We start from the raw sequence: 40,936 nt of genomic DNA, 5'->3' as shown, positions 1-40,936 counted from the left end.
CAACCCGCCCGCCCCCTTCGGGGAACAGCGACACGAAGTGCGCGAAGCCTGGGGGAGAGCCCGTACTTTCCCTGTAAGCATTTGTCCGTACCGTCGCGGTCAGCCGACGGTCAGCCGTTGGCGACGACCCTCGTCCCTTCGAAAACAGAGGGTCGAGACAATGAAAATCAAGAGACAGGCGGACTTCTTCTCAGGAGTCATGTTCGCCGCCGTCGGTGGCGCGTTCGCCATCGGCGCCACCACCTACACCATCGGCGACGGCGCCCGCATGGGGCCGGGGTACTTCCCGCTGATGCTGGGCATCCTGCTGGCGCTGCTGGGCGCGCTGATCATGTTCCAGGCCATGGTGGTCGAGAGCGCCGACGGCGACAAGATCGGCAAATGGGCCTGGAAGCCGCTGGCCTTCGTGCTCGGCGCCAACCTGGCCTTCGGCGTGCTGCTGGGCGGCCTGCCCAGCGTCGGGCTGCCGGCGATGGGCATGATCATCGCGATCTACGCGCTCACGATCATCTCGAGCATGGCGGGCGAGCACTTCAAGCTGCGCGACGTGCTGGTGCTGGCAACCATCCTGGCAGCCGGCAGCTATGTGGCCTTCATCTGGGCGCTCAAGCTGCAGATCCAGGTCTGGCCCACGTTCATTTCGGGTTGAGGAGCACACCGCCATGGAACTGTTCCACAACCTGGCGACCGGCTTCGGCGTCGCCTTCACCTTCACCAACCTGCTGTACTGCCTGGTCGGCTGCATCCTGGGCACGCTGATCGGCGTGCTGCCGGGCATCGGCCCGGTCGCGACGATCGCGATGCTGCTGCCCGCCACCTACGCGCTGCCGCCCGTGTCGGCGCTGATCATGCTGGCCGGCATCTACTACGGCGCCCAGTACGGCGGCTCGACCACGGCCATCCTGGTGAACCTGCCCGGGGAGTCGTCCTCGGTGGTCACCTGCATCGACGGCTACCAGATGGCAAGGCAGGGCCGCGCAGGCCCTGCGCTCGCTGCCGCGGGCCTGGGCTCGTTCTTCGCGGGCTGCGTCGGCACGCTGATCCTGGCGGCCTTCGCGCCCCCGCTGACCGAGCTCGCCTTCAAGTTCGGCCCGGCCGAGTACTTCTCGCTGATGGTGCTGGGCCTGATCGGCGCGGTGGTGCTGGCCTCGGGCTCGCTGCTCAAGGCGGTGGCGATGATCGTGCTGGGCCTGCTGCTGGGCATCGTGGGCACCGACGTGAACTCGGGCGTCGCGCGCTTCAGCTTCGACATTCCCGAGCTCACCGACGGCATCGGCTTCGTGGTGATCGCCATGGGCGTGTTCGGCTACGGCGAAATCATCGGCAACCTCTCGCAGCCCGATGACGAGCGCGAGGTGTTCACGCACAAGGTCAAGGGCCTGTGGCCCACCAAGGACGACTTCAAGCGCATGACGCCCGCGGTACTGCGTGGCACCGCGCTCGGCTCCGCGCTGGGCATCCTGCCGGGCGGCGGCGCGCTGCTGGCGGCCTTCGCGGCCTATGCGCTGGAGAAGAAGATCAAGATGCGCCCGGGCGAAGTGCCCTTCGGCAAGGGCAACATCCGCGGCGTGGCCTCCCCCGAGTCGGCCAACAACGCCGGTGCGCAGACCTCCTTCATTCCGCTCTTGACGCTGGGCATCCCGCCCAACGCCGTGATGGCGCTGATGGTGGGTGCGATGACGATCCACAACATCCAGCCCGGCCCGCAGGTGATGACCAGCAACCCCGAGCTCTTCTGGGGCCTGATCGCCTCGATGTGGATCGGCAACGCGATGCTGATCATCCTGAACCTGCCGCTGATCGGCATGTGGATCAAGCTGCTGACGGTGCCTTACAAGTTCCTGTTCCCTGCCATCGTGCTGTTCTGCGCGATCGGCGTGTACTCGACCAACAACAACACCTTCGACGTGTGGATGGTGGCGATCTTCGGCTTCATCGGCTACCTGTTCCTGAAGCTGCGCACCGAGCCGGCCCCGCTGCTGCTGGGCTTCATCCTCGGGCCGATGATGGAAGAGAACCTGCGGCGCGCGCTGCTGCTGTCGCGCGGTGCGTGGAGCGTGTTCGTCACGCGGCCGCTGTCGGCGGGGCTGCTGATCGCTGCAGCCTTGCTGCTGGCCATCGTGCTGTTGCCCGCGATCAAGGCGAAGCGCGAAGAAGCCTTCGTTGAGGATTGAGCTGGAGGCTCCTTCCAGGAACACCGCGGAACCGGCTTTGCCGGGCCGCTGGTGTTGCCCCCGGTAGGGGGTTGGCGAAGCGACACGAAGTGCGCGAAGACTGGGGGCGAGCCTGTTGCTCCAGGGGCTTTTTTATTTCAGGAACGCGTCGTAAGCGGTTTTCAGGATCAGCGCACTCACCACCACGATGAACACGATCCGCACGAAGCCCGCCCCGTGCTTCAGCGCCACGCGCGTGCCGACCAGGCTGCCGGCCACGTTGGCCACCGCCATCACCAGCCCGTAGTGCCACCAGACGTGGCCCTTGGCGGCCAGCAGGATCAGTGCGGCGGCGTTGGTCAGCGTGTTGATGACCTTGGCCGAGGCCGAGGCATTGAGGAAGTCGTAGCCCATCCAGCGCACGAACAAAAACACCAGGAAGCTGCCCGTGCCCGGACCGAAGAAGCCGTCGTAGAAACCGATGGTCAGGCCGATGGTGCTGGCCGCCAGCGTCTCGGCGCGGCCGCTGAAGCGCGGCGCGTGCAGCCGGCCCATGTCCTTGCGCGCCAGCGTGTAGATCAGCACGCCCAGCAGGATGACCGGCAGCGCCCGGCGCAGGAAGTCGCCCGGGAAGACCGTGACGGTCCAGGCGCCGAGCATCGAGCCGCCGAAGCCCAGCAGCGCGGCCGGCCACATCGCGCCCCAGCGCATCTGCACCCGCTGGCTGAACTGGGCCGCCGAGGCCGCCGTGCCCCAGATGGACGCGCTCTTGTTGGTGCCCAGCAGCGTGGCGGGCGGCGCGCCCGGAAACACCGCAAAGAGGGCCGGCACCAGGATCAACCCGCCGCCGCCCACGATCGCATCGATAAAACCCGCGAGCAGTGAGGCGCCCGTGACCACCAGCATTTCCATGCGGGCGATTGTCTCACCGGAATCGCTATCGAAACGATAGCTGTGGTGGCCGGTACCGGCTGGCCAGGAGGCTTGTTTGGCTTGGAGGAAAGGGCCTGCATCCGCGCGGCGAACGGGCAAAAAAAAGCGCCGACCAGCGGCGCTTTTCAAATATCAGACAGGCATCTCGTACGGAGCCTTTGAAGAATGTTCTTGTTGATCGATCGGAAGCTTGTCTCCTCGGACCCTCGGCAGTACGAGCAGGGCCCGTCGCGAGTGCGCAGATTGTGCAAGCGCGCACCCGCCCGGTGCATTAGGAATTACCCGCTTCGTGTTACTTCGACCCTCCGGTTGGGAAACCAAAGTGTTTCAGTCAGTTAACAAGATGGCATGACTCGTGCACACAGGCCTCTTGTCCACCACTCCAAGAAGAAACGGTCATGGCCCTGCTGGCACCCCAAGCCTCCCTGAACGCGGCCGACACCGCCTGGATGATGACCTCGACCGCGCTGGTGCTGCTGATGACGCTGCCCGGCATCGCACTCTTCTACGCCGGCATGGTCCGGCGCAAGAACGTGCTGGCGACCATGGCCGGGGTGGTGGCGATCGCCGCCGTGGTCTCGCTGACCTGGTTCGCGCTCGGCTACTCGCTGGCTTTCACGCCCGGCTGGCCCTGGCTGGGCAAGCTCTCGCGCATCGGTTTTTCGGGCTTCGAGTACCTGAAGGAGGCCGGCCAGGTGGCCGTGAGCCACGTGGCGCCGAACGTGCCGGAATCGGTCTACGCGATGTTCCAGCTGAGCTTCGCGATCATCACCACCGCGCTGGTGCTCGGCGCCTTTGTCGAGCGCATGCGCTTCTCGGCGCTGCTGTGGTTCGCGCTGCTGTGGAGCGTGCTCGTGTACGCGCCGGTCGCGCACTGGGTGTGGGAGCCGGGCGGCTGGCTCGCGCAGATGGGCGCGCTCGACTTCGCGGGCGGCTCGGTGGTGCACGTCAACGCGGGCATCGCGGGGCTGGTGTGCGCCTATGCGCTCGGGCCGCGCCGGGGCTACGGGCGCGAGGCCTTCGAGCCCTACAGCCTGGCGCTCACCATGACGGGCGCGGGCCTGCTGTGGGTGGGCTGGTTCGGCTTCAATGCCGGCTCGGCGGTGGCGGCCGACGGGCGCGCCGGCCTGGCCATGCTGGTCACGCACATCGCGGCGGCGGCTGGCGCCATGAGCTGGATGATCGGCGAATGGATCGTGCGCCGCAGCCCCTCGCTCTTGGGCCTGTGCTCCGGCCTCGTGGCCGGGCTGGTGGCGATCACGCCGGCGGCCGGCTTCGTCACGCCGCTGTCGGCGCTGGCCATCGGCGCCATCGCCGGGCTGGCCTGCTACTGGGGCGCCACGGGCCTGAAGCACCTGCTCGGTGCGGACGACTCGCTCGACGTGTTCGGCGTGCACGGCATCGGCGGCATCGTGGGCGCGCTGCTCACGGGCGTGTTCGCCGACCCGCGCATCTCGGGCGCGGCGGGCAATGTGCTGACGCAGGCGATCGCGGTCGCCAGCGTGGCGATCTACAGCGCGGCCGGCACGGCCATCGTGCTGTTCCTGGTGCATGTGCTGGTCGGATTGCGCGTCGACCCCGAGAGTGAACTGGTGGGCCTCGATCTTGCTCAGCATCGTGAACACCTGGGAGCCTGACCACCCGAGGGAGACGCCATGCCATCCATGTCCGAAAGCGAACGCATCGCGCTTGCAGCACGCCTTCACGTGGCACTGCGGCGAAAGCACGGGCGCGTGACCGACACCGAATGGATGGCCACCAACGCCGAGTACGCCGCCGAGATCGTGCGCATGACGCGCCAGCACGCCGCCGAGACGAAAGACGACGAACTCGACCAGCTCGCCACGCGGCTCGAGCAGGCCATGGAACCGCTGGCCCGCGCCGCGCGCCTGGCGGCGCGCCAGCCCGACGGCCTGCCGCCCACGCCGCCGCCGCGCTATGTCGGCGGGCTGCGCTGACGATGCCTCAGTTCGCGGCCAGCGCCGCCTTGCGGATCGACGCCAGCGTGCTCGCGGGCGTGATCGCCTCCGGGTCGAGCAGGCAATGCAGGATGGCCGGCTTGCCACTGGCGCGTGCACGCGCGAGTGCGGGGCCGAATTCTTCCGTCGTGGTCACGCGTTCGCCGTGGCCGCCGAACACCTCGGCGTAGCCGCGGAAGTCGGGGTTCTTCAGCTGCGTGGCGCTGATGCGGCCGGGGTAGTGCTTTTCCTGGTGCATGCGGATCGTGCCGTACATGCCGTTGTCCAGCAGCACCACGAGGATCGGCAGACCGTATTGCACGGCAGTGGCGAACTCCTGGCCGTGCATCATGAAATCGCCGTCGCCCGCGAACACGACCACCTCGCGCTCGGGCCACAGGCGCTTGGCGCCGACGCCGGCCGGCAGGCCGTAACCCATCGAACCGCTGGTCGGCGCGAGCTGGCTCGCGAACGCGCGGAACGGCCAGAAGCGATGCACCCAGGTCGCGAAGTTGCCCGCGCCGTTGCAGAAGATGGTGTCGGCCGGCAGCACCTCGCGCAGGTGCTGCATGACCTCGCCCATCTGCAGCGGGCCGGGGATGCGGACCGCGGCCGGATCGCTCCAGCGCAGGAAGTCTTCGCGCGCCGTCTTCGTCTCGGCCTGCCAAACAGGAGGTGATGCGGGACGCAACGTGGACACCGCTTCGGCGAACGCCTGCGGGGTGGCGTGGATGCCTTGCGTCGGGCGATAGAGCTTGCCGAGCTCGTCGGCATCGGCGTGCACATGCACCAGCGCCTGCTTCGGCTGCGGGATCGCGAACAGCTCATAGCCTTGCGACGGCACTTCCGACAGACGCCCACCGACCAGCAGCACCAAGTCCGCATTGCGGATGCGCTCCAGCATGCGCGGGTTCGCGCCGAGCCCCAGATCGCCCGCATAGCTGGGGTGCTCGGCGGACATCAGCATCTGACGGCGGAACGAGCAGTACACGGGCAGCGCATGCGCCTCGGCGAACTGCGCGAACTGCTGCGTCGCGGCTTCGGACCAGCGGCTGCCGCCCAGGATGACGACCGGCCGCTGCGCCTGCGACAGGCGCTGCTGCAGCTCGGCGATCTGCGCCGTGCCCGGATGGGTTTCGGTGACGGCATACGGCAGCGCATCGGCCACCACGGCGGCTTCGGTCAGCATGTCTTCGGGCAGCGCGATCACCACCGGGCCGGGTCGGCCCGAGGTCGCGACGTGGAAGGCGCGCGACACCAGCTCGGGCACGCGCGCCGGATCGTCGATCTGCACGACCCACTTGGCCATGGTGCCGAAGACCGCGCTGTAGTCCAGCTCCTGGAAGGCTTCGCGGCCCATCGCATCGCGCGCGACCTGCCCGACGAACAGCAGGAGCGGCGTCGAGTCCTGGTGCGCGATGTGCACGCCCGCCGCCGCGTTGGTGGCGCCGGGGCCGCGCGTGACGAAGCAGATGCCGGGCTGGCCCGTGAGCTTGCCCTGCGCCTCGGCCATCATCGTCGCGCCGCCTTCCTGCCGGCACACCGTCACGTCGATCGATGCGTCGTGCAGCGCGTCGAGCACGGCCAGGAAGCTTTCGCCGGGCACGCAGAAGAGTTGCTTGACGCCGTGGGTGATGAGCTGGTCGACCAGGATCTGGCCGCCGGTGCGGGAGGAAGTCATGAGGGTTCCAGTGGGATGAAGATGTTCAGGAAAGCGCGGCGCAGGCGGCGGCGATGCGCGCGCACGCCTCTTCGAGCTGCGCCATCGACGTCGCATACGAGATGCGGAAATACGGTGCGAGCCCGAACACGCTGCCCGGCACCACCGCCACCTCGAAGTCCTGCAGCAGGTAGCGGCAGAAGTCGCTGTCGGTCTGCAGCAGCGCGCCGCTGCGGGTGCGCTTGCCGAGCACGCCGGCGCAGCTTGCGAAGGTATAGAAGGCGCCTTCGGGCACGCGGCAGTGCAGGCCCGGCGTGCGGTTGAGCGCGGCCACGACGACATCGCGGCGCTGTTGAAAGGATGCGCAGCGCTCGGCCACGATGCCTTGCGGCCCGGTGAGCGCCTCGATCGCCGCGGCCTGGCTCACCGACGAGGGGCACGAGGTCGACTGGCTTTGCACCACGGCCATCGCCGCGATCAGCGGGCGTGGGCCCGCGCCGTAGCCGACGCGCCAGCCGGTCATCGCATAGGCCTTCGACACACCGTTCACCGTCAACGTGCGTTCGCGCAGCCGCGGCTCCACGGCCACCGGCGTTGCGAACGCGAGGCCGTCGTAGAGGATGTGTTCGTAGATGTCGTCCGCCAGCACCCAGACATGAGGGTGATCGAGCAGCACGTCGGTGATCGGTTTCAGCTGCGCCGCGCTGTAGGCCGCGCCGCTCGGGTTCGACGGCGAGTTGAGAAACAGCCAGCGCGTGCGCGGCGTGATGGCCGCTTGCAGCTGCGCCGCGGTCAGCCGAAAGCCGTTCTCCTCGCCGCATGCCACCGACACCGGCACGCCGCCACAGATCTGCACGATGTCGGCGTACGAGGTCCAGTACGGCGCAGGCAGGATCACTTCGTCGCCCGGGTTCAGGCTCGCCATCAGCGCGTTGAAGATCACCTGCTTGGCACCCGCGCTCACGCTGATCTCGTCGAGCGCGAAGTCCAGCGCGTTGTCGCGCTTGAACTTCAGCTGCACCGCCGCCTTCATCGCGGGGCTGCCGTCGAGCACCGTGTAGCGCGTGTCGCCGCGCGCAATGGCCTGCGAGGCCGCATGCCGGATGTTCTCGGGCGTGTCGAAGTCGGGCTCGCCCGCGCCCAGCACGATCACCGGGCGGCCGGCGCGCTTGAGCGCCTGCGCATGGTCGGTGATGCGCAGGATCTCCGAGACCTGGATGGCGCGCACGCGTTGCGCCGGCGAGAACACGGCGGCGTCTGTCACTTCGCGTAGGCCTCCAGCGGCTTGTCGTTGGGTTCGAGCACGAGCTGCTTGAGCGCGGGGCTCATCGGCAGGTTGAGGCTGGTGTTCTTCGGCGGGATCGCGGCCACGAACCACTTGGTGTAGATCTTCTCGAGCTCGCCGCTCTTCATGAGCTTGCGCAGCGAATCGTCCACCGCGGCCTTGAAGGCCGGGTCGTCCTTGCGGAACAGCAGCGCGATCGGTTCGGAGCCCAGCGCCTCGCCGGTGATGCGGTAGGCCGTGGGGTTCTTCGAGTTCGCGATGATGCCGGCGAGCAGGTTGTCGTCGAGCACGAAGGCATCGGCGCGGCCCGACTCCATGAGCAGGAAGCTCTCCAGGTGGTCCTTGCCGAGCATGGTGTTGTACGAGACGTTCTGCGCGCGCTCCCGCTTGCGCAGCAGCTGCACGGCGGTGGTGCCGGTCGAGGCCGACACGTTGCGCCCCGCGAGCTGGTCGAGCGTGGTGATGCCCGAGTCGACCTTGGTCGCCATGCGCACTTCGCTCACGTACGTGGTGAGCGCGAAGGCCACCTGCTGCTGGCGCGCGGTGTTGTTGGTGGTGGGGCCGCAGCCGATGTCCAGCGTGCCGTTCTGCACCAGCGGGATGGTGTTCTGCGCGGTCACGGCCATGTACTCGAGCTTGGCGTTGGGCGTGATGTCCTTCAGCACGCGCTCGCAGAGCTCGACGTGGTAGCCCACGTACTTCTCGCCCGCGCCCAGCATGTAGGCCATGGGCGGCGAGGCTTCGCGCACGCCGAGCACGACCTTGCCGCTCGCCTTGATCTTGTCGAGCGTGCCGCCCGTGGGCGCCTGCTGCGCGGTGGCGGTGGTGCCGAAGGCGAGCGCAAGCAGCGCGGCGGTGGCGAGGGTCTTCAGTTGCATCTTCATCTTTGCTGTCTCCTGGTAGTTCTAGGGGGATATGCGCGACCGCTGCCCTGCCGCTGCAGCGAAGTGCTGCGCGGCGAGAACAACAGGCCGGGGTGGGTCAGTCGCCGATGTCGAAGGTCACGCCTTGAGCCAAGGGCAATGCCGTCGAGTAGTTGACGGTGTTGGTCGCGCGGCGCATGTAGGCCTTCCAGCTGTCCGAGCCCGCTTCGCGCCCGCCGCCGGTTTCCTTCTCGCCACCGAAGGCGCCGCCGATCTCGGCGCCGCTCGGGCCGATGTTGACGTTGGCGATGCCGCAGTCGGAGCCGGCGCTGGACATGAAGCGCTCGGCCTCGCGCACATTGAGCGTGAAGATCGACGACGACAGGCCCGCGCCCACTGCGTTGTGCCATTCGATGGCTTCGTCGAGCGAGCTGTAGCGCACCACGTAGAGGATGGGCGCGAAGGTCTCGCGCAGCACCGGGCCGGCGTGCGACTTCAGCTCGACCAGCGCGGGGCGCACATAGAACGCGTCCTGCGTGCCGATGCCCTCGACGCGCTGGCCGCCGTGCACCGTGGCGCCGGTCTCGCGGCTTTCGTTCAGGGCCTTCTGCATGCCGTCGAAGGCCGCGCGGTCGATCAGCGGACCGACCAGCGTGCCGGCCTCGCGCGGGTCACCCACCTGCACGTTGCCATAGACCTTCACGAGCTTGGGCACCAGCTGGTCGTACACGCTCTCGTGCACGAACAGGCGCCGCAGCGTGGTGCAGCGCTGGCCGGCCGTGCCCATGGCCGCGAAGGCGATGCCGCGCAGCGTGAGGTCCAGGTCGGCCGAGGGCGTGACGATGGCGGCGTTGTTGCCGCCCAGTTCGAGGATGGCGCGGGCGAAGCGCGCCGCGAGCTTGGGCCCGACCTGCCGGCCCATCGCCGTGGAGCCGGTGGCCGAGAGGATCGGCACGCGGGGGTCGTCGACCAGCACCTCGCCGATGTCGCGCGGGCCCAGCAGCAGGCCGAGCAGGCCTTCGGGCGCGTCGCCGAAACGTTCGATGGCGCGCTGCGCGATGGCGTGCACGGCCAGCGCGGTGAGCGGTGTTTTTTCCGATGGCTTCCACACCACCGGATCGCCGCACACGAGCGCGAGCGCCGCATTCCACGACCACACGGCCACCGGAAAGTTGAAGGCCGAGATCACGCCGCACACGCCCAGCGGGTGCCAGGTTTCCATCATCCGGTGCTCGGCGCGCTCGGTGGCCAGCGTGAGGCCGTAGAGCTGGCGCGAGAGGCCGACGGCGAAGTCGCAGATGTCGATCATTTCCTGCACCTCGCCCGCGCCTTCCGACGGGATCTTGCCGGCCTCCAGCGTGACGAGGCGGCCCAGGTCGCGCTTGGCGGCGCGCAGCTCTTCGCCCAGCAGGCGCACCAGCTCGCCGCGACGCGGCGCCGGCACCAGGCGCCAGGCCTTGAAGGCCTCGTGGGCGCGGCCGATGGCGCCGGTGGCTTCCACGGCCGTGGTCTGCGGCACCTGCGCGATCACCTCGCCGCTGACCGGCGAGCGCACCGTGAGGTCGCCGCGGGTGTGGGCGGTGCGGGGCACGCCCAGGCGATGCAGCAGTTGCTCGACCTCGGCGGGAAGGGACACGGGGGTCTGGGCTTCTGGCATGGACGCTCCAGGGAGAAGGAAGGGCAGAAGAAGAAATGCGACAGCAGGAACGGGCCAATATGTGCGAAACCCGCGCCCTTGCCTAGCGAAAAATTGGAAGGACTTGGTGCGTTTTGCGAATGAACTCCATGGCGACACCTTCGCTCAACGCACGACAAACGCCTGCCCGCACAATGCGCGCGTGCCCCGAAAACCGCCCGATCCCTCGCCGCCCCCACCCTATTGGCTCTACCTGCTGGAATGCGAAGGCGGCGTGTACTACGCGGGCATCGCGCTCGACGTGGAGCAGCGCTTCTTCCAGCATGTCTTCGGGCTGGGCGCCAAGTTCACGCGCGCGCGTCCGCCGCAGCGCGTGCTGGCGGCACGCCAGTATCCCGACAAGGGCGCCGCGTTGCGGGCGGAGATCGCGCTCAAGGCGCTGCCTCGCGCACGCAAGCTGGCGTTCTTCGACAGTTAGCCACCCGCCGCAGGCGACCTGCGCAGCATCACCGGCAGGCACAGCAGATAGAGCACGGCGCCGGCCAGCCCTGCGCCGTGGGCTGGAGGAGCAGGCGGCACCGCCCGATGCGATGTTCGAGGTCGGCGTGGACCTCATGCTCGAAGGCGCGAAGGCGCGCCTGGAAGCTGACACCCAGCGCGGCGCCAAGCCGCGCCGCTGAACCGCCTCAGCGGTTGCGGTTGTCTTCGAGGATCCAGCCCGCCGCCTTCTCCGCCATCATCAGCGTCGGGCTGTTGGTGTTGCCGCTGGTGATGGTGGGCATCGCGCCCGCATCGACCACGCGCAGGCCGCGCACGCCGCGCACGCGCAGGCGCGCATCGAGCACCGCCATCGGGTCGCCGTCGGCGCCCATCTTGGTGGTGCCGACCGGATGGAAGATGGTGGTGGCGATGTCGCCGGCCAACCGCGCGAGGTCTTCGTCGGTCTGGTACTGCACGCCGGGCTTCCACTCCTGCGGCTTGTACTTCGCGAGCGCGGGCTGCTGCGCGATGCGGCGCGTCACGCGCAGCGAATCGGCCGCGACCTTGCGGTCTTCCTCGGTGCTCAGGTAGTTGGGGGCGATGGCGGGCGCATCTTCGAAACGCGCGCTCTTGATGCGCACCGAGCCCCGGCTCGTCGGGTTCAGGTTGCACACGCTCGCGGTGAAGGCCGGAAAGCTGTGCAGCGGCTCGCCGAAGGCGTCGAGCGACAGCGGCTGCACGTGGTACTGGATGTTGGGCCACGCGCGGTCGGGCGAGCTGCGCGTGAAGGCGCCGAGCTGCGACGGCGCCATGCTCATCGGGCCACTGCGTTTCAGCAGATATTCGAGGCCGATCTTCGCCTTGCCGACCAGCGACGAGGCCAGCACGTTGAGCGTGGGCGCGCCCTCGATCTTGTAGACCGCGCGGATCTGCAGGTGGTCCTGCAGGTTGGCGCCGACGCCGGGCGCGTCCAGCGCCACCTCGATGCCGTGCTGGCGCAGCAGCTCGGCCGGACCGACGCCCGACAGCTGCAGGATCTGCGGTGAGCCGATGGCGCCCGCGCTGAGGATCACTTCGCACTCGGCGTGCGCGGTGGTCATCTCGGTGCCGTCCCACACCTGCGCCCCGGTGCAGCGCTTCGTGCCGTCGGGCAGCGTCTCGAACAGCAGGCGCGACACCTGCGCGCCGGTCCACAGCTCGAAGTTGGGGCGGCCGTAGCAGGTGGGCCGCAGGAAGGCCTTGGCGGTGTTCCAGCGCCAGCCGTTCTTCTGGTTGACCTGGAAGTAGCCCACGCCTTCGTTGCTGCCGCGGTTGAAGTCGGCCGTGTGCGGCACGCCGGCCTGCACGGCCGCGTCGGCAAAGGCATCGAGGATGTCCCAGCGCAGCCGCTGCTTCTCGACACGCCATTCGCCGCCCGCGCCGTGCATCTCGTCGGCGCCGAGGTAGAAGTCTTCGTGCTTGCGAAAGGCCGGCAGCACGTTCTCCCAGCGCCAGCCTTCGTCGCCCGTGAGCTCAGCCCAGTGCTCGTAGTCGCGCGACTGGCCGCGCATGTAGATCATGCCGTTGATGCTGGAGCAGCCGCCCAGCGTCTTGCCGCGCGGATAGCGCAGCGTGCGGCCGTTCAGGCCCGCGTCGGGCTCGGTGTTGTAGAGCCAGTCGGTGCGCGGGTTGCCGATGCAGTACAGGTAGCCCACCGGAATGTGAATCCAGTGGTAGTCGTCCTTGCGGCCGGCCTCGATGAGCAGCACGCGCTTGGTCTTGTCGGCGCTCAGGCGGTTGGCGATGAGCGAGCCGGCGGTGCCGGCGCCGATGATGATGTAGTCGAAGGTGGTGTCGCTCATGGCGGCTGGCTTTTTGTCTCTCGTTGTTCTTCGGATGCGAAGCGCCGCGCGTGCGGCGCCCCCTTTTACCTTTACTTCGCCGTCGGCATCACGAACTCTGCGCCCTTGCCGATGCTCTCCGGCCAGCGCTGCATGATCGACTTCTGCTTCGTATAGAAGCGCACGCCCTCTTCGCCATACGCGTGCATGTCGCCGAACAGGCTCTTCTTCCAGCCGCCGAAGCCGTGCCAGGCCATCGGCACCGGGATCGGCACGTTGATGCCGACCATGCCGACCTGGATGCGGCGGCCGAACTCGCGGGCCACGTTGCCGTCGCGCGTGAAGCAGCTCACGCCGTTGCCGAACTCGTGCGCGTTGATGAGGTCGACGGCTTCCTTGAAGGTCGCGACGCGCAGGCAGCCCAGCACGGGGCCGAAGATCTCTTCCTTGTAGATGCGCATCTCGGGCGTGACGTGGTCGAACAGCGTGCCGCCCATCCAGAAGCCGTCGCCGCAGCCTTCGCCCGCCTTGTTGCCGTCGAAGCTGCGGCCGTCGACCAGCAGCTTCGCGCCTTCCTTCTCGCCCTGCGCGATGTAGCCGGTGATGCGCTCGTGCGCGGCGCGCGTGACGATCGGGCCCATCTCGGCCGCGAGGTTCTCGCCATCGAGCACCTTCAGCGTCTTCGTGCGCTCGATGAGCTTGGGCAGCAGCCGGTCGGCCACGTCGCCCACCAGCACCGCGACGCTGATCGCCATGCAGCGCTCGCCGGCCGAGCCGTAGCCGGCGCCGATGAGGGCGTCCACGGCCTGGTCGATGTCGGCGTCGGGCATGACGACCATGTGGTTCTTCGCGCCGCCCAGCGCCTGCACGCGCTTGCCGTGGCGTGCGCCGGTTTCGTAGATGTAGTTGGCGATGGGCGTCGAGCCCACGAAGCTCACGGCCTTGACGTCGGGGTGCTCCAGCAGCGCGTCGACCGCGGCCTTGTCGCCCTGCACCACGTTGAACACGCCGTCGGGCAGGCCGGCCTTCTTGAGCAGCTCGGCCATCAGCAGCGACGGGCTCGGGTCGGTCGGGCTGGGCTTGAGCACGAAGGTGTTGCCCGCGGCGATGGCCACCGGGAACATCCACATCGGCACCATCACCGGGAAGTTGAAGGGCGTGATGCCCGCGACCACGCCCAGCGGCTGGCGCAGCGTCCAGTTGTCGATGCCAGTGCTCACCTGGTCGGTGAAGTCGCCCTTGAGCAGCTGCGGAATGCCGCAGGCGAACTCGACGATGTCGATGCCGCGGCTCACCTCGCCCTGCGCGTCGGTGAAGACCTTGCCGTGCTCGGCGGTGATGAGGTGGGCGAGTTCGTCCTTGTGCTGGTTGAGCAGCTCGAGGAACTTGAACATCACGCGCGCCCGGCGGATCGGCGGCGTGTCGGCCCAGGCCGGGAACGCGGCCTGGGCGGCGGCCACGGCGGCGGCCACCTGCGCGGCATCGGCCAGGCCGACCTTGCCGGTGACGGCGCCGGTGGCGGGGTTGGTCACGTCCTGCGTGCGGCCGGAGGTGTTGGCGGCGGGGGCGCCGGCGATGTGGTGGTCGATATTTCGGGTGCTGATGGACATGTGCGGGTCTCCTGAAGGCAATTTGGCCCAATCCACGAAGAGAAAGCCAATGAATTCGCGTCGATGGCGCTATAAATCAGTCTTATATGACTACGTCATCGATGGACCTCCAGATTCTGCGCGCCTTCATCCTGGCGGGGCGCGAGGGCAACGTCTCGCGCGCCGCCGAGAAGCTGCACCTGACGCAGCCTGCGGTGAGCCTGCAGCTCAAGCGTTTCGCGGAAGAAACCGGGCTGGTGCTGTTCACCCGCACGCCGCACGGGCTGGCGCTCACGGCCGACGGCGCGGCCATGCTGCCGCAGGCCGAGCGCGTGCTGGCGGCCGTGGGCGACCTGCAGCAGGCCGCGCGCAACCTGCAGGTCACGGTGCGCGGGGCGCTGCGCATCGGCACCATCCTCGACCCCGAGTTCACGCGGCTGGGCGTGTTCCTGCGCGAGCTGGTCGAGGCCGCGCCGCAGATCGAGACCGAGCTGCGCCACGGCATGAGCGGCAGCGTGCTGGCGCAGGTGCTGCGCGGCGAGCTCGACGTGGGCTTTCACCTCGACCCCGGCAATCCGGACGACACACCCGACGCCGCCGCCCCGGCGCCGCTGGCGGTGCGCACGCTCACTCGCTTCAGCTACCGCGTGGTCGCGCCGGCCGGCTGGGGCCCGCAGGTGCTGGGGCGCGACTGGAAGGCGCTGGCCGCCCTGCCCTGGCTGGCCACGCCGCCCGAGTCGGCGCACCACCGTTTGCTGGAACGCGTGTTCGGCCCGCTCGGCCTGGCGCCCCGGCGCGTGGCGCTGGTCGACCAGGAGGCCTCGATGCTCGACCTGCTGAAGTCGGGCGTGGGCCTGAGCCTGGTGCGCGACTCGATCGCCATCCGCGAAAGCCAGGCCCACGGCCTCGTGCTGGCCGACCGCGTGCGGCTGGATTGCGCGCTGCGTTTCGTCTCGCTGGCCGCGCGGCGCGACGAGCCCGTGATCGCCAGCGCCTGGGATGCGCTGGCGCGGGCCTGGAGCTGAAGATTGGCTGAAAAAAACGGCGTCTGGCCCTACGCAAACGAAGGGCCAGACGCACACAAGCCCCGGATGCACGCGGTTACGATGCGCGCTCTCGCTTGGACCTTTGTTTACGTTTTGTCCCGCACCTTTGCCCATGTCGCCCACCCCGTCGCCCGCTGACGCCCCCGCCACCGACGACGCCTTCGCGCCGCCGCGCGCGCAGACGCAGGACGTGGACGGCCGCACCTGGGCCGTGGCCAGCGGTTGCTGGACCACGCTGGCGATGTCGACGCGCCCGGCCTGGGAGGCGTTGGCCAAGGACCTCGCGGCGCTGCCGCCCGCGGACGACCGGGCCTGGGACCTGCGCCCCATCGGCCAGCTCGACCACATCGGCGCCCAGCTGCTGTGGGAACACTGGCGCCAGGCCTGGCCGGCCACGATCGAGCTGTCGCCGCAGCACCAGGCGGTGCTCGACCAGGTGGCGAAGTTCACGGTGGCCACGCCCGACGAGCCGCCCAAGTCGCTGAGCGACCGGCTGCACGCACTGGCCCACCACGGCCCGCGCGCGATGGTCGTGCTGCGCGACTTCGTGGGCCTCATCGGCCAGCTCGCGCTCGACCTGTGCACGCTGGCGCGCGCGCCGCACCGCGCGCCGTGGCGCGACTTCTCGGGCCACCTCTATCAGTTCGGCGCCACGGCGCTGCACATCACGGCGCTGGTCGGCCTCTTGATCGGCGTGGTGCTGGCCTACCTGATCTCGCAGCAGCTGCGCAACTACGGCGCCGAGGCCTTCGTGGTGAACATCCTCGGGCTGTCGCTGATCCGCGAGCTCGGGCCGGTGCTGGCCGCCGTGCTGATCGCGGGCCGCTCGGGCTCGGCGATCACGGCGCAGATCGGCGTGATGCGCGTCACCGAGGAGCTCGACGCGATGCGCGTGATGGGCATCCCGCACGGCTTCCGTCTCGTGATGCCGCGCGTGCTGGCGCTGGCCATCGCGATGCCGCTGATCAGCCTGTGGACCTCGATGGCGGCGCTGGCCGGCGGCATGCTCGCGGCCGATGCGGCGCTGGGCATCTCGCCGTCGTATTTCCTGTCGGCCTTGCCGCGCGCGGTGCCCATCTCCAACCTCTGGCTGGCCCTGGCCAAGTCGGCGGTGTTCGGCGTGCTGATCGCGCTGATCGGCTGCTACTTCGGCATGAAGGTCAAACCCAACACCGAGAGCCTGGGGCGCGGCACCACGTCGTCGGTCGTGACCTCGATCACCGCCGTGATCCTGGTCGACGCGCTCTTCGCAGTGCTCTTCAAGGGCATAGGATTCCGCGGATGAACGCCGCCGTGACGTCCCCCTCGAGCACCGTGGTCGACATCCGCAAGCTCTGGACCGTGTTCAAGAGCCCCGATGGCGAACAGGTGGTGCACCGCGACCTCGACCTGCACCTCGACCGCGGCGAGGTGCTGTCGCTGGTCGGCGGCTCGGGCACCGGCAAGACGGTGCTGCTGCGGCAGATTCTCGGGCTGCAGAAGCCCACGAAGGGCGCGGTCGAGGTGCTGGGCCGGGCGCCGGGCGAACTCAGCGCGGCCGGCGCGGCCAACGTGGGCATGCTGTTCCAGCACGGTGCGCTGTTCTCGGCCTTCAGCGTGCTGGAGAACATCGCCTTTCCGCTGCGCGAACTCAAGCTGCTGCCCGACGAGCTGATCCGCAACGCCGCGCTCGTGAAGCTGCAGATGGTGGGGCTGGAGCCGCAGCATGCGAACAAGAGCCCGTCGGACCTGTCGGGCGGCATGATCAAGCGCGTGGCGCTGGCGCGCGCGCTCATCATGGACCCGCCGCTGCTGCTGCTGGACGAGCCCACCGCCGGCCTCGACCCCGAGGCCTCCGACAGTTTCTGCGACCTGCTGCGCGGCCTGCACCGCGAGCTGGGCCTGACGGTCGTGATGGTCACGCACGACCTGGACACCCTGTTCGACCTGAGCACCCGCATCGCGGTGCTGGCCGACCAGAAGGTGATCGTGAGCGGCACGGCGCGCGAAGTCATCGCCTACCCGCATCCCTTCATCCACGAATACTTTCTCGGCGGGCGCGGCCAGCGCGCCCTGGAGGCGCTGCACGACAAGCCCGCCGCCGGCAAACAACCATCCGCGCCGCGGCCCGAGGCCGCGCGCGCTGACGAAAGGTAGGTCCCCTCATGGAAAACAAGGCCCATGCCCTCGCCGCCGGCGCCTTCGTGCTCGGCCTGATCGCCGCGCTCGTCGCGCTGGTGGTCTGGTTCACGCGCGACAACACCGTGCGCAACGTTTACGAACTCTCCACCCGCGACGCCGTGAGCGGCCTGCAGCCGCAGGCCCAGGTGCGCTACCGCGGCATCTCGGTCGGCAAGGTGACCTCGATCGACTTCGACCCCAAAACCAAGGGCAACGTGCGCGTGCGCATCACGGTCGACGAGCGCGTGCCGCTCACCACCTCCAGCTTTGCCACGCTGAGCTACCAGGGCGTGACCGGCCTGGCCTTCATCGCGCTGGACGATGAGGGCGAATCGACCGTCGCGCTCAAGCCCGACAACAACAACCCGCCGCGCATTCCGCTCAAGCCCTCGATGCTCGCGAAGCTGCAGGACCGCGGCGAGGAAATCATCGACCAGGTGGAAGAAGTGACCAAGCGCGCCAACGCGTTGCTGGCCGACGCCAACCAGAAGCGCGTGGCCGACGCGCTGGAGAACATCGCGGCCGCCTCGGCCAGCGCCAACACGCTGCTCAAGCAGCTCGACAACACCGTCAAGACCGGCCTGAACCCGACGCTGGCCGCCATGCCCGAAACGCTGTCGACGGTGAAGAAGGCGGCCGGCGACGTCTCGCGCGTGGCCAACAACTTCAACTCCACCGTGGGCCGGCTCAACGCACCCGACGGTCCGGTCGAGCGCCTGAGCGAGGGCACCAAGGCGCTGGCGCAGGCGGTCGACTCGTTCAACGCCGCCACCCTGCCGCGCGTGAACCGCGTGGCCGACGACACCGCCCACGCGGTGCGCCGCCTGGGCCGCGCGGCCGACAGCATCAACGACAACCCGCAATCGCTGCTGTTCGGCAATGGCGGCGCCGCCGCGGGCCCGGGCGAGCCCGGCTTCGTTGCACCCGCCGCACGCCACTGACCGGGAGCAGACCAACCATGCGCATGAAGAACACCCTCCTCGCCCTCGCCAGCCTCGGCTGCGTGCTGCTGGTCGCCGGCTGCGGCATGCTGCCCGACAAGCCGGCGCGCGCCACGCTGTACGACTTCGGGCCCGGCCTTTCGGCCACGGCACCTGCCACCGCTGCCGCGCCGGCCACCGCGCTGCCGGCGCTGTCCCTCGCGGAGTTCGACAGCAACACGCGCCTGGACGGCACGCAGATCCTGTACCGCCTAGGCTATGCCGACGCCAACGAACTGCGCCCCTACGGCCAGTCGCGCTGGAGCCTGCCGCCCGCGCAACTGCTGCGCCAGCGGCTGCGCGACACGCTGGCCGAGCGCCGCACCGTGCTCGGCCCCGAAGAAAGCGCGACGCTCGCGCGCACCGAGGGCATCGTGCCCGACACGCTGCGCATCTCGCTCGACGAGTTCAGCCACTACTTCGACGCACCCGCCAGCAGCACGGGCCTGGTGCGCCTGCGCGCCACGCTGGTCCGCACCGCCACCGGCGGCGACCGCGTGATGGGCCAGCGGACCTTCACCGTGCGCCGCCCCGCCGCCAGCGCCGACGCGCCCGGCGGCGTGAAGGCGCTCATCGCGGCGAGCGACGCGGCCATGGCCGAGGTCGTGCAGTGGGTCGACCAGTTGCAGCAGCAGGAGCCGCCGCAGCCGCGTGTGGCGGCGCCACGGCGCTGAACGGCTTTTCATTCCAACCAACCCTGAGGAGACCCGTCCCATGAACGCAACGCGCATCGTCGGCATCCTGCTGGTCGTGGCCGGCATCGCCGGGCTCGGCCTGGGCGGCTTCAGCTTCACCAAGGAAACCCACCAGGCCAAGCTGGGCCCGCTGGAGTTCTCGGTGAAGGAAAAACAGACCGTCAACATCCCGGCCTGGGCCGGCGTGGCAGCGATCGTGGTGGGCGGCGCGCTGGTGCTGCTGGGTGGCAAGAAGGGCTGAGCGCCCGCCAATCACTGCCATGGCCGACGCCTTCGTGCCGCTGGAAGGCGGCTGCACCTGCCGGCAGGTGCGCTACCGCCTGAACGCCCCGCCGCTGTTCGTGCACTGCTGCCACTGCCGCTGGTGCCAGCGCGAGACGGGCTCGTCCTTCGCGCTCAACGCGCTCATCGAACCGGAACACGTGCAGGTGCTGCAGGGCGCGGTCGATCTGGTGCTCACGCCCTCGGCCAGCGGACGCGGCCAGAAATACGCGCGCTGCCCGGCCTGCCACGTCGCGCTGTGGAGCCACTACGCAGGCGCCGGCGACGCCGTGAGCTTCATCCGCGTGGGCACGCTCGACACGCCCGACCGGTTGCCGCCGGACCTGCACATCTTCACGATGTCCAAGCAGCCGTGGGTGGTGCTGCCGGCCGGCGCGCCGGCAGTGCACGAGTACTACGACCACAAGGACTACTGGCCCGCCGAGAGCCTCGCGCGCTGGCGCGTGCTGCGCGAGAAGATGCGGGCCGGCTAGCGCTTCAGTCGCCGGCCATGCCGGCAACCAACTTCGGCAGCAGGTCTTCCGACGCCCCCCGCAACACCACCGCTGCCGCATCGTCCAGGTGCGGCAGCGGCTCGATGTTCAGCGTGACCAGCCGCGCACCCCGCGCCATCGCCAGCTTGGGCAGCTCGGCCGCCGGGTAGACGATGGTGGTGCTGCCGACCACCAGGAACAGGTCGGACTCCTGCGCGGCCACCTGCGCGTCGAGCAGCACGCCGGCGTTCAGCATCTCGCCGAACATGACCACGTCGGGCCGCGCGTGCGAGCCGCAGCGCAGGCAGCGGTGGAACGGCCACGGGCCGCTGCGGTTGCCGCAGTGATCGCAGCGCCAGCGGCGCAGCGATCCGTGCAGCTCCAGCACGTCCTGGCCGCCGGCCTTGCCGAGCAGGCCATCGACGTTCTGCGTGATGAGCCGGGTCGCGGGGCGCAGCCGCTGCAGCTGCGCGAGCGCGAGGTGGCCGGGGTTGGGCGACGCGGTCTCGATCTGCGACAGGCGCTGGGCCCAGAACTTCGTGAAGCCGCCCGGGTCGCGCGCGAGGTCGTCGGCATGCGAGAACTTGAGCGCGTTCTGGCTCATCCAGAGACCGTCGGCGTCGCGGTAGGTCGGGATGCCCGAGGCCTTGGACAGCCCCGCGCCCGAGAAGACCACGATGCGGCGCGCACCGCGCAGCAGCGCCACGGTGCGGTCGATGCGCAGCGCGAGGTCGTCGGAGGAAGAAGAGAAAGAAGACAAGGCGGAAGAAAACAGGGTCATCGATCGGAAACGGAGGGAACCACGGCGCCGACCCCGCCCTGGTTTTTGCTCGCGCCCAGGCGCTGCGACACCGTGCCCGCGCAGGCCTTGAGCGCGCGCGCGATCTCGCCGTCCCAGGCGGTGTGGAAGATGCCGGCCGGGCCGATGGCAGTCACGGCCAGCACGATGGCGCCGGTGTGGTCGAACACGGGCGCGGCCATGGCGCTCACGCCCTCGATCACCTCGCCGTCGGAGCGGCTGATGCCGTGGTCGCGCACTTCCTGGCACTGGCGCTCGAAGTCGCTCCACGAGGGCAGCGGCTGCACCGGCGGCATGCCGGCCGGCGGCGCGGGCTCGGCGGCGCCCTTGCGCTGCTTCTGGCGCTGGCGCTCGTCCTCGAGCTGCGCGCGCACCACCGCCGGGTCGAGGTAGGCGGCAAAGACGCGGCCCGAGGCCGTGTTGGTGAGCGAGAACACCGTGCCGTGGCGCATGTTCACGTGCACCGGCGAGGGCGACTCGGCCGTGCGCACGATGGTCGCGCCGCGCGCGCCCCACACGGCCAGCGCCACGGTGTGGCCGATCTGCTGCGCGAGCTGGCCGATCAGCGGCGTGGCGATGTGCACCGGGTCGGCCTGCTGCAGGCTGATCAGCCCCAGTTGCAAGGCCAGCGGGCCGAGCAGATAGTGGCCGCTGGCGCGGTCCTGCTCGATGAGGCCCAGCCGGCCGAAGCTCACCATGTACGGGTGGGCCTTGGCGGCCGTCATGTCCGCTTCGCGGGCAAGGTCTTTGAGCGCCATCGGGCGGCCGTGGTGCACCAGCGCGCGCAGCAGCTGCCCGCCGACTTCGATGCTCTGGATGCCGCGCTGGGCGCGGTCGGTGTCAGTCGCTGCCATGGCCGCCTTGCCGTCTGGTTGTTCGTTCATGAAGAAGGCATTAGACATGAACTGATCTCGGGCTTACACTCCGCGCATTCGTTATCTGCAAACTCGTTCGCCTTAAACGAATCAGGCGAATCCCAAAACCACCCCACCGGAGACACACGATGAGCCAAGCCAAGAAATTCGCCAGCCAGGCCGACCTGGAAGAAAAGAAGATCACCTTCAGCCAGATCTCGGAGCACGCCTGGGCCTACACGGCCGAGGGCGACCCCAACACCGGCATCATCATCGGCGACGACTGCGTGCTGGTGGCCGACACCCAGGCCACGCCCGCCATGGCCGCCGACGTGGTGCGCCGCATCCGCGAAGTGACCGACAAGCCCATCAAGTACGTGGTGCTCACCCATTACCACGCGGTGCGCGTGCTGGGCGCGGCGGGCTACGGCGCCGAACACATCCTGGCCAGCCAGGACACGCGCGACCTGATCGTGGAGCGCGGCGAGGAAGACAAGGCCAGCGAAATCGGCCGCTTCCCACGCCTGTTCCAGAACGTCGAGACGGTGCCCCCGGGCCTGACCTGGCCCACCATGACCTTCACCGGCAAGATGACGCTGTGGCTGGGCAAGCTCGAAGTGCAGCTGCTGCAGCTGGGCCGCGGCCACACCAAGGGCGACACGGTCGTCTGGCTGCCGCAGGAGCGCGCGCTGCTGTCGGGCGACCTGGTCGAGTTCGGCGCCACGCCGTACGCCGGCGACGCCTACTTCCAGGACTGGCCGCAGACGCTGGACAACATCGCCGCCCTGAAGCCCCTGGCCCTGGTGCCGGGCCGCGGCGCCGCGCTGACCACGCCCGAAGCCGTGGCCGAGGGCCTGAACGGCACGCGGGCCTTCATCTCCGACGTGTACGCCAGCGTGCAGGAAGGCGTGAAGGCCGGCCGCGACCTGAACGCGGTCTACAAGGAAACCTACGCGAAGCTGCAGCCCAAGTACCAGCAGTGGGTGATCTTCGACCACTGCATGCCCTTCGACGTGAGCCGCGCCTACGACGAGGCCTCGGGCCACGCCGACCCGCGCGTGTGGACGGCCCAGCGCGACATCGACATGTGGAAGGCCCTGGAAGGCTGATCGCGCCGCGACCTTCCCCCGCGCGGGGAAGGCGACGGAAACGACAAGGACACGGAGACATCACGTGATCGACTATCAAAGCCTGCGCTTCGACTACACCCGCCACGCCGACCAGGACGCCGCCGCGCCCGCCCGCCACCCCGTGGTGGTCGTGGGCGCCGGCCCGGTGGGCCTCACGCTCGCCATCGACCTCGCCCTGCGGCAGGTGCCCGTGGTGCTGCTCGACAACGACAACAGCCTGTCCAGCGGATCGCGCGCGATCTGCTTCGCCAAGCGCACGCTCGAGGTGTTCGACCGCCTCGGCTGCGGCGACCGCATGGTGGACAAGGGCGTGTCGTGGAACGTCGGCAAGGTGTTCTTCCATGACGAGCAGGTCTACCGCTTCGACCTGCTGCCCGAGCCCGGCCACGAGCGCCCGGCCTTCATCAACCTGCAGCAGTACTACGTCGAGGGCTACCTCGTCGAGCGCGCCGCGGCCTTGCCGCTGATCGACCTGCGCTGGAACAACAAGGTCACCGGCATCGCGCAAGGCGAGGATGGCGCAGTGCTCACGGTCGAAACGCCCGAGGGCGAGTACCGCCTGCAGGCCGGCTACGTGGCCGCCTGCGACGGCTCGCGCTCCAACCTGCGCCAGATGCTGGGGCAGGAAGCCAAGGGCCGCGTGTTCCGCGACCGCTTCCTGATCGCCGACATCACGATGGACGCGCAGCTGCCCACCGAGCGCCGCTTCTGGTTCGATCCCTCGTTCCACCCCGGCCAGAGCGTGCTGCTGCACAAGCAGGCCGACGGCATGTGGCGCGTCGACTTCCAGCTCGGCTGGGACGCCGACCCGGTGGAAGAGCGCAAGCCCGAGCGCATCACGCCGCGCGTGCGCGCGCTGCTGGACAGCATCGGCTTCGAAGGCGTGCAGTTCCAGATCGGCTGGGCCAGCGTCTACACCTTCGCCTGCCAGCGCATGGAGCGCTTCCGCCACGGCCGCGTGCTGTTCGCGGGCGACTCGGCGCACGGCGTGTCGCCCTTCGGTGCGCGCGGCGCCAACTCGGGCGTGCAGGACGCCGACAACCTCGCCTGGAAGCTCGCGGCCGTGCTGGCCGGCGACGCGCCCGACGCGCTGCTCGACAGCTACGCGAGCGAACGCGAATACGCCGCCGACGAGAACATCCGCAACTCCACGCGCGCCACCGACTTCATCACGCCCAAGAGCGAGGTGAGCCGCCTCTTCCGCGACGCGGTGCTCGAGCTGACCAAGCGCCACGCCTTCGCGCGCTCGCTGGTCAACAGCGGGCGGCTGTCGGTGGCCACGGTGCTGCGCGACTCGCCGCTCAACACGCCCGACGCCGACACCTTCGCCGGCGCGATGGTGCCCGGCGCGGCAGCAGCCGATGCGCCCGTGCGGCGCGCCGACGGCAGCACCGGCTGGCTGCTGCGCGAATGCCATGTGGCGCGCTTCACCGCGCTGGTGTTCGGCACCGGCGACGCCGCCGAGCGCAGCCTGCAGGCGCTGAAAAGCAGCGACCTCGCGCTGCACGTCGTGCGCGTGGAAGGCACCGGCCCCGACGCCGAACTCGCCACGCAGCGCTACGACGCGCAGCCCGGCACCGTCTACCTGCTGCGGCCCGACCAGCACGTGTGCGCGCGCTGGCGCCACCCCACGGCGGCGAAGCTTCGCGCGGCCCTCGACCACGCACTGGCAAAGGCATGACCCCGATGCAACAGCAACTGATCACCACGCCGAACCTCGAAGCGCCCGACGATTTCTACGAGGCGCTCATCGAGGCCCACCAGGGGCTTTCCACCGAGGAAAGCCACGCCTTCAACGCACGACTCGTGCTCGTGCTGGCCAACCATGTCGGCTCGCTGGCCGTGCTGCGCGAAGCCTTCGACGCGGCGCGCGCCGGCTGAGCCCCGCACACTCCCACCTCATCGCGATTTTCGAAAGAGAAGCCCATGACCCAAGCAACACCCGCCTCCGAACGGCGCTACCAGAGCGGCTTCGGCAACGAGTACGCCTCCGAGGCCGTACCCGGTGCGCTGCCGCAAGGCCGCAACAACCCGCAGCGCGGCCCCTTCGACCTGTACACCGAGCTGCTCTCGGGCACCGCCTTCACGGCGCCGCGCCATGAGAACCGCCGCACCTGGCTGTACCGCCGCCAGCCCTCGGTGGTGTCGGGCCGCTACCAGCCCTACGCACAGGCGCACTGGACCACCGGCGCCGACCGCGAGATCGCGCTGCCGCCCGAACCGATGCGCTGGGGCCCGCTGCCGCTGGACGGCGCGGCCGACGTCGACTTCATCGACGGCATGCACACGCTGGCCGCCAACGGCGACGCCGAGTCGCAGGTCGGCATCGGCTCGCTGATGTACCTCGCGGGCCGTTCGATGGAACAGCGCGCCTTCGTCAACGCCGACGGCGAGATGCTGGTGATGCCCCAACAAGGCCGCCTCGTCATCACCACCGAACTCGGCGTGCTCGACGTCAAGCCCGGCGAAATCGTGGTGCTGCCGCGCGGCATGGCCTTCAAGGTCGCATTGCCCGACGGACTTTCGCGCGGCTACGTGTGCGAGAACTACGGCGCGCACTTCCGCCTGCCCGAACTCGGCCCGATCGGCTCGAACGGCCTGGCCAACGCCCGCGATTTCCAAGCGCCCGTGGCGGCCTTCGAGGCAGACGGCGGCGCCTACGAGCTGGTGAAGAAATTCGGCGGCCGCTTCTGGACCGCACCGACGAAACAGTCGCCCTTCAACGTGGTCGCCTGGCACGGCAACCTCGCGCCGGTGAAGTACGACACGGCCAACTTCATGGTCATCGGCTCGATCAGCTTCGACCATCCCGATCCGTCGATCTTCACCGTGCTGACCTCGCCCAGCGACACGCCCGGCACGGCCAACTGCGACTTCGTGATCTTCCCGCCGCGCTGGATGGTGATGGAAAACACCTTCCGTCCGCCATGGTTCCACCGCAACCTCATGAGCGAATTCATGGGCCTGGTGCTGGGCGAGTACGACGCCAAGCCGGGCGGCTTCAAGCCCGGCGGTGCGAGCCTGCACAACTGCATGGTGCCGCACGGACCGGACGAGGAAGCCTTCGACAAGGCGACGCACGCCGACCTCAAGCCGCACAAGCTGGACAACACGCTGGCCTTCATGTTCGAGAGCCGCTACCGTTTCATTCCGACGAACTTCGCGCTGCAAAGCCCGGCGCTCGACACCGACTACACCGACTGCTGGGCCGGTCTGAAAGACCAATTCAAGGCATGACGCACGCTCTCACCCTCACCCGCCGCGCCGCGGCCCTCGCGCTGCTGGCCGCGCCCTTGTTCGCGCACGCGGCCGACTTTCCGTCCAAGCCCATCAAGTTCATCGTGCCCTACACGGCCGGCGGCACCACCGACCTGGTGGCGCGCACCGTGGGCCAGAAGGTGTCGGAGAAGCTGGGCCAGCCGGTGCTCATCGACAACCGCGGCGGCGCGGGCGGCAACATCGGCATGGACGCCGTGGCCAAGGCCGCGCCCGACGGCTACACGATCGGCTTCGGCGCCATCTCGACCAACGCGCTGAACCCGCACATCTACAAGTCGATGGCCTTCGACCCGCGCAAGGACTTCACGGCCATCAGCCTGCTGGGCATGTCGACCATCGTGCTCGAAGTGCCCGCAAGTTCGGCCATCAAGACCGTGCCCGAGCTCATCGCCGCCGCGAAGAAGAACCCCGGCCTGCCCTACGCCACCGCAGGCGCCGGCACCTCGATGAACCTGGCCGGCGTGATGTTCGCGCAGATGACCGGCACCGAGCTGACGCACGTGGCCTACAAGGGCAGCGGCCCGGCCATCACCGACATGCTGGGCAACACCATCGGCGTGATGTTCGACAACCTGCCGGCGTCGCTGCCGCACATCCAGGCCGGCAAGCTGCGCGCACTGGCGGTGGCGGGCTCCACGCGCTCGCCCTCGCTGCCCGACGTGCCAACGATGGCCGAAGCGGGCCTCAAGGGCTATGCGCTGGAGCCGTGGTTCGGCGTGTACGGCCCGGCGAAGCTGCCGGCGCCGATCGTGAAGGCGCTGAACGAAGCGTTCGTCGAAGCGCTCGCGATGCCCGACGTGAAGGCCAAGCTGCAGCAGGCCGGCTTCTCGCCGCGCGGCTCGAGCGCGCAGGAGCTCACCACGCTCACCGACACCGAATACAAGCGCCTGGGCGACGTCGCCAAAAAAGCGGGCATGACCGCAGACTGATCCGATTCAACGAAAGACCTCCATGACCGCACTCAACGCCACCCACGACCCGAAGCTGCGCAGCTGGGTCGCCGCCGCCAACGTGGCCGGCACCGACTTCCCGATCCAGAACCTGCCCTTCGGCCGCTTCCGCGCCGCCGGCAGCAGCGAGGCCTTCCGCATCGGCGTGGCCATCGGCGACCAGATCCTCGACCTGCGCGCCACCGGACTCATCGACACCGACGACATGAACGTGCTGATGAACGCCTCGGTGAAAGACCGCCAGGCGCTGCGCGCCGCGATCTCCGCGGGCCTGGCCGAAGGCAGCGGCCAGCAGGCCGCGTGGTCGAAGGCCCTGCTGGCGCAAGCCCAGGCCGAGATGACGGTGCCCTGCCGCATCGGCGACTACACCGACTTCTACACGGGCATCCACCACGCCACCACCATCGGCAAGCTGTTCCGCCCCGACCAGCCGCTGATGCCCAACTACAAGTGGGTGCCCATCGGCTACCACGGCCGCGCCTCGTCGATCGGCGTGAGCGGCCAGGTCTTCAAGCGCCCGCAAGGCCAGACCAAGGCACCCGATGCGGCGGCGCCGAGCTTCGGCCCCTCGAAGCGGCTGGACTACGAACTGGAGCTGGGCTTCCTCGTGGGCCGCGGCAACGCGCTGGGCGAACCCATCGCCATCGGCGACGCCGAAGACCACCTGTTCGGCGTGACCCTGCTCAACGACTGGTCGGCGCGCGACCTGCAGGCCTGGGAATACCAGCCGCTGGGCCCGTTCCTGGCCAAGAACTTCGCCAGCACGCTGTCGCCCTGGATCGTGACGACCGAAGCGCTGGCGCCGTTCCGTGCCAAGTTCGAGCGCCCCGCCGAAGACCCGCAGCCGCTGCCCTACCTCGACGCCCCGTCGAACCGCGCCAGCGGCGCGCTCGACATCACGCTCGAAGTGCTGCTGCAGACCGCGAAGATGCGCGCCGACGGCGTGGCGCCCGTGCGCCTCACGCTCGGCAACACCACCGAGGCCGCCTACTGGACCGCCGCGCAGCTCATCACGCACCACACGGTGAACGGCTGCAACCTGCAGCCCGGCGACCTGCTGGGCTCGGGCACGCTGTCGGGCCCGCAGCCCGACCAGGCCGGCTCGCTGATGGAACTCACGCTGGGCGGCAAGCAGCCGGTCACGCTGCCGAACGGCGAGAAGCGCACCTTCCTGGAAGACGGCGACACGCTGGTGATGCGCGGCTGGTGCGAGCGCGAAGGCGCGGTGCGCATCGGCCTGGGTGAAGTCGCCGGGACGGTGGTCTGACCCTGGCCTGAGCTGCGGTGCGCCCAGAGGGCGCGCCCGTCAGGGCGTCGGCGCCGCCGACGATGCCGCGCCCGCCGGTGCCGGCACCGCGGCCGCCGCGGGCCAGGCCACCTCGCTGGCCACGCGCGGCTTGCCCATCGGCGCGCCCGCGCGGCCGATGCGCACGGCGGCCATGTCGGCCTCGCTCGGGTACTGGTCCATGAGCCAGTAGTCGAACACGCGACGCGCCAGCGGCGCCGCGGCGCCCGCGCCCCAGCCCGCGTTCTCGACGATGACCGCGAGCGCGATCTTCGGGTTGTTGGCCGGTGCGTAGGCCATGAACAGCGCGTGGTCGCGCTGGTGTTCTTCGAGCGCGCGCGCGTTGTACTTGGTGTTCTTGGCCTGCGTCACGGCCTGCGCCGTGCCGGTCTTGCCGGCCGCCTGGTAGCCCGCGCCCGCGAACACGCCGCGCGCGGTGCCGCTGGTGACCACGCTGGTCAGGCCCTCGCGGATCACCGCCACGTTGGCCGCCGTGTAGCCCAGGTTCTCGGCCGGCGGCTGGGGCAGCGGCACGACCTGCCCGCTGACCGTGTTGCGCATCGCCAGCGCCAGGTGCGGCCGGTGCTTCATGCCGCCGTCGGCCACGATGGCCGTGGCCTGCGCCAGCTGCAGCATGGTGAAGGCGTTGTAGCCCTGGCCGATGCCCAGCGAGATGGTCTCGCCCGCGTACCACTTCTTCTGCTCGGGCCGCTTGTAGGCGTTGCGCTTCCACTCGGTGCTGGGCAGCACGCCGCGCACCTCGCCACCCAGGTCGATGCCGGTGATCTGGCCGAAGCCCATCGGCTTCATGAAGTCGTGGATCAGGTCCACGCCCATCTCGTTGGCCAGCGAGTAGTAGTAGATGTTGCTCGACACCTGGATCGAGCGGCGCATGTCGACGCCGCCCAGGTAGCCCTCGGGGCTGCCGAAGCGGTGGCCGCCGAAGTTGAAGTAGCCGGGGTCGTTCACCACCACGCTCGCGGCGCGCTTGCCGGTCTGCAGCGCCGCCAACGCCATGAAGGGCTTGTAGGTGGAGCCCGGCGGGTAGGTGCCGCGCAGCGCGCGGTTGAGCAGCGGCTTGTCGATCGATTCGGTGAGCGCCTGCCAGCTCTCGGTGTCGATGCCTTCGACGAACAGGTTCGGGTCGAAGGTGGGCTTGCTCACGAAGGCCAGCACTTCGCCGGTCTTGGGGTCGATGGCCACGAGCGCGCCGCGCCGGTCGCCGTACATGTCTTCCACCAGCTTCTGCAGCTTGATGTCCAGCGACAGCATGACGGTGTTGCCCGGCGTGGCCGGGTGGCTGGCGAGCCGGCGCACGGCGCGCCCGCCGGCCGAGGTTTCCATCTGCTCGACGCCGGTCTGGCCGTGCAGCATCTTCTCGTAGCTCTGCTCGATGCCCAGCTTGCCGATGTAGTCGGTGCCTTTGTAATTGGCCTGGTCTTCCTCGTCCCAGTCTTCCATCGCGGTCTTCTCGCGCTGGTTGATGCGGCCGATGTAGCCCAGCACGTGCGAGGCCAGCTCGCCCTGCGGGTAGTTGCGGAACAGGCGCGCCTTGATCTCCACGCCCGGGAAGCGGTAGCGCTGTGCCGCGAAGCGCGCCACCTCTTCATCGCTCAGGCGGGTGCGGATCGGAATGGAGTCGAAGCTGCGCGAGTCTTCGCGCAGGCGCTTGAAGCGGCGGCGGTCGCGCGGCGACACCTCGAGCACGCTGGTCAGGCTGTTGATGGTCTCCTCGACGTCGCCGACCTTGGAGGGCGTGATCTCCAGCGTGTAGGCCGAGTAGTTGGAGGCCAGCACGATGCCGTTGCGATCGAGGATGAGCCCCCGGTTCGGCACCACCGGCACCACGGCCGTGCGGTTGCTCTCGGCCTGCTCGGCCAGGTCGGCATGGCGCACGACCTGCAGGTAGACCAGCCGCGAGCCCAGCAGGCTGAAGGCGAACAGCACCGCCAGGCCGATGACGATCACGCGGCGCTTGAAGCGCGCCAGGTCGGCGGCAACGTTGCGGATTTCGGTCATGGCGTCAGGAAGCTTAGGCGTGCGCAGGTGCGATGGCAAATGCGACGGAAGGAAGAACTCAGAGGGGGCGGTTCTCGTCGGGTTCGGGCGTGCGGCGCTGGGGCGCCAGGAGCAGCGCGGTGGCCAGCGGCCACAGCGCCGCCTCGAGGGCCGGCGAGACCAGCACGCCCCAACCCGGGAACACGCCGCCGCCGATCATGCGCGTGATCACCTCGATGAACTGCGACAGCGCAAACAGCGGCAGCACCTGCAGCGCCTGCGAGAGCACCGGGTACCACAGCAGGCGCCGGTGGATCATGATCGCGAAGAAGCCCAGCGTGGTGTAGGACAGCGCATGCTGGCCCAGCATCGACGACTGGTGCACGTCCATGAGCAGGCCGAACATGAAGGCCGCGCCGATGCCCACGCGCGCGGGCTGGTGCACGCCCCAGAACACGATCACCAGCGCCAGCAGGTCGGGCATCCAGGCGGCGCGGCCGATGGGGATCATGTTGACCAGCAGCGCCACGAGCAGGCTGGTCCACATGAAGACGGGGCTGACGGGCAGCAGGAGCTGCTGCTGGCCGGGGCGCTTGATCATCGCGTGGCTCCCGCCGGTTTCTTCTCGTTCTTGCCGGCGCCCGGCTTGCCTTCGGGGCGCTTGCGCTGGGTGGACGCGGCCTCGACGTGCGGCGGTGCCACCGGCGCGCCGGAGGGCTCGAGCACCAGCACGTAGCGCGCCGCGGTCACGCGGGCCAGCGGCACGCAGTAGATGCGCGCGAAGGCCGAGTCGGCGCGGCGCTCGATGCGTTCGATCTTGGCCACCGGCAGGCCGGCCGGGTAGATGCCGTCGACCCCGCTGGTGGACAGCAGGTCGCCCTCCTGCAGGTCGGCGTTGGCCGCCATGAAGCGCAGCTCCATGCCGCCGCCGTGCGCCGAGGCGTCGCCGAAGGCCACGCTGCGCACACCGGTGCGGGTGTTCTGCACGGGAATGGCCAGGTCGCGGTCGATCACCAGCGTGACCTCGCTCGTGAAGGGCAGCACCTGGGTCACCTGGCCCAGCACGCCGCGCGCGTCGATCACCGGCGAGCCGGCGGCCACGCCTTGGGCGAGGCCCTGGTCGATGACGATCTTGCGCGTGTAGGGGTCGGCCGCGTCGTACAGCACCTCGGCCGGGCGGCCCGGCGTGGTGGTGGTCTGGCGCAGCTCGAGCAGCTCGCGCAGGCGGGCGTTGTCTTGCGCGAGCGTGTCGGCGCGGCTGGCGGTCTCGGCCTGCAGCATCAGGGCCTTGCGGGCCTCGTCTTCGTTGCGCTGCGCGGTCTGCAGCTCTTCGAAGTAACGGCTGCCGCCCATCACCAGCATGACCGGCTTGAGCGCCGCCATCTGCACCGGGTAGAGCACCGCGCCGATGGCCGAGCGGATCGGCTTCACGAGGTGAAAGCGGGCGTCGGCGACCATGAGGAAGAGCGAGAGCGCGCCGAAGAAGATCAGCTTGCTGAGTGCCGATTGCCCCTGGTTGAACAGGGGTGGCGCTGTGCGATCGAGCGTGCCCAGAGGCATGTAGTCAGACCCGGCGGTGGTGCGGCATCAAATAACAAAAAGCCGGCCTGCGCAAGCAGAGGCCGGCCGATGATGGCTTTCGCCTTTTACTCGCTCGTGAAGATGCTGCCCAGACGGTCCATGCGCTCCAAGGCGATGCCGCAGCCGCGCACCACGCAGGTCAGCGGGTCTTCGGCCACGAGCACCGGCAGGCCGGTTTCCTCGGCGAGCAGGCGGTCGAGGTCGCGCAGCAGCGCGCCGCCGCCGGTGAGCATCATGCCGCGCTCGGCGATGTCGGCGCCCAGTTCGGGAGGCGTCTGTTCCAGCGCGTTCTTCACGGCCGAGACGATGTTGTTCAGGGGGTCGGTCAGGGCTTCCAGCACTTCGTTGCTGCTGATGGTGAAGCTGCGCGGCACGCCTTCGGACAGGTTGCGGCCCTTGACTTCCATTTCCTTGACTTCGGAGCCCGGGAAGGCCGAGCCGATGTTCTTCTTGATGACTTCGGCCGTCGGCTCGCCGATCAGCATGCCGTAGTTGCGGCGGATGTAGTTGATGATGGCTTCGTCGAAGCGGTCGCCGCCCACGCGGACCGAGCCCTTGTAGACCATGCCGCCCAGCGAGATCACGCCCACTTCGGTGGTGCCGCCGCCGATGTCCACCACCATCGAGCCCGAGGCTTCGCTGACGGGCAGGCCGGCGCCGATGGCCGCGGCCATGGGTTCTTCGATGAGGTAGACGGCGGTGGCGCCGGCGGCTTCGGCCGCGTCCTTGATGGCGCGGCGCTCGACCTGGGTCGAGCCGCAGGGCACGCAGATGATGATGCGCGGGCTCGGCGTGAGCAGCGTGCGCGGGTGCACCATCTTGATGAACTGCTTGATCATCTGCTCGGTGATCACGAAGTCGGCAATGACGCCGTCCTTCATCGGGCGGATGGCCTCGATGTTGCCGGGCACCTTGCCCAGCATGGCCTTGGCTTCGCGGCCGACGGCCTGGATCACCTTCTTGCCATGGGGGCCGCCTTCGTGGCGGATCGCGACCACGGAGGGCTCGTCCAGCACGATGCCCTTGTTGCGGGCGAAGATCAGGGTGTTGGCGGTGCCGAGGTCGATCGCCAGGTCGGTGGAGAAGTACCGACGGAAAGCTCCAAACATGTGCGGAATCCTCTGAGCACGGCCTGCGCATCGGCAGGTCGTCGCTCTATTTTTGGGTCGTTTGACGGGGTGAATTGATCGTTTTTGGCGCAAAAGCCGGCGCGTTCGCGGGGGTTGCGGCAAAGGCGGGATAATAACCGAATCCCCTCTGAATCCCGTGTCGGCACCCTCTTCGGCGTGCGATTGCCTCCGGTTTTTTCGACCCGTCAGCCATCTATGTCTCTTTCCGCTTCCGATATTGCACGCATCGCCTCCCTGGCGCGGCTGCAGCTTGCCCCAGATGAAAGCGAGCGCATGCTCACTCAAATCAACGGCTTCTTCGATCTGGTCGAACGCATGCGCGCGGTCGACACCACCGGCGTCGAGCCGCTGGCGCACCCCGTGGCCGCGCTCGAAGACGTGACGCTGCGCCTGCGCGACGATGTCGTGAGCGAGCCGAACAACCGCGAAGCCAACCAGAAGAGCGCCCCGGCCGTCGAAGCCGGCCTGTTCCTCGTGCCCAAGGTGATCGAATAATGAGCGGCGAGCAACTGCACCAGATGGGCGTGGTCGCCCTGGCCAAGGCCCTGGCCGAGCGCAAGGTTTCGGCCGTCGAAGCCTCGCAGGCGTTTCTCGGCCGCATGAAGGCCCACGAGTCGCTCGGCACCTTCGTCGACGTCAACGAAGAAGTCACGCTGGCCCAGGCCCGCGCGGCCGACGCGCTCATCGCCAAGGGCAACGCGCCCGCGCTGGCCGGCGTTCCGATCGCGCACAAGGACATCTTCGTCACCACCGATTTCGCCACCACCGCCGGCTCGAAGATGCTCGCGGGCTACCGCTCGCCCTTCGACGCGACCGTGGTGCGCCGCCTGGCCGAAGCCGGCGCGGTCACGCTGGGCAAGCTCAGCTGCGACGAGTTCGCGATGGGCTCGGCCAACGAGAACGTCGCCGTGCCCGCCGTGGGCCACGACCAAGCCGTGCCGGTGCGCAACCCCTGGAACCTCGAACGCATTCCGGGCGGCTCGTCGGGCGCCAGCGCGGCGGCCGTGGCCGCGCGCCTCGCACCGGCCGCCACCGGCACCGACACCGGCGGCTCGATCCGCCAGCCCGCTTCGTTCTGCGGCATCACCGGCATCAAGCCGACCTACGGGCGCGCCTCGCGCTACGGCATGGTGGCCTTCGCCTCCAGCCTCGACCAGGCCGGCCCGATGGCCCGCTCGGCCGAAGACTGCGCGCTGCTGCTGTCGGCCTTCTGCGGCCCCGACCTCGACCGCGATTCGACCTCGCTCGACAAGCCCGCCGAAGACTTCGGCCGCTCGCTGAACGACTCGCTCGAAGGCCTGCGCATCGGCGTGCCCAAGGAGTTCTTCGGCGACGGCGTGGCGCCCGGCGTGCGCGCCGCCATCGACGCGGCGCTCGCGCAGTACGAGAAGCTCGGCGCCAAGCGCGTCGAGGTCTCGCTGCCGCGCACCGAGCTGTCGATTCCCGTGTACTACATCCTGGCCGCGGCCGAAGCCTCGAGCAACCTGAGCCGCTTCGACGGCGTCAAGTTCGGCCACCGCGCCAAACAGTACAAGGACCTGGCCGAGATGTACGAACGCACGCGCGCCGAAGGCTTCGGCGACGAGGTGAAGCGCCGCATCATGATCGGCACCTACGTGCTCTCGCACGGCTACTACGACGCCTACTACCTGCAAGCGCAGAAGGTGCGCCGCATGATCGCGGACGACTTCCAGCAGGCGCTGACGCAATGCGACGTGATCGCCGGCCCCGCCGCGCCGACCACCGCCTGGAAGATCGGCGAACACGGCGACGACCCCGTGGCCGACTACCTCGCCGACATCTTCACGCTGCCCGCCTCGCTCGCCGGCCTGCCCGGCATGAGCGTGCCCGCGGGCTTCGACGCAGGCATGCCCGTGGGCCTGCAGCTGATCGGCAACTACTTCGGCGAAGCGAAGCTGCTCAACGCAGCGCACCGCTTCCAGCAAGCCACCGACTGGCACACGCGCACGCCGGAGGGTTTTTAAGATGAGCGACACCACCGCAGTGAACACCTTCGAAGCACAACAACAAGGCCGCCCGACCGGCCCGCTGGTGCGCGGCTATGAAGTCATCATCGGCTTCGAGACGCACGCGCAACTGTCGACCGCGAGCAAGATCTTCAGCCGCGCCTCCACCGCCTTCGGCGCCGAGCCCAACACGCAGGCCTGCGCGGTCGACCTGGCGCTGCCGGGCACGCTGCCCGTGATGAACAAGGGCGCGGTCGAACGCGCCATCAAGCTGGGCCTGGCGCTGGGCTCGCACATCGCGCCGCGCAGCGTGTTCGCGCGCAAGAACTACTTCTACCCCGACCTGCCCAAGGGCTACCAGATCAGCCAGTTCGAGATCCCGGTGGTGCAAGGCGGCGCGGTGTCGTTCTTCCTCGGTGAAGAGAAGAAGACCGTGCGCCTGGTGCGCGCCCACCTCGAGGAGGACGCGGGCAAGTCGCTGCACGAAGACTTCATCGGCCAGAGCGGCATCGACCTGAACCGCGCCGGCACGCCGCTGCTGGAGATCGTGACCGAGCCCGACATGCGCTCCACCGCCGAGGCCGTGGCCTACGCGAAGGAACTGCACAAGATCGTCACGTGGATCGGCATCTGCGACGGCAACATGCAGGAAGGGAGCTTTCGCTGCGACGCCAACGTGTCGGTGCGCAAGCCCGGCGACAAGCTCGGCACGCGCCGCGAGATCAAGAACCTGAACAGCTTCAAGTTCATGCAGCAGGCGATCGACTACGAGATCAACTCGCAGATCGACGAGCTCGAAGAGGGCCGCGCCATCGAGCAGGCGACCGTGCTGTTCGATCCCGCCACCGGCGAGACGCGCACCATGCGCACCAAGGAAGACGCGGCCGACTACCGCTACTTCCCCGATCCGGACCTGCCGCCCCTCGTGGTGGCCGCCGAGTGGATCGAGCGCGTGCGGGCCACCATGCCCGAGCTGCCGCGTGCCACGGCCGAGCGCTATGTGCGCGACCACGGCCTGTCGGAATACGACGCCGCGCAGCTCACGCAAGGTGCGGCACTGGCCCGCTACTTCGACGACGCGGTGAACGCCGGCGCAGCGCCCAAGCTGGCCAGCAACTGGATCACCGGCGAGATGGCCCGCCGCCTGAACGCCGCCGAGATCGGCATCGAGGCCGCACCCGTGAAGGCCGCGCAGCTCGCGCAGCTGGTGACGCGCATCGCCGACGGCACGCTGCCCAACAACGCCGCGCGCCAGGTGTTCGAAGCGCTGTGGAGCGGCGAAGGCAGCGATGTCGACGCGATCATCGAAGCCAAGGACCTGAAGCCGATGAACGACGCCGGCGCACTCGACAAGATCCTCGACGAGGTGATTGCCAAGAACGCGAAGAACGTCGAGGAATACCGCGGCGGCAAGGAAAAGGCGCTCAACGGCCTCGTGGGCCAGGTCATGAAGGCCAGCGGCGGCAAGGCGAACCCGGCGCAGGTCACCGAGCTGCTGAAAGCCAAGCTGGGCTGATCGCGAACGAGCCCCGGGGCCTTGCGCCAGGCCCCGGCGGGTTCGTTCAGCGCGGGTTGCCGCCGTTCTGCGGCGACCAGAGCGTCTTCAGGCGCCCGCGCTCTTCGTCGAAGCGCGCATTCACACGCTTCTTCTCGTCTTCCTGCTCCGTGATGAAGCGGTTCTGCACGGCCACGCTCTGCGTGTTGTCCTCGATGCGGCGGCGCACGGCGCCGGGCGCCTTGCTCGTGTCCTGCTTGTAGAACTCGAGCTCTTCGTCGATCTTCTTGCGGTCGTCGGCGAGCTCGACGAGGCGCTTCTTGGCGGCCTGGATCACGGCGTCGATCTGCGACAGGGCCTCGACGCGCTCGCGGTCGTGCGTGGTGGCGTTGGGGTAGCGCACCAGCAGCGCGCGCTCGCGGCGGCGCTCGTCGATGAGCCGCGCGGCCTGGATGGCGGCTTCGCGCGCGCGGTCCTCGCGCTCCTGCTGCTCGCGCGCCGTGTAGGTCGGCTCCAGCTTGCGGCGCACCGTGCCGCTCGGGCTCAGTTCGCGCTGCTCGCGGTCGCTGCACTCGGCGATCGGCCGGTCGGCCGTGAGCGTGCGCCCGCGCGCGTCGACGCAGGTGTAGATGCCGACGCCGGGCCCGTCCGTCCTGGCGGGCTGGGCCAGCGCCGTTGCGCACGACGACAGGACCGCCAGGCCCAGCCACAGCGACGCCACGGCGGCGGCGGAAGAGGGATCGCGCGCGGGGCGTCGCATCGGCGCTGCGTCTCAGGCGCCGTAGCGCGTGCGGTAGGCCAGCACGCGCTCGCGGTGCGCGCCGAGGTCGGCGGCGGCGTTGCCCGAGAGGTAGCTCAGCAGGTCGTCCAGCGTGGCGATGGGCACCACCGCGAGGCCGAGCTGGTTGCGCACGTACTGCACGGCGCTGTGGTCCACGTCGACGCCGTTCTCGGTGGCTTTTTCCTGCCGGTCCAGGGCGATGGCCACGGCATGCGGCGTGGCGCCCGCGGCCTGGATCGCGGCGATGGATTCGCGCACCGCGGTGCCGGCCGACATCACGTCGTCGACGATCAGCACGCGGCCCTTGAGCGGCGCGCCCACCAGATTGCCGCCTTCGCCGTGCGCCTTGGCTTCCTTGCGGTTGTAGGCGAAGGGGTAGTTGCGCCCACGCCGGGCCAGCTCGGCAGCCACGGTGGCGCCCAGCGGGATGCCCTTGTAGGCGGGGCCGAAGATCATGTCGAACTCGAGGCCGCTTTCGACCAGGCGGTCTGCATAGAATCCGGCGAGCCGCGCGATCTTGGCGCCGTCGTCGAAGAGGCCCGAATTGAAGAAATACGGGCTCATGCGACCGGCCTTGGTCTTGAATTCGCCGAAGCGAAGCACGCCGGCGTCGAGCGCGAACTGGACGAAGTCCTGTGCCACCGCGCTGCTTGTCTGACCGTCTACAGCCATTGGAAATTCCTTGTGTTCAAACTGACCAGTCTCAATCTCAATGGCCTGCGCTCGGCGGCCACCAAGGGCGTCGCCGACTGGGTGGCCGAACTCGCGCCGGATTGTATTTGCATGCAGGAGATCCGCGTCCAGGCCAGCGATGTCGAGGGCCGCTTCGAGCAGATGGCGGGCCTGCAGGGCCACTTCCACTTTGCCGAGAAAAAAGGCTACGCAGGCACCGCCATCTACACGAAGCATGCGCCCAGCGCCGTGGTGGTGGGCTGGGGTGATCCCGAATTCGACGCCGAAGGCCGCTACCTCGAACTGCGCTTCGACACGCCGAAGCGCAAGTTCTCGGTCATCAGCTGCTACTTCCCGAGCGGCAGCTCGGGCGAGGAGCGCCAGGCCGCCAAGTTCCGCTTCCTGAAGGGCTTCTTCCCGCACCTCTTGGCGCTGAAGAAGGAGCGCGAGTTCATCCTGTGCGGCGACATCAACATCGCCCACCAGGAAATCGACCTGAAGAACTGGCGCGGCAACCAGAAGAACAGCGGCTTCCTGCCCGAGGAACGCGCCTGGATGACGCGCCTGCTCGACGCCGGCACCGAAGGCGCCGGCCTGGTGGACGTGTACCGCCGCCTCAAGCCCGACACCACGGGCGACGCCTACACCTGGTGGAGCAACCGCGGCCAGGCCTACGCGAACAACGTGGGATGGCGGCTGGACTACCACCTCGCGACCCCGGCCATGGGCGCACTGGCGCGCACCGAGGCGATCTACAAGACGGTCAAGTTCAGCGACCACGCGCCGATCACGGTGGAGTACGACTTCACGCTGTAAGTCGCCCGCCCGTCGATGCCCATCCCGACTCCGTATCCTTCCACGAGCCCCTCCGCGCCACCTGCCGCGACGGCGGTTTATCTGCCGCGCGACGTGGTGAACGCGCCCGAGGTCAAGGCCGCGATCGCGCGCCGCAGCGCCGAGCGCGGCGACGACGCCGACATGGCGGCCTGGCTGCTGAACCACTTCTTCCGCTGGGCCATCGGCAGCTTCGCCAACGTGCTGCCGGTGCAGTCGCCCGCCGACTACCTGGCCGCGGCCGGGCCCGACAAGCCGCTGCCCGAGTGGCTGGCGAAGCAATTGCAGCCGCGCGCACCGGCCGTACAGGACAAGGACGACAAGGAAAAGTCCAAGGCCGGCAAGGCCGAGTCGCCAGCCGCCGAAGCCAGTTCGAAGACTTTCTACTACCTCGACCCCGATCACCTGCTGCTGGTCGACCGCGAACGCATGCTGGTGGAGTTTTTGCGTTCGCGGCGCGGCACGCGGCTCGAACAGAAGCTGCAGCGCATCACCTGCTTCATGGCCATGGCCCTGTGGGAGCAGGAGCACCAGCGCATGCAGGCCAAGCGCAACAAGGGCTGGGTGCCCAGCAGCGGCCTGGCGCTGAAGGAAGTGCTGCGCACGCCCAACGGCGTGATCTTCGAGTTCATCGGCAGCCATGCGGCCTTGCGCGAGGAAATGGCCTACGAGTCGTTCCACATGCAGCACTGCCTGGGTCAGTTCGCCAACATCAAGAAGCTCAATGGCGGCTACGGCGAGCAGTACGCCAGCGCGGCGCAGAGCGGCCGGCTGCGCCTGTTCACGCTGCGCAGCGCGGGCAACCTGCCGCACGTGACCATCAGCCTCGAGGTGCATCCCGACGGGCTGCGCGTCGACCAGATCAAGGGCAAGCAGAACCGCCACCCGATCCGCAAGTACGCGGACGACGTGCTGCAGTTCCTGCGCACGCTGCCGCCGCGCGGCGAGCGCCACAGCGACTGCGAGGGCATGGGCCTGGTGTTCGAGCCCGAGGCCTCGGACGCCGCGCGGGGCGAATGGAAGTTCGTGACCGATGTGCAAAGCCCCGACTTCCTGCTCAGCGTGATGAGCGGCAACTTCCACCTGATCGAGCACTTCGAGCAGCCGCCGCCGGCGTTGCAATGGCTGCTGCTGCGCATCGCGCCGCACGAGCTGGCGCGGCTGCGGCAGATGGACGTGGCGGTGGCCGCCGCCGCCCGGCTGACGCTGCCCCCGAACCGGCTGCCGCCGTCGCTGCAGGCGGCCCCCACGCCGGCGCCCGCCGCGATGCTGGAGATCGAAGGCATCTCGCTGAGCGCCGCCGTGTGCGCGCCGCCGCTGGGAGCGGCATTGCCATGACGCAGGCCATCGTCATCGTTGTGTTCCTGGGCCTGCTGTACCTGGGGGTGCGCATCGCGTGGTTCGTCGTGCGCACGGCATTCCGCATCGTCGTGCACGGCTCGGGCACGGCGATCGGCCACATGGAAAAGGCCAACGCCGACCTCGCGGTGCGCGCGGCGCAGGCCCGGGCCGACGCCGGCAAGGTGGTGCCCAACCGCCGCCGCTGGGCGCTGGCGCTCGGCGACATCCTGCTGCTGCGCAACGGCCTGCGCTGCGACAGCGACACGCTGGCGCTCGACGTGCCCGCCGAGCAGCGCCAGCGGCTGGCCAGGCAGGTGCTGCGCGAAATGAACATGGCCGCCGACCTGCCCGAGCGCGACATCGCCACGCAGATGCAGGCCGCGCTGGTCGGCTGGGTCGGCGGGCTCGGCCGCACCCACGCCAACTTCTACGAACAGCTCGCGGCCGAAGGCCAGGTGCGCGACGCGCTGGCCTTCGACTGCGCGCGCACCGCCTTCCTGGTGCGCTGCATCGCGCTGCTGGGCTGGGTGCCCGAGTCGCAGGCCTGGCTGGTGCTGTTCCTCAACGCACAGCGCGCGCAGGACAGCTTCGAGAGCTGGGAAGACTTCGGCCATGCCTATGCGCGGGCGCGGCTGCACTGGCTGCGCATCAGCAGCCAGGACGGCCCCGCCTCGTCGCGCGCCACGCTGGAGGTGCAGGAGCACCTGCAGAACAGCCAGGGCAACTGGCTCACGCTGCCCTGGAAGCGCTACCGCATCTTCGATCCCCAACCCGTCACTCTCGCCCCCGCCGCGTCGGCCTGACGCGCGAGCCCCGCCCATGACCAC

At 69.1% G+C, this 40,936-nt stretch carries 39 protein-coding genes; 24 read left to right on the top strand and 15 right to left on the bottom strand.

What is annotated here, in order from left to right; translation table 11 throughout:
- Positions 1-160: 160 nt before the first annotated feature.
- Entirely contained in the window at positions 161-649 is a 489-nt protein-coding gene (locus AC07YS_RS28125; protein ID WP_062472776.1) for a tripartite tricarboxylate transporter TctB family protein, read from the top strand.
- Positions 650-662: 13 nt separating this feature from the next.
- Positions 663-2,174, top strand: coding sequence for a tripartite tricarboxylate transporter permease (locus AC07YS_RS28120; RefSeq protein WP_062472774.1), 1,512 nt, complete (start codon positions 663-665; stop codon positions 2,172-2,174).
- 132 nt (positions 2,175-2,306) lie between these two features.
- Here AC07YS_RS28120 and AC07YS_RS28115 read toward each other — a convergent pair whose 3' ends face one another.
- On the bottom strand, positions 2,307-3,065 hold the full coding sequence (locus tag AC07YS_RS28115; protein WP_495270021.1) for a sulfite exporter TauE/SafE family protein: 759 nt from the start codon (positions 3,063-3,065) through the stop codon (positions 2,307-2,309).
- A gap of 419 nt (positions 3,066-3,484) precedes the next feature.
- Here AC07YS_RS28115 and AC07YS_RS28110 point away from each other — a divergent pair, with 419 nt between their 5' ends.
- Complete coding sequence (locus AC07YS_RS28110) at positions 3,485-4,723, top strand: ammonium transporter (RefSeq protein ID WP_447740302.1); 1,239 nt, start codon at positions 3,485-3,487, stop codon at positions 4,721-4,723.
- A gap of 18 nt (positions 4,724-4,741) precedes the next feature.
- Entirely contained in the window at positions 4,742-5,044 is a 303-nt protein-coding gene (locus AC07YS_RS28105) for a hypothetical protein (RefSeq protein ID WP_082818034.1), read from the top strand.
- A gap of 7 nt (positions 5,045-5,051) precedes the next feature.
- Here AC07YS_RS28105 and AC07YS_RS28100 read toward each other — a convergent pair whose 3' ends face one another.
- The 4 genes from AC07YS_RS28100 to amaB form a co-directional block, all read right to left on the bottom strand.
- Positions 5,052-6,725 (bottom strand): thiamine pyrophosphate-binding protein, encoded by a 1,674-nt coding sequence (locus AC07YS_RS28100; RefSeq protein ID WP_495270020.1) that lies wholly within the window; start codon positions 6,723-6,725, stop codon positions 5,052-5,054.
- A 25-nt stretch (positions 6,726-6,750) separates the two neighbouring features.
- Positions 6,751-7,968 carry a pyridoxal phosphate-dependent aminotransferase gene (locus AC07YS_RS28095; protein ID WP_495270019.1) on the bottom strand — a complete coding sequence of 406 codons (1,218 nt, stop codon included), beginning with the start codon at positions 7,966-7,968 and terminating at the stop codon, positions 6,751-6,753.
- Positions 7,965-8,873 (bottom strand): amino acid ABC transporter substrate-binding protein, encoded by a 909-nt coding sequence (locus AC07YS_RS28090; RefSeq protein WP_062472764.1) that lies wholly within the window; start codon positions 8,871-8,873, stop codon positions 7,965-7,967. The genes AC07YS_RS28095 and AC07YS_RS28090 overlap by 4 nt, the downstream gene beginning before the upstream one ends.
- 97 nt (positions 8,874-8,970) lie before the next feature.
- Positions 8,971-10,509 carry an L-piperidine-6-carboxylate dehydrogenase gene (gene amaB / locus AC07YS_RS28085; protein ID WP_495270018.1) on the bottom strand — a complete coding sequence of 513 codons (1,539 nt, stop codon included), beginning with the start codon at positions 10,507-10,509 and terminating at the stop codon, positions 8,971-8,973.
- Positions 10,510-10,690: 181 nt separating this feature from the next.
- Here amaB and AC07YS_RS28080 point away from each other — a divergent pair, with 181 nt between their 5' ends.
- On the top strand, positions 10,691-10,966 hold the full coding sequence (locus tag AC07YS_RS28080) for a GIY-YIG nuclease family protein (protein ID WP_062472759.1): 276 nt from the start codon (positions 10,691-10,693) through the stop codon (positions 10,964-10,966).
- Positions 10,967-11,174: 208 nt separating this feature from the next.
- Here AC07YS_RS28080 and AC07YS_RS28075 read toward each other — a convergent pair whose 3' ends face one another.
- Entirely contained in the window at positions 11,175-12,809 is a 1,635-nt protein-coding gene (locus AC07YS_RS28075; RefSeq protein WP_070063471.1) for a GMC family oxidoreductase, read from the bottom strand.
- A 71-nt stretch (positions 12,810-12,880) separates the two neighbouring features.
- Positions 12,881-14,398, bottom strand: a complete 1,518-nt coding sequence (locus AC07YS_RS28070) for a CoA-acylating methylmalonate-semialdehyde dehydrogenase (RefSeq protein WP_139703976.1) — start codon at positions 14,396-14,398, stop codon at positions 12,881-12,883.
- A gap of 86 nt (positions 14,399-14,484) precedes the next feature.
- Between AC07YS_RS28070 and AC07YS_RS28065 the strand changes: the two genes are divergently transcribed.
- From AC07YS_RS28065 to AC07YS_RS28035, 7 genes are all read left to right on the top strand, one after another.
- Positions 14,485-15,402, top strand: coding sequence for a LysR family transcriptional regulator (locus tag AC07YS_RS28065; protein WP_495270017.1), 918 nt, complete (start codon positions 14,485-14,487; stop codon positions 15,400-15,402).
- 133 nt (positions 15,403-15,535) lie between these two features.
- Positions 15,536-16,708 (top strand): MlaE family ABC transporter permease, encoded by a 1,173-nt coding sequence (locus tag AC07YS_RS28060; RefSeq protein WP_070063474.1) that lies wholly within the window; start codon positions 15,536-15,538, stop codon positions 16,706-16,708.
- Positions 16,705-17,559 (top strand): ABC transporter ATP-binding protein, encoded by an 855-nt coding sequence (locus AC07YS_RS28055; protein WP_495270016.1) that lies wholly within the window; start codon positions 16,705-16,707, stop codon positions 17,557-17,559. The genes AC07YS_RS28060 and AC07YS_RS28055 overlap by 4 nt, the downstream gene beginning before the upstream one ends.
- An 8-nt stretch (positions 17,560-17,567) precedes the next feature.
- Complete coding sequence (locus tag AC07YS_RS28050) at positions 17,568-18,524, top strand: MlaD family protein (RefSeq protein WP_139703980.1); 957 nt, start codon at positions 17,568-17,570, stop codon at positions 18,522-18,524.
- Between the two features lie 23 nt (positions 18,525-18,547).
- The gene (locus AC07YS_RS28045; RefSeq protein WP_495270015.1) at positions 18,548-19,237 is read left to right on the top strand and encodes an ABC-type transport auxiliary lipoprotein family protein; all 690 of its coding nucleotides are present in this window, start codon (positions 18,548-18,550) and stop codon (positions 19,235-19,237) included.
- Positions 19,238-19,277: 40 nt separating this feature from the next.
- Complete coding sequence (locus tag AC07YS_RS28040) at positions 19,278-19,499, top strand: hypothetical protein (RefSeq protein ID WP_062472741.1); 222 nt, start codon at positions 19,278-19,280, stop codon at positions 19,497-19,499.
- A 19-nt stretch (positions 19,500-19,518) separates the two neighbouring features.
- Positions 19,519-20,013 (top strand): GFA family protein, encoded by a 495-nt coding sequence (locus AC07YS_RS28035; protein ID WP_495270014.1) that lies wholly within the window; start codon positions 19,519-19,521, stop codon positions 20,011-20,013.
- Positions 20,014-20,017: 4 nt separating this feature from the next.
- On the opposite strand, the gene AC07YS_RS28030 is transcribed toward AC07YS_RS28035, so the two are convergent.
- Both AC07YS_RS28030 and AC07YS_RS28025 read right to left on the bottom strand, forming a co-directional pair.
- Complete coding sequence (locus AC07YS_RS28030) at positions 20,018-20,794, bottom strand: SIR2 family NAD-dependent protein deacylase (protein ID WP_495270013.1); 777 nt, start codon at positions 20,792-20,794, stop codon at positions 20,018-20,020.
- Positions 20,791-21,666: an IclR family transcriptional regulator gene (locus AC07YS_RS28025; protein ID WP_390349601.1), complete on the bottom strand. Its 876-nt coding sequence runs from the start codon at positions 21,664-21,666 to the stop codon at positions 20,791-20,793. The genes AC07YS_RS28030 and AC07YS_RS28025 overlap by 4 nt, the downstream gene beginning before the upstream one ends.
- Before the next feature lie 149 nt (positions 21,667-21,815).
- Here AC07YS_RS28025 and AC07YS_RS28020 point away from each other — a divergent pair, with 149 nt between their 5' ends.
- The 6 genes from AC07YS_RS28020 (at position 21,816) to fahA (ending at position 28,292) form a co-directional block, all read left to right on the top strand.
- The gene (locus tag AC07YS_RS28020; RefSeq protein WP_062472733.1) at positions 21,816-22,775 is read left to right on the top strand and encodes an MBL fold metallo-hydrolase; all 960 of its coding nucleotides are present in this window, start codon (positions 21,816-21,818) and stop codon (positions 22,773-22,775) included.
- A 64-nt stretch (positions 22,776-22,839) separates the two neighbouring features.
- Positions 22,840-24,477, top strand: a complete 1,638-nt coding sequence (locus tag AC07YS_RS28015; protein WP_495270012.1) for an FAD-dependent oxidoreductase — start codon at positions 22,840-22,842, stop codon at positions 24,475-24,477.
- 5 nt (positions 24,478-24,482) lie between these two features.
- Positions 24,483-24,677 (top strand): DUF2783 domain-containing protein, encoded by a 195-nt coding sequence (locus tag AC07YS_RS28010; RefSeq protein WP_070063480.1) that lies wholly within the window; start codon positions 24,483-24,485, stop codon positions 24,675-24,677.
- Between the two features lie 45 nt (positions 24,678-24,722).
- Complete coding sequence (gene hmgA / locus AC07YS_RS28005; RefSeq protein WP_095949781.1) at positions 24,723-26,033, top strand: homogentisate 1,2-dioxygenase; 1,311 nt, start codon at positions 24,723-24,725, stop codon at positions 26,031-26,033.
- Complete coding sequence (locus tag AC07YS_RS28000; RefSeq protein ID WP_139703992.1) at positions 26,030-27,004, top strand: Bug family tripartite tricarboxylate transporter substrate binding protein; 975 nt, start codon at positions 26,030-26,032, stop codon at positions 27,002-27,004. The genes hmgA and AC07YS_RS28000 overlap by 4 nt, the downstream gene beginning before the upstream one ends.
- A 22-nt stretch (positions 27,005-27,026) precedes the next feature.
- On the top strand, positions 27,027-28,292 hold the full coding sequence (fahA, locus tag AC07YS_RS27995; protein WP_495273778.1) for a fumarylacetoacetase: 1,266 nt from the start codon (positions 27,027-27,029) through the stop codon (positions 28,290-28,292).
- A 39-nt stretch (positions 28,293-28,331) separates the two neighbouring features.
- On the opposite strand, the gene mrdA is transcribed toward fahA, so the two are convergent.
- The 4 genes from mrdA to AC07YS_RS27975 form a co-directional block, all read right to left on the bottom strand.
- Complete coding sequence (gene mrdA / locus AC07YS_RS27990; RefSeq protein WP_062472723.1) at positions 28,332-30,329, bottom strand: penicillin-binding protein 2; 1,998 nt, start codon at positions 30,327-30,329, stop codon at positions 28,332-28,334.
- 58 nt (positions 30,330-30,387) lie between these two features.
- The gene (gene mreD / locus AC07YS_RS27985) at positions 30,388-30,909 is read right to left on the bottom strand and encodes a rod shape-determining protein MreD (protein WP_062472721.1); all 522 of its coding nucleotides are present in this window, start codon (positions 30,907-30,909) and stop codon (positions 30,388-30,390) included.
- A complete protein-coding gene (gene mreC / locus AC07YS_RS27980; RefSeq protein ID WP_095743224.1) occupies positions 30,906-31,868 on the bottom strand; it encodes a rod shape-determining protein MreC in 963 nt (320 codons plus the stop codon). Before mreC ends, mreD begins: the two co-directional genes overlap by 4 nt.
- A gap of 86 nt (positions 31,869-31,954) precedes the next feature.
- A complete protein-coding gene (locus tag AC07YS_RS27975; RefSeq protein WP_056583929.1) occupies positions 31,955-32,998 on the bottom strand; it encodes a rod shape-determining protein in 1,044 nt (347 codons plus the stop codon).
- 216 nt (positions 32,999-33,214) lie between these two features.
- On the opposite strand from AC07YS_RS27975, the gene gatC reads away from it, so the two are divergent.
- Genes gatC through gatB form a run of 3 tightly spaced genes read left to right on the top strand, consistent with a single transcriptional unit; the run spans position 33,215 to position 36,502 of the window.
- Positions 33,215-33,514, top strand: coding sequence for an Asp-tRNA(Asn)/Glu-tRNA(Gln) amidotransferase subunit GatC (gene gatC / locus AC07YS_RS27970; protein ID WP_056583926.1), 300 nt, complete (start codon positions 33,215-33,217; stop codon positions 33,512-33,514).
- On the top strand, positions 33,514-35,004 hold the full coding sequence (gene gatA / locus AC07YS_RS27965; RefSeq protein ID WP_495270215.1) for an Asp-tRNA(Asn)/Glu-tRNA(Gln) amidotransferase subunit GatA: 1,491 nt from the start codon (positions 33,514-33,516) through the stop codon (positions 35,002-35,004). The genes gatC and gatA overlap by 1 nt, the downstream gene beginning before the upstream one ends.
- A gap of 1 nt (position 35,005) precedes the next feature.
- A complete protein-coding gene (gatB, locus tag AC07YS_RS27960; protein ID WP_495270214.1) occupies positions 35,006-36,502 on the top strand; it encodes an Asp-tRNA(Asn)/Glu-tRNA(Gln) amidotransferase subunit GatB in 1,497 nt (498 codons plus the stop codon).
- Between the two features lie 46 nt (positions 36,503-36,548).
- On the opposite strand, the gene AC07YS_RS27955 is transcribed toward gatB, so the two are convergent.
- Both AC07YS_RS27955 and pyrE read right to left on the bottom strand, forming a co-directional pair.
- Positions 36,549-37,241 (bottom strand): DUF4124 domain-containing protein, encoded by a 693-nt coding sequence (locus tag AC07YS_RS27955; RefSeq protein ID WP_495270213.1) that lies wholly within the window; start codon positions 37,239-37,241, stop codon positions 36,549-36,551.
- 12 nt (positions 37,242-37,253) lie between these two features.
- The gene (gene pyrE, locus AC07YS_RS27950) at positions 37,254-37,934 is read right to left on the bottom strand and encodes an orotate phosphoribosyltransferase (protein WP_056583914.1); all 681 of its coding nucleotides are present in this window, start codon (positions 37,932-37,934) and stop codon (positions 37,254-37,256) included.
- A 12-nt stretch (positions 37,935-37,946) separates the two neighbouring features.
- On the opposite strand from pyrE, the gene AC07YS_RS27945 reads away from it, so the two are divergent.
- From AC07YS_RS27945 to AC07YS_RS27935, 3 genes are read left to right on the top strand one after another with little or no spacing between them, the layout of a single operon-like run.
- Positions 37,947-38,750 (top strand): exodeoxyribonuclease III, encoded by an 804-nt coding sequence (locus tag AC07YS_RS27945; protein WP_062472711.1) that lies wholly within the window; start codon positions 37,947-37,949, stop codon positions 38,748-38,750.
- Between the two features lie 15 nt (positions 38,751-38,765).
- Entirely contained in the window at positions 38,766-40,106 is a 1,341-nt protein-coding gene (locus AC07YS_RS27940; protein WP_495270212.1) for a hypothetical protein, read from the top strand.
- Positions 40,103-40,912 (top strand): DUF1266 domain-containing protein, encoded by an 810-nt coding sequence (locus tag AC07YS_RS27935; RefSeq protein WP_495270211.1) that lies wholly within the window; start codon positions 40,103-40,105, stop codon positions 40,910-40,912. Before AC07YS_RS27940 ends, AC07YS_RS27935 begins: the two co-directional genes overlap by 4 nt.
- The last annotated feature ends 24 nt before the right edge of the window (positions 40,913-40,936 follow it).

It is taken from the genome of Variovorax sp. GW458-11-26-14-LB1, from assembly GCF_059423965.1.
This window is presented reverse-complemented; position numbering and strand designations above follow the sequence as displayed.

Bases quoted from the DNA above. Each gene is read 5' to 3' on its own strand.
- AC07YS_RS28040 (WP_062472741.1), top strand. From the start codon at position 19,278: ATGAACGCAACGCGCATCGTCGGCATCCTGCTGGTCGTGGCCGGCATC.
- AC07YS_RS27955 (WP_495270213.1), bottom strand. From the start codon at position 37,241: ATGCGACGCCCCGCGCGCGATCCCTCTTCCGCCGCCGCCGTGGCGTCG.
- AC07YS_RS27975 (WP_056583929.1), bottom strand. From the start codon at position 32,998: ATGTTTGGAGCTTTCCGTCGGTACTTCTCCACCGACCTGGCGATCGAC.
- mreD (WP_062472721.1), bottom strand. From the start codon at position 30,909: ATGATCAAGCGCCCCGGCCAGCAGCAGCTCCTGCTGCCCGTCAGCCCC.
- AC07YS_RS28075 (WP_070063471.1), bottom strand. From the start codon at position 12,809: ATGAGCGACACCACCTTCGACTACATCATCATCGGCGCCGGCACCGCC.
- AC07YS_RS28055 (WP_495270016.1), top strand. From the start codon at position 16,705: ATGAACGCCGCCGTGACGTCCCCCTCGAGCACCGTGGTCGACATCCGC.
- AC07YS_RS28125 (WP_062472776.1), top strand. From the start codon at position 161: ATGAAAATCAAGAGACAGGCGGACTTCTTCTCAGGAGTCATGTTCGCC.
- AC07YS_RS28060 (WP_070063474.1), top strand. From the start codon at position 15,536: ATGTCGCCCACCCCGTCGCCCGCTGACGCCCCCGCCACCGACGACGCC.
- fahA (WP_495273778.1), top strand. From the start codon at position 27,027: ATGACCGCACTCAACGCCACCCACGACCCGAAGCTGCGCAGCTGGGTC.
- AC07YS_RS28000 (WP_139703992.1), top strand. From the start codon at position 26,030: ATGACGCACGCTCTCACCCTCACCCGCCGCGCCGCGGCCCTCGCGCTG.
- mrdA (WP_062472723.1), bottom strand. From the start codon at position 30,329: ATGACCGAAATCCGCAACGTTGCCGCCGACCTGGCGCGCTTCAAGCGC.
- AC07YS_RS27935 (WP_495270211.1), top strand. From the start codon at position 40,103: ATGACGCAGGCCATCGTCATCGTTGTGTTCCTGGGCCTGCTGTACCTG.
- AC07YS_RS28120 (WP_062472774.1), top strand. From the start codon at position 663: ATGGAACTGTTCCACAACCTGGCGACCGGCTTCGGCGTCGCCTTCACC.
- hmgA (WP_095949781.1), top strand. From the start codon at position 24,723: ATGACCCAAGCAACACCCGCCTCCGAACGGCGCTACCAGAGCGGCTTC.
- AC07YS_RS28070 (WP_139703976.1), bottom strand. From the start codon at position 14,398: ATGTCCATCAGCACCCGAAATATCGACCACCACATCGCCGGCGCCCCC.
- AC07YS_RS28025 (WP_390349601.1), bottom strand. From the start codon at position 21,666: ATGGCAGCGACTGACACCGACCGCGCCCAGCGCGGCATCCAGAGCATC.
- AC07YS_RS28050 (WP_139703980.1), top strand. From the start codon at position 17,568: ATGGAAAACAAGGCCCATGCCCTCGCCGCCGGCGCCTTCGTGCTCGGC.
- AC07YS_RS28045 (WP_495270015.1), top strand. From the start codon at position 18,548: ATGAAGAACACCCTCCTCGCCCTCGCCAGCCTCGGCTGCGTGCTGCTG.
- pyrE (WP_056583914.1), bottom strand. From the start codon at position 37,934: ATGGCTGTAGACGGTCAGACAAGCAGCGCGGTGGCACAGGACTTCGTC.
- AC07YS_RS28100 (WP_495270020.1), bottom strand. From the start codon at position 6,725: ATGACTTCCTCCCGCACCGGCGGCCAGATCCTGGTCGACCAGCTCATC.
- gatC (WP_056583926.1), top strand. From the start codon at position 33,215: ATGTCTCTTTCCGCTTCCGATATTGCACGCATCGCCTCCCTGGCGCGG.
- AC07YS_RS28065 (WP_495270017.1), top strand. From the start codon at position 14,485: ATGACTACGTCATCGATGGACCTCCAGATTCTGCGCGCCTTCATCCTG.
- mreC (WP_095743224.1), bottom strand. From the start codon at position 31,868: ATGCCTCTGGGCACGCTCGATCGCACAGCGCCACCCCTGTTCAACCAG.
- AC07YS_RS28020 (WP_062472733.1), top strand. From the start codon at position 21,816: ATGAGCCAAGCCAAGAAATTCGCCAGCCAGGCCGACCTGGAAGAAAAG.
- gatB (WP_495270214.1), top strand. From the start codon at position 35,006: ATGAGCGACACCACCGCAGTGAACACCTTCGAAGCACAACAACAAGGC.
- AC07YS_RS28115 (WP_495270021.1), bottom strand. From the start codon at position 3,065: ATGGAAATGCTGGTGGTCACGGGCGCCTCACTGCTCGCGGGTTTTATC.
- AC07YS_RS28030 (WP_495270013.1), bottom strand. From the start codon at position 20,794: ATGACCCTGTTTTCTTCCGCCTTGTCTTCTTTCTCTTCTTCCTCCGAC.
- AC07YS_RS28010 (WP_070063480.1), top strand. From the start codon at position 24,483: ATGCAACAGCAACTGATCACCACGCCGAACCTCGAAGCGCCCGACGAT.
- AC07YS_RS28035 (WP_495270014.1), top strand. From the start codon at position 19,519: ATGGCCGACGCCTTCGTGCCGCTGGAAGGCGGCTGCACCTGCCGGCAG.
- gatA (WP_495270215.1), top strand. From the start codon at position 33,514: ATGAGCGGCGAGCAACTGCACCAGATGGGCGTGGTCGCCCTGGCCAAG.
- AC07YS_RS28090 (WP_062472764.1), bottom strand. From the start codon at position 8,873: ATGAAGATGCAACTGAAGACCCTCGCCACCGCCGCGCTGCTTGCGCTC.
- AC07YS_RS27940 (WP_495270212.1), top strand. From the start codon at position 38,766: ATGCCCATCCCGACTCCGTATCCTTCCACGAGCCCCTCCGCGCCACCT.
- AC07YS_RS28110 (WP_447740302.1), top strand. From the start codon at position 3,485: ATGGCCCTGCTGGCACCCCAAGCCTCCCTGAACGCGGCCGACACCGCC.
- AC07YS_RS28105 (WP_082818034.1), top strand. From the start codon at position 4,742: ATGCCATCCATGTCCGAAAGCGAACGCATCGCGCTTGCAGCACGCCTT.
- amaB (WP_495270018.1), bottom strand. From the start codon at position 10,509: ATGCCAGAAGCCCAGACCCCCGTGTCCCTTCCCGCCGAGGTCGAGCAA.